The organism is uncultured Pseudomonas sp. (genome assembly GCF_913777995.1).
In the GTDB taxonomy this organism is placed as follows: Bacteria; Pseudomonadota; Gammaproteobacteria; order Pseudomonadales; family Pseudomonadaceae; genus Aquipseudomonas.
This window is the reverse complement of record NZ_CAJYVE010000014.1, coordinates 1-55,917: the sequence shown is the minus strand read 5'-3', so window position 1 is coordinate 55,917 and position 55,917 is coordinate 1. Positions and strand designations below refer to the sequence as shown.

Sequence of the window (55,917 nt, the reverse complement as noted above, 5' to 3'; positions counted from 1 at the left end):
CACCACCGGGCGGCCTTGCAGCACGCCGGACTGGGCCAGCGAGCGGGTCATGCTTTCAGCGATCATCTGCAGGTCGGTGGAGCCGAACTCGTTGGTCACGGTCTCGACGGCCTTGGTGTCGCCGTAGCTGATGTTCTTGCTGCCCAGGGTCGGGGAGTTGTTGGCGCAGCCGGTGGCCAGCAGGGCGATGGCGGCGATGGAGCAAAGGCGGATAAAGGACATGCGGGTGTTCTCTTCAACTTGGCAAAAGGGAAAACGGATCAAGGCGTGTTGACTTCGATGCGGAAGTCAGTGGCCCGTGGCACGGGTGCGATACCGGGCAGCACGACGCTCTGCGAGCCGTACAGGGGCAGGGTTTTCCAGGTTTCTTCATCGGCCACCGGGAAGCCATCGTTGCCCAGCCAGGCAAAGCGGTAGTACAGGGTCTTGTTGCGGCTGCTGGTGTTGCTCAGCTGCGCCTTGACGGTCAGGAAGCCGTTTTCGCGGGCGACGCGAATGGCGCCGACTTCGATGTTCTTGAAGTCGCCCATGGGCACGATCTTGCTGGCCGCGCTGCCAGGCGCCGGTGGCGGCGGGGTGGCGCAACCGGCGAGCAGCGCCAGGGCCAGGGCGGCGAGGATCTTGGTACGCATTGCGGAGTCTCCGTCGAAGGTTTACTTGGCTACAGCGATGGCTTGCGGCGCGTTGGTCGGGATGACCTGGGCGATCTGACCGTCGGCGTACACCTGGTTGCCCAGGGCGCGCACGGCGACGACCTGGTAAGGCTTGTCGATCTTGAACTGCACCTGCGAGCCGCCCAGGGCATTGGGCAATACCACCTGGTGCTGGCCTTGCGGCAGGCGAATGCGCGCCACCAGGGTGCGGTCCGGCAGGGTGCGCCAGGTGCGGGTGTCGGCGCCTTCGGTGATCGCCGAAGCGATGCCCACCGCCAGGCCGGCCAGCGGGTTCACTTCGTTGAGCTTCTTCTGCGCCACGCCACGGCTGATGGCGCGTACCGTGGTGCGTACTATGATGCCCGGCATGTCGTCACGCAGGGCGCGGCGCGACATGTCGGTGGTGCTGTTGAGCAGGGTCAGATTCAGCGGCTTGCCGTTCAGCGATACCTGATCGAAGCTCGGCGTGCTGCTGTCGGCACGGATCACCGGGAACGACAGCGGGGTGATGACCAGGTTGCCGCTGATCGGCAGTGGCAGCGGGACGCGTACCGAGTCGCGGGCCGGCGCGAAGCCGCTCTGTACCACCAGCAGTACTTCGCTGTCGCCGTTCTTGCCGGCGTCGGCGTCGAGTTTCTTCAGTGCGTCTTCGAGCAGCGGGGTGTTGGGGCGCAGTTCAACGGCCTTGCGGTAACCCGGTGCGGCCAGGCCTTTCTCGCCCAGGGCCTCGTAGACGAAGCCGGACAGGTAATGGCTGAACGCGCTCTGGTAGCTGTTCTTCAGGTTGACCACTTCCGGAGCGTCCAGCGACGCCACAGGGTAGCCCTGCAGGTCCTTGAACTGAGTGGTGACGCCCTGGCGCTGGGCCTCCTGCTCGCTCTTGAGGTATTCCTTGTCACGCAGCTCGGCGATCACCGCTTCGCGTTCGTGGGTCTTCTTGATTTCGGTGCGGGCACCGTCGAAGTCGTTGCGTGCCAGCAGGTTGAGGGCCATCTGCGTGGTCAGCATGACCTTTTCGTAGTCGTAGCCTTCGTAGCGACGCACCTTGTCGTTGACCAGGAAGCTGCCGAACTGCGCCAGGTACTTGTCGGCGTCGAGCTTGACCGATTCCTCCCAGGTGTAGATCACCCGGTCGGCGGAGTGCCAGGCCGCCTGGCTACCGTCCAGGTCGCCCTTGGCGCGCAGCAGTTCGCCCTTCTCGAAGTAGTAGAGCAGGTCCTTGTCGGCACTGGTGTTGTTCTTTTCCAGCGTGGCCAGGGCACCGACGATGTTGCCGGCGGTGAGCTGCTGGTTGGTTTCCTTCAGTTCGGTGTCGTAGCTGCGGAAGGCGGAGCAGCCTGCCAGCTGGACAGCGGCGAACAGTGCGAGGGCGGTAAGGGCGCGAGAAGACATGGAGCGTTCCAATCCCTGAAAATCGATGGCGAGAATCAGGGTGACCCGCTATGCCAGTCCCATGGCCAGGCGCGTGCGGGCTGCCTGAATGATGTCCGTATGCCGGAGCCGAGCGGCCCTGGAAGGTGCGGAAGCGCGGGATTATAAGCGGCGGGCTGGCGATGACAACGGATATTTGTCCTTGTTCCGGAGGTGCTGGGCTTTCAGATGAGCGGAATGTGAGCTAGCTCACCTGTGCTAGTGCCTTTGGACTAGTCGCGAGCGGCGGACGACGCGGATGTAATTTTTTGTCACAAATATTCACTCAGAGTCTTGAGCAGCGTCGGATGTAAGGGAACAATGCTCGGCTTTGCCATCCATTGAGAATCATTTCATGTCGTTCCCTGCCCGTTTCCTGGGCTGGCTGCTGCTGCCGGTATTGGCGCTGTTCAGTTCCAGCCTGCTGGCCGAGCCTGTCGAGGGCGCCGCTCAAGCACTGCACCTGCTCGACTACATCGCCGCCGATTACCCGGCCACCGTGGCCGACGGCAAGGTGGTCGAAGATAGCGAGTATCGCGAGCAGGTCGAGTTTCTGGGCGCACTGCACGGACTGGTGAACGGGCTGCCGGCGCGTGCCGGGCGTGATGCGCTGGAGCGCGGGGTCGCTGACCTGCAGCAGGCCGTGGCCAGTCATGAGGACGGTGCTCTGGTGGCCCGCCAGGCGCGCCAGTTGGGTGCCAGCCTGGCGGCCCTGTATGAGGTCAGCCAGGCGCCGCTGATCACGCCGGACCCGGCCCGGGGCGCACCGCTCTACGCTCAGACCTGCTCGGTCTGCCATGGTGACAGCGGTGCGGGCGATGGGCCGGCGGGAATCGGCCTGGACCCGGCGCCGTCGAACCTGCGCGATGCCGTGCGCATGGGCCGTCTGAGCCTCTATGACCTCTACAACACAGTGGGGTTGGGAGTGAGCGGTACTGACATGCCGGCCTTCGCCGAGCTGCTGGACGAGCGCCAGCGCTGGGACCTTGCTGTGTACATCGCCAGTTTCAGTGCGCCGGCCACGGCGGCAGCCGACAAGACCTGGAACATTGCCGAGCTGGCTCGCCAGACCCCGGCCGAGGTGGAAGCCAGCGACGGCCCGCAGGCTGCCGCGGCATTCCGCGTGCAGCGCGCCAAGCCACCCCAGGCCCAGCGCGGCCCAGCGCAATTGCTGGACTACACGCGCAGCACCCTGGACAAGAGCCTGGCGGCCTATGCCAGCGGTGACCGTGACCAGGCCTACGACCTGTCGGTGGCCGCTTATCTGGAAGGCTTCGAGCTGGTGGAAAGCTCGCTGGACAACGTCGATGCCGCGCTGCGCAAGGACACCGAGAAGTCGCTGATGGCCTACCGTCAGGCGGTGCAGGACGGCCTGCCCCAAGAGCAGGTGAAGCAACGCCTCGACCTGGCCAAGGTCAAGCTGCAGGCCAGTGCCGAGGCGCTGGGCGGCGATGGCCTGAGCGTATCGCTGAGCTTCATTTCCGGCCTGCTGATCCTGCTGCGCGAGGGCCTGGAGGCGATTCTGGTGCTCGCCGCGATTCTTGCCTTCCTGCGCAACACCGGCCAGGAGTCGGCGGTGCGCAGCGTCAACGTTGGCTGGGGGCTGGCCTTGTTGGCCGGCCTGGGCACCTGGGCGCTGGCCGCCTATGTGATCGACGTCAGCGGCGCGCAGCGCGAGCTGCTGGAGGGGGCCACGGCGTTGTTCGCCAGCGTGATGGTGCTGTGGCTCGGCGTGTGGATGCACGACCGACGCCACGCGGCAGCCTGGCAGGACTACGTCAAGAGCAGCCTGGTCAGTGGCGGCGGGCGTTTCGGCTTCGCGGTGCTGGCGTTCTTCTCGGTGTATCGCGAGCTGTTCGAGGTGATCCTGTTCTACGAAACCTTGTGGCTGCAGGCCGGCCCGGCTGGCCACAATGCCGTACTGGCGGGCGGCGCCACGGCACTGGTGCTGCTGCTGGGGCTGGCCTGGGTGATCCTGCGTGGCTCGGCGAAGCTGCCGCTGGCGCTGTTCTTCTCGATCAATGCCGCGCTGTTGTGCGCGCTTTCGGTGGTGTTCGCCGGGCATGGCGTCAAGGCATTGCAGGAAGCCGGCATCTTCGGCACCCATCCGGTGAATTTCTTCGAATTCGACTGGCTGGGCATCCATGCCGATGCCTGGTCGCTGAGCGCCCAGGCGCTGGCCTTGCTGGCCATCGTGGTGCTGTACGGGCGCAGCCGCCTGCAGGAGCGCCGCGCCCAGGTCTGAGGCGTGGTGCTCAGGCCGCGTCGTCGTGCTCGTGGGTGAGTTCGACGATGCGGTCGACCAGCTTGTTGATGCCGGCGGCCGCCTCACTGATGCTGCCGGCGAGCATGTAGGCCGGTGTGCTGACCAGGCGACGTTCGGCGTCTTCAACGATATCTTCGACGTGGCAATCCTGATGCACACCGCCCATCTGGATGATCGCCGCAGCGGTGTCGGGATCGTTGCCGATGGTGCTGATGACGCCTTCGCCGTAGATCTTGGCGGCCAGCGCCGGGGTGATGCAGATCAGCCCGACCGGCTTGCCGGCGGCGGCAAAGGACTGCAGCAGGTTCAATACGTCGGGCTGCACCTGGCAGGCGGCACCTTCGCTGGCCAGATTGGAAAGGTTCTTGGCTGAGCCGAAGCCACCGGGGACGATCACCGCGTCGAAGTCTTCGGCGCGGGCCTCGCGCACGTCTTGAACCGCGCCACGGGCGATGCGTGCAGACTCCACCAGTACATTACGTGTCTCTGCGCTGGGGTTGCCGGTCAGGTGGTTGATGACATGCAGCTGCGGGATGTCGGGGGCGAAGCATTGCGTCGTTACGCCGCGCTGGTCCAGGCGCAGCAGGGTCAGGACGCTTTCGTGGATCTCTGCTCCATCGTAGACACCGCAGCCGGACAGGATTACGGCTACTTTCTTGGTCATCGGCGACACTCTCCGTCTCAGGCCCGACCGGGTGGCGGGCATATGAAACATGGGATCGTATCAGCAGGCGGGCGTTCAGTGGGCCAACCCGGCAGGGTCGGCCGCGGGGGTTAATCGTCGGTTTTCTTGTCGAGCGTGTCGGCTTGCAGGGCTGCACCGGAGGCGGCTGCCAGCTTCTCTTCGCGGGCCAGGCGTGCGGTACGGATACGCCGGCGCAGCCACAGGGCCAGACCGATCACCAGCAGGCCGCCGAGCACCCACATCTCGTACTTCTTGATATTGCCCAGCAAGCCTTCCATGAAGGAGCCGAAGTGATAGGCGGCGGCCGCCAGGGCTATGGCCCATACCGCAGCACCGATGCCATTGAGCAGCAGGTAGCGTCCTGGCGGATAGCCGGACAGGCCGATGGCCACGGGCATTACCGTGCGCAGGCCGTAGACAAAGCGGAAACTCAGAACCCAGAGGTCGGGATGCTTGCGCACCAAGCGCAGCGCCCGGTCGCCCATGGCCTGCCAGCGCGGCTTGCGGGCGAGGATCCGGCGCCCGTGGCGGCGACCCATGAAATACCACAGCTGGTCGCCAGCGTAGCTCCCACAGAACGCGACGATCATGACCATATTGAGGTCCATGTAGCCACGAAAAGCCAGGAAACCGGCCAGAACCAGAATGGTTTCGCCTTCGAAGAAGGTGCCGATGAACAGGGCCAGATAGCCGAAATCGTTGAGAAAATTCTGGAGCATTGTCTGGGTGCTGGCGAAATGAGGACGCAGCCTAACCCGCGCAAGGCAAACTGGAAAGCGTCGGTGTGCGTCTGTAGGTTAAAGAATGTTACAACCATAGTCGTGCAAAATACGCCAGCCGCTCTGCTGCGGCCTTGAGTCGCACATTGCACTTAAAGTGTCACACATTGGTCATAATGGCGGCTTATAACTGTCGCGCTTGCCCGCGCATGCGGGCCCAGGAGTATTGCCGTGAGTTTCACCCCCGCAAACCGCCTGTTCCCTCTCACTCGCCTGCGTCGTAATCGCCGCGACGACTTTTCTCGTCGCCTGGTGCGCGAGAATGTCCTCACGGTCGATGACCTGATTCTTCCCGTATTCGTCCTCGAAGGCGAAAACCGCCGCGAAGCGGTCGCTTCGATGCCGGGTGTGGAGCGCCTGTCGGTCGACCTGCTGCTGGAAGCTGCCGAACAGTGGGTTGAACTGGGCATTCCGGCCCTGGCGCTGTTCCCGGTGACCCCCACCGAGAAGAAATCCCTGGATGCCGCCGAAGCCTGGAACCCCGAGGGCATCGCCCAGCGTGCTACCCGTGCGCTGCGTGACCGCTTCCCGGAGCTGGGCGTCATCACCGATGTGGCGCTCGACCCGTTCACCACCCACGGCCAGGATGGCATCCTCGACGAAGAAGGCTATGTGCAGAACGACATCACGGTCGATGCATTGGTCAAGCAGGCGTTGTCCCACGCCGAAGCCGGCGCCCAGGTCGTGGCTCCTTCGGACATGATGGATGGTCGCATCCAGGCGATCCGCGAGGCCCTGGAACTGGCCGGGCATGTCAACGTGCGCATCATGGCCTATTCGGCCAAGTACGCCAGCGCCTACTACGGCCCGTTCCGCGATGCGGTGGGTTCGGCACTGAACCTGGGCAAGGCCAACAAGGCCTCGTACCAGATGGACCCGGCCAACAGCCACGAAGCGCTGCATGAAGTGGCCGCCGACCTGGCCGAAGGCGCCGACATGGTGATGGTCAAGCCGGGCATGCCGTACCTGGACATCCTTCACCGGGTCAAGGACGAGTTCAAGGTGCCGACCTTCGTTTACCAGGTCAGCGGTGAATACGCGATGCACATGGCCGCTATCCAGAACGGCTGGCTCAGCGAGGGGGTGATCCTCGAATCGCTCACCGCTTTCAAACGCGCCGGCGCAGACGGCATCCTGACCTACTTTGCCGTGCGCGCCGCTCAACTATTAAAAGGGCAATAGCCTCCCTCACAGGAACGTTCATGAATACCGAAGGACTCACCCAAGCCACTGTAGAAGTCGATGTTCAGGAGGCTACACCCGTGGTTGAGCCTGCCGTTGAAACTCCGCAGGTCGTGGAGCCTCCCGTGGCTGCAGCGCCTGCCATCGTCGTGCCGAACCTGGATGACAGCAGCCTGTACATCCACCGCGAGCTGTCGCAGTTGCAGTTCAACATCCGGGTGCTCGAGCAGGCGCTGGATGAGTCCTACCCCCTTCTGGAAAGGCTGAAGTTCCTGCTGATCTTCTCCAGCAACCTCGACGAATTCTTCGAGATCCGCGTCGCGGGTCTCAAGAAGCAGATCAATTTCGCCCGCGAACAGGCCGGTGCCGACGGCCTGCAGCCGCACCAGGCGCTGGCGCGCATCAGCGAACTGGTTCACGAGCAGGTCGACCGTCAGTACGCGATCCTCAATGACGTGCTGCTGCCCGAACTGGAAAAGCACCAGGTGCGCTTCATCCGTCGCCGCTACTGGACCACCAAGCTCAAGACCTGGGTGCGTCGCTATTTCCGTGACGAAATCGCGCCGATCATCACCCCGATCGGTCTCGACCCGACCCACCCGTTCCCCTTGCTGGTCAACAAGAGCCTGAACTTCATCGTCGAGCTGGAGGGCGTGGACGCCTTCGGTCGCGACTCGGGTCTGGCGATCATCCCAGCACCGCGCCTGCTGCCACGGGTCATCAAGGTGCCCGAAGACGTCGGCGGGCCGGGCGACAACTTCGTGTTCCTGTCGTCGATGATCCACGCGCATGCCGACGACCTGTTCCAAGGCATGAAGGTCAAGGGCTGCTATCAGTTCCGCCTGACCCGTAACGCCGACCTGGCGCTGGACTCCGAAGACGTCGAAGACCTGGCCCGCGCCCTGCGCGGCGAGCTGTTCTCGCGTCGGTATGGCGATGCGGTGCGCCTGGAAGTGGCCGATACCTGCCCGAAACACCTGTCGGACTACCTGCTCAAGCAGTTCAGCCTGACCGAATCGGAGCTGTATCAGGTCAATGGCCCGGTCAACCTCACCCGCCTGTTCAGTATCACCGGCCTGGACAGCCACCCCGAGCTGCAACATCCGCCGTTCACGCCGGCGATTCCCAAGCTGCTGCAGAACAGCGACAACCTGTTCAGCGTGATCCGCAAGCAGGACGTGCTGCTGCTGCACCCGTTCGAGTCCTTCACGCCGGTGGTCGACCTGCTGCGCCAGGCCGCCAAGGATCCACACGTGCTCGCGGTGCGCCAGACCCTGTACCGCAGCGGTGCCAACTCCGAGATCGTCGACGCGCTGGTGGATGCCGCGCGCAACGGCAAGGAAGTCACGGCGGTCATCGAGCTGCGCGCGCGTTTCGACGAAGAATCGAACCTGCAGCTGGCCAGCCGCCTGCAGGCTGCCGGTGCGGTGGTGATCTACGGCGTGGTGGGCTTCAAGACCCACTCCAAGATGATGTTGATTCTGCGTCGCGAAGCCGGGGAAATCGTGCGCTACGCACACCTGGGGACGGGTAACTACCATGCCGGCAACGCGCGGCTGTACACCGACTACAGCATGCTGACCTCCGACGACGCACTGTGCGAGGACGTGTCCAAGCTGTTCAGCCAGCTGATCGGCATGGGCAAGACCCTGCGCATGAAGAAGCTGCTGCACGCGCCGTTCACCCTCAAGAAGGGCATTCTCGACATGATTGCCCGGGAGACGCAGTTCGCCATCGAGGGCAAGCCGGCGCACATCATCGCCAAGTTCAACTCGCTGACCGACCCGAAGGTCATCCGCGCGCTGTACAAGGCCAGCCAGGCGGGCGTGAAGATCGACCTGATCGTGCGCGGCATGTGCTGCCTGCGCCCCGGCATCGCCGGCGTGTCGCACAACATCCAGGTGCGTTCGATCATCGGCCGCTTCCTGGAGCACACGCGGGTCTACTACTTCCTCAATGGCGGCGAGGAGCAGATGTTCCTGTCCAGTGCCGACTGGATGGAGCGCAACCTCGACAAGCGCGTCGAGACCTGCTTCCCGGTGGAGGGCAAGAAGCTGATCCTGCGGGTCAAGAAGGAGCTGGAGCTGTACCTCACCGACAACACCCACAGCTGGCTGCTGCAGTCAGACGGTCGCTACCTGCGCAGTTCGCCGACCGGCAACCAGAACGCCCGCAGTGCCCAGGCGACCCTGCTGGAGCGCCTGAGCAACCCGGTGCTTACCGTGCGCTGAAGACGATCCCGACCCGGGTCAGCCACTCCGCTTCCAGCGCGAAGTCGGCCTGGGTCAGCTGGTTGTTTTCCAGCCAGCCATCCGGGAACTGCGCGTCCAGGTTCGGGCCGTCGGCGCGCAGCACCACGGTCGGCATTTCCTGGGTGCCACGGATGTGGTGGAACAGGATGGCGAAGCGCAGCAGCACGCACAGGCGGATCAGCTTGATGCCTTCGTCGCCGAACTCGGCGAACTTGTCCTTGGGGATGTTGCGCCGGTGGCCACGCACCAGCAGGGCCAGCTTCTGCTGGTCTTCGTGGGAAAAGCCGGCCAGGTCGGAGTGTTCGATCAGGTAGGCGCCGTGCTTGTGGTAATGGTAGTGGGCGATGTCCAGGCCCACTTCATGCACCTTGGCGGCCCAGCTCAGCAGCTCGGCGTAGTTTTCATCCTGCAATTCCCAGGCATCGGCCACCTGCTCCAAAGCCATCAGCGCCTTGCGCTCGACCCGTGCGGCCTGCTCCATATCGACGTGGTAGCGCTCCATCAACGAGTTCAGCGTGCGCTCGCGCACGTCTTCGTGATGGTGACGGCCCAGCAGGTCGTAGAGCACGCCTTCGCGCAGAGCGCCTTCGCAGTGGTCCATGCGCTGCAGTTCGAGAGCGTCGAAGATGGCTTCGAGAATCGCCAGGCCAGCCGGGAAAATCGCCAGGCGGTCGGGCTTGATGCCTTCGAAGTCGATCTTGTCGATGTCGCCCAGCTTGAACAGGCGGCGCTTGAGCCAGGCCAGGCCCTCGGCGTTCACTTCGCCCGAGCCGTGGCCATTGGCCTTGAGCACGGCACCGATGGCGCGGATGGTACCGGACGAGCCGATCGCCTCGTCCCATTTCAGGCGGTGCAGGGCCTGCTCGATGCTCATCAGTTCCAGGCGCGCGGCGGTATAGGCCTGGGCATAGCGGGCCGGGGTGATCTTGCCGTCGCGGAAGTAGCGCTGCGTGTAGCTTACGCAGCCCATCTGCAGGCTTTCGCGCAGCAGCGGCTCGAAGCGCTGGCCGATGATGAACTCGGTACTGCCGCCGCCGATATCGGCCACCAGGCGCTTGCCGGGGGTGTCGGCAAGGGTATGCGAGACGCCCAGATAGATGAGGCGGGCCTCTTCACGACCGGAGATCACTTCCACGGGGTGGCCGAGGATGGCTTCGGCGCGATGGATGAATTCGTTGCGGTTGCGTGCTTCGCGCAGGGCGTTGGTGCCGACGATCCGTACGGCGCCCAGCGGCATGCCGTTGATCAGTTGGGCGAAGCGCTTGAGGCAGTCCAGGCCGCGTTGCATGGACTCTTCGGTGAGCTGACGTTCCTCATTGATACCCGCTGCCAGTTGAACCTTTTCTCCCAGCCGCTCAAGAATGCGGATGTCGCCTTGATTGGCCTTGGCGACAACCATATGAAAGCTGTTGGAACCCAGATCGATCGCGGCGATCAGGGAAAAATTCTTGGCTTTGGTATGAGGCATGGTCAGAAAATTCCGGTCAATGACCGCGCCATCCTGCCACGATCCATGCCGGACGCCAACGCGCAGCTGCCCGTAGGGCTGCCGGATGAGCCTTTGCAAGCGGGTGAGGTCATTCGTCGGCCAAGCGCCGGTCGATCGCGAGGCAGCAGGGCCTTGGGCTATAACCTCTGTCTCGTTCCTTCATAGGCACAGTCAATGACGCCGCGCTTCCGCATTGGTAGCGGTGCCGCTATGATGGACGCACGTTTTTTTGCCTAGCAACCCGGAGAATTCCATGAGTAGCGACCTGATCAAACACGTCACCGACGCCAGCTTCGAAGCCGATGTTCTCCAGGCTCAAGGCCCTGTGCTGGTTGACTACTGGGCTGAATGGTGCGGCCCTTGCAAGATGATCGCTCCGGTTCTGGACGACATCGCTGCCACCTATGAAGGCAAGCTGACCGTCGCCAAGCTGAACATCGACGAAAACCAGGAAACCCCTGCCAAGCACGGCGTGCGCGGCATTCCGACCCTGATGCTGTTCAAGAACGGCAATGTCGAGGCCACCAAGGTCGGCGCGCTGTCGAAGTCGCAACTGGCGGCTTTCATCGACGCCAACCTGTAACGCCCGAGCGCTTCAAGACCCCGCAAACAGCGGGGTTTTTTTTGAGCCGCGATACTAGACGCTTCCCTGGTCAGGTGTTACATTCGGCCCCGCAACGGCTTTCCCGTTGCCCCCTGCTAGCCGTCGCCGACGCTCTCCTTTCGATTCAGTACGCGATCCTTTCGCCATCTCCGCGGCGCGGTTTCATTAAGCCCTAGCTTAATTCCCCCTCATATACGATTACCTCATTCCCCTATGAACCTGACTGAACTCAAGCAAAAGCCGATTACCGATCTGCTCGAAATGGCCGAACAGATGGGCATAGAAAATATGGCCCGTTCGCGCAAGCAGGATGTGATTTTTTCCCTGCTCAAGAAGCACGCCAAGAGCGGTGAAGAGATCTCCGGTGATGGCGTGCTGGAGATCCTCCAGGACGGCTTTGGTTTTCTGCGTTCTGCGGATGCTTCCTATCTGGCCGGCCCGGACGATATCTACGTCTCGCCGAGCCAGATCCGCCGTTTCAACCTGCGTACCGGGGACACCATCGTCGGCAAGATCCGCCCGCCGAAGGAAGGCGAGCGTTACTTCGCCCTGCTGAAGGTCGACTCGATCAACTTCGACCGCCCCGAGAACGCCAAGAACAAGATCCTGTTCGAGAACCTGACGCCGCTGTTCCCCAACGAGCGCCTGAAGATGGAGGCCGGCAACGGCTCCACCGAAGACCTCACCGGCCGGGTCATCGACCTCTGCGCTCCGATCGGCAAGGGTCAGCGCGGCCTGATCGTCGCCCCGCCGAAAGCGGGCAAGACCATCATGCTGCAGAACATCGCGGCCAACATCACCCGCAACAACCCTGAATGCCACCTGATCGTGCTGCTGATCGACGAGCGTCCAGAGGAAGTGACCGAAATGCAGCGCACCGTGCGCGGCGAAGTGGTCGCCTCGACCTTCGACGAGCCGCCGACCCGTCACGTACAGGTCGCCGAGATGGTCATCGAGAAGGCCAAGCGCCTGGTCGAGCACAAGAAGGACGTGGTCATCCTGCTCGACTCGATCACCCGTCTGGCACGTGCCTACAACACCGTGATCCCGAGTTCCGGCAAGGTCCTGACCGGTGGTGTCGACGCCCACGCCCTGGAGAAGCCGAAGCGTTTCTTCGGTGCTGCGCGTAACATCGAGGAGGGCGGCTCGCTGACCATCATCGCCACCGCGCTGATCGAAACCGGCTCGAAGATGGATGAAGTGATCTACGAAGAGTTCAAGGGTACCGGCAACATGGAGCTGCCCCTGGATCGCAAGATCGCCGAGAAGCGTGTATTCCCGGCCATCAACATCAACCGTTCCGGCACTCGCCGCGAAGAGCTGCTGACCGCCGATGACGAGCTGCAGCGCATGTGGATCCTGCGCAAGCTGCTGCATCCGATGGACGAAGTGGCGGCCATCGAGTTCCTGGTCGACAAGCTCAAGACCACCAAGACCAACGATGAATTCTTCCTGTCCATGAAACGCAAGTAACGGACAGTTTCATCGGAAATGGCGCCCTCGCGGCGCCATTTTTTTTGCCTGTGCGCTGGCACCTCTACACAGAGCAGGTACGATGTGCACCTCTTTGTAAAAGTGGCCGGGTCAATGAAATTCAAGGATCTTAGGGACTTCGTGCAGCAGCTTGAGCAGCGCGGAGAATTGAAACGCATCCAGATGCCCATCTCCCCCGTGCTGGAGATGACTGAAATCTGTGACCGCACCCTGCGAGCCAAGGGCCCGGCCCTGCTCTTCGAAAAACCGGTGGGCTTCGACATGCCGGTGTTGGGTAACCTGTTCGGTACGCCGGAGCGGGTCGCCATGGGCATGGGCGCCGAATCCATCGCCGAGCTGCGCGAAATCGGCAAGCTGCTGGCCTTCCTCAAGGAGCCCGAGCCGCCCAAGGGGCTCAAGGACGCCTGGTCCAAGCTGCCGATTTTCAAGAAAGTCATCGCCATGGCGCCCAAGGTGGTCAAGGACGCGCCCTGCCAGGAAGTGGTCATCGAGGGTGATGACGTCGACCTCGGCCTGCTGCCGGTGCAGACCTGCTGGCCTGGCGATGTCGCGCCGCTGATCACCTGGGGTTTGACCGTCACCCGCGGGCCGAACAAGGAGCGCCAGAACCTGGGCATCTATCGCCAGCAGGTGATCGGCCGCAACAAGGTCATCATGCGCTGGCTGAGCCATCGGGGTGGGGCGCTGGACTACAAGGAATGGTGCGCGAAGAATCCGGGCCAGCCGTTCCCGGTAGCCGTAGCCCTGGGCGCCGACCCGGCGACCATTCTCGGCGCGGTGACGCCGGTGCCGGACAGCCTGTCCGAATACGCTTTCGCCGGCCTGCTGCGTGACAGCCGCACCGAGCTGATCAAGTGCCGGGGCAGTGACCTGCAGGTGCCGGCCAGCGCCGAGATCGTCCTCGAAGGCGTGATTCATCCCGGTGAGATGGCCGACGAAGGCCCCTATGGCGACCATACGGGCTACTACAACGAGGTGGACAGCTTTCCGGTGTTCACCGTCGAGCGAATCACCCATCGGCAAAAGCCGATCTACCACAGCACCTACACCGGCCGGCCGCCGGATGAGCCGGCAATTCTTGGCGTGGCGCTCAACGAAGTGTTCGTGCCGATCCTGCAGAAGCAGTTTCCGGAGATCACCGACTTCTACCTGCCGCCCGAGGGCTGCTCGTACCGCATGGCGGTGGTGACCATGAAGAAGCAGTACCCCGGCCACGCCAAGCGCGTCATGCTGGGTGTGTGGTCGTTCCTGCGACAGTTCATGTACACCAAGTTCGTTATCGTCACCGACGACGATATCAATGCACGGGACTGGAACGACGTCATCTGGGCCATCACCACGCGCATGGACCCCAAGCGCGACACGGTGATGATCGACAACACCCCTATCGACTACCTCGATTTCGCCTCGCCGGTGTCCGGCCTGGGCTCGAAGATGGGCCTGGACGCCACCCACAAGTGGCCGGGCGAAACCAGCCGCGAGTGGGGGCGTGCCATCGTCAAGGATGAAGCGACCACACGCCGTGTGGACGAGATCTGGAACCAGCTGGGAATCGATTGATGCGTGTAACCCTGCAGCCCTCCGGCGCCATTCTGCAAACCCTGCCCGGTGAGGCCATCCTGGCGGCGGCACAGCGTCTGGGCTACGAATGCCCGAACAGCTGCCGCAATGGCAACTGCCATGTCTGTGCGGCGCTGCTGGTGGAAGGCCGCGTGGTCCAGGACGGTCAGGAGCACGACCATGGCGAGGTGTATACCTGCCTGGCACAGCCGCTGGAGGATTGCGTGGTGCTCTGGGACGGCGTGTTGGCCCACGGCGAGCTGCCGGTGCGGCGCCTGGCCTGCCAGCTCAGTGAATGTGTCGCGGTGGGTGGCGATGTCTGGCGCATCGGCCTGCGCGCCCCGGCGGGCAAACCGCCGCGCTATCACGCCGGGCAGTACCTGATGCTCGAACGTGAAGACGGCGGCCAGTCGGCGTTCTCCCTGGCCAGCGCGCCGCATGCCGGGCGTGACCTGGAGCTGCACGTGCTGGCCCGCGAGGCCGGTGCCCAGGCCCTGCTGGCGCAGTTGCAGCGCGACGGGCTGGCGCGGGTCGAGCTGCCATTCGGTGATACCCATCTGGCCGAGCTGCCGGATGGACCGTTGGTACTGATCGCTGCCGGCACCGGCATGGCGCAGATGCACAGCCTTATCGAACACTGTCGCGTCAGCGGCTTCCGCCATCCGGTGCACTTGTACTGGGGCGTGCGCCGCCCCGAGGATTTCTACGTCATCCGCCATTGGGACGCCTGGCAGCAGCTGCCCAACCTGCATCTGCACAAGGTGGTCAGTGACCTCTGTGGTTGGGAGGGGCGTTGCGGCCTGTTGCATGAGGCGGTGCGTGAAGACATCGCCGACCTTTCTCAGGTGCATGTCTACGCCAGCGGCTCGCCCGCGATGGTGTATGCCACCCTTGAGGCGCTGGTCGAAGCGGGCATGGACGCCCACCGCATGCGCGCCGACGTATTCGCCTACGCCCCTCGCTGACGGGCCTGAAGCGGCTTCGGCCGTGAATCGCCCGCCTGTTCATGGCCGCTGCAGTGAATGTCCTGGTCCTTTCGCGAGCAAGCCCGCTTATGACCTGCCCGCAGAGCATTATTGCCAATCGGTCTTGAAAACCGCGTGCTTAGCGCTTCGCCAGACGGTCCAGGCGGTTGGATTGGATTTTGCTTCATGCCAGTATGATCCGGCCGCCGGAATCGTTTCACTGGCGGCTGCTCGATTCTTTTCGCTCTATCGCTACCGCGACACCGGTCTGTCGGCCGACGGGCGCCAGATGCCCGGCACCGGCTGGCCATGGCAAGGCACTTGCCAGGGAGACTCAATGGGTAATCCAGTCAATGATCTCGCCGCAGCCGTACACGACGGCCTGGGCCTCACTTATCCGCCGGTCATCGACCTCGGCCCGCAACTGACCCACGAACAACTGCTGGCCTCGATGCACGCTACCCTGCAACGGCATGAGGGCGGGCCGGTCTGGCTGTTCGCCTATGGTTCGTTGATCTGGCGCCCGGAGTGCGCCACCGTGGAGCGCCAGCGCGCCCGTGTGCATGGTTACCACCGCGGGCTGTATCTCTGGTCGCATGAGCATCGCGGTACGCCGGATGCGCCGGGGCTGGTATTCGGCCTGGATCGCGGTGGTTCCTGCACGGGCGTCGCCTATCGCCTGGCCGATGAATGCCTGGAAGAGTCGTTGCTGGCGCTGTGGAAACGCGAGATGCCATACCCATCGTATCGGCCGCACTGGCTCAGTTGCCGGCTGGCCGATGGCCGCAAGATCCAGGCCTTGGGCTTCGTGCTGGAGCGGCACCTGCCCAGCTACGCGGGCAACCTGCCCGACAGTGTGCTGAGCCAGGTCCTGGCCTGCGCCAGCGGGCGTTCCGGCACCACGCGCGACTACGTGCAGCAGACTGCCCAGGCGTTGCGCAGCCACGCCATGCCAGACCGGAATCTGGAGGCGCGGCTCAGGCGTTGCGGGTCGCTGGTCTGAATCAGGCCTTGACCGGACGCGAGGTGCTGGCAGCCTGCTTGTGCCGCAGGGTCGGTGCCAGGAAGGCCATGGCCAGGATGCACGAACCCACCAGCAGGACAAAGCCGCCGTCCCAGCCGAAGTGGTCCACGGTATAGCCGATGGCGGCGCTGGCTGCGACCGATCCGCCGAGGTAGCCGAACAGGCCGGTAAAGCCGGCGGCGGTACCCGCGGCTTTCTTCGGCGCCAGTTCCAGGGCCTGCAAGCCGATCAGCATCACCGGGCCGTAGATCAGGAAGCCGATCGACACCAGGGCGATCATGTCCACGGTCGGGTTGCCTTCCGGGTTCAGCCAGTAGACCAGGGTGGCGACGGTCACCAGGAACATGAACACCATGCCGGTCAGGCCGCGATTACCCTTGAAGATCTTGTCCGACATCCAGCCGCACAGCAGGGTGCCGGGAATGCCGGCCCACTCGTAGAGGAAATATGCCCAGGAACTTTTATCGACGGTGAAGTGCTTGGCTTCCTTGAGGTAGGTGGGCGCCCAGTCGAGTACGCCGTAGCGCAGCAGGTAGACGAACACGTTGGCCAGGGCGATGTACCACAGCAGCTTGTTGCGCAGCACGTACTTGACGAAGATTTCCTTGGTGCTGAATTCCTCTTCATGGCTGGCGTCGTAGCCTTCCGGGTAATCGTTCTTGTATTGCTCGATCGACGGCAGGCCCACCGATTGCGGGGTGTCGCGCATGGTCGCGAAGGCGAACACCGCCACCAGCAAAGCCACCGCCGCCGGCACGTAGAACGCCGCATGCCAGTCGTTGGTCCAGCCCAGGCCGAGCAGGAACAGTGGGCCGATCAGGCCGCCACCGACGTTGTGCGCAACGTTCCATACCGACACCACGCCACCGCGTTCCTTCTGCGACCACCAGTGCACCATGGTGCGCCCGCTGGGCGGCCAGCCCATGCCCTGTGCCCAGCCATTGATGAACAGCAGGATGAACATGATGGTCACGCTGGACGTGGCCCAAGGCGCGAAGCCGAAGATGAACATCACTCCGGCCGAGACCAGCAGGCCGAAGGGCAGGAAGTAGCGTGGGTTGGAGCGGTCGGAGACCAGGCCCATGAGGAACTTCGACAGGCCGTAGGCGATGGCGATGGCCGACATCGCCACCCCCAGCTGGCCGCGGGTATAGCCCTCTTCGATGAGGTAGGGCATGGCCAGCGAGAAGTTCTTGCGCAGCAGGTAGTAACCGGCATAGCCAATGAAGATGCCGGCGAAGATCTGCCAGCGCAGGCGACGGTAGGTGCTGTCGACCTGCTCTTCGGGCAGGGGCGCGCGGTGTGGGGCGGGACGGAAAAACGCAAACATGAAGATGCTCCGGTTCTTGTTCTTTTTGCGAAAGTGAATGTTACATTTTCGTTACAGAAAAAAGCAGTGCCTCCGGACGTTTGGAGCCAAATTTTTTTCGTTTTTGTTCATTTGTGAACATGTTCGCACTTCGGTGGTGCGCCAGCTTGCACGCAGCGTGACGCCGTCGACCTATTCCTTTTGCGCGTTTGGCCGATAAGCTCTGAGTAGTCCGGATTCATGCCAGGCCTGTGCTGGGTCTGGCAGCCGGATTGGCGCTACACTGCGTGTCGCTGCGGCGCTCGCCCCGGGCGACCGGCCTGGCGCGGCGCGGGCAAATCGAATTGAGGAGTGGATTGTGAAAGCGTGGATCCTGATGTTGCTGGCTTTGACCTTGCCCGCCCTGGCGCAGGCCGAGGAAAAGAAGGAAGAATCGGCTGAGCCCAAGCCAGCCTATGTGACCCTCGCGCCACCGTTCGTTGGCAACTACGCCCTGGATGGCGGCCCCAAGCTGCGCGTCTACAAGGCCGACATCGCCCTGCGCGTGACCGGCACCGAGGCCCAGGCTGCGGTCAAGCGCAATGATCCCCTGATTCGCAATCAACTGGTGGCGCTGTTCTCCCAGCAGACCGTCGAGAGCATGAGCAGCGCCGATGCCAAGGAAAAGCTGCGTCAGGAAGCGCTCAAGCAGGTTCAGCAGGTGTTGACCACCGAAGAGGGGCAGCCCTATGTCGAAGACCTGCTGTTCAATAACCTGATCGCCCAGTAAAGGCGTTCAGCGCAGGGCGACAATGGCCGCCCACTGTTCGGCGGTCACCGGCATCACCGACAGGCGGCTGCCCTTTTGCACCAGCGGCAACTGTTCCAGTGCGCTCTGCTGTTTCAGGTAACCCAGCCCCAGCACTTGGGTGAAGAGGCTCTCGAAAGCAACGTCGATGGCGCTCCAGGGGTTCTTTTCCGCGCTGGCCTTGGCGTCGAAGTAATGGCTGTCGGGGTCCAGGGCCGTAGGGTCCGGGTAGGCGGCGCGAGCGATGGTGCCGATACCGGCAATGCCGGGTTCCGGGCAACTGGAGTGGTAGAAGAAGAACGCATCGCCTACATTCATGGCACGCAGAAAGTTGCGTGCCTGATAGTTGCGTACCCCGTCCCAGCGGGCTGTGCCCAGGCGTTGCAGGTCGCTGATCGAGAACTCGTCAGGCTCCGATTTCATCAGCCAGTGGGCCACGTTGCATACTCCTGTTACGAAAAAAACAAGGCAATGACAAAACCGACAGCCGGTTGACGTCAGGATTTGCGTACTGGATCACGTTATCGCAAAATGCCGCACCTTTCAGTTACCGCTGTTGCACGACCATCTACATCGCTGCCGACAACGTATTGATTTGCTGCAGGAGGGCAATCAATGAATCGCAAGCCGGATCTTCTCTGGATTCTCGTTTTCTTGTTCGGCTTGGGTATCGTGACCACCGGTTATGCGCAGAGTCTCTGGTCCAACAAGACTGAAGCGCCCGTCCACGTCGCTCAGCAGAAGGGCGTGAGCCGCAACTGAGCCGTCCTGGGGTCAGTCGGTGAACGCGGCTTCAGCCACGAAGACCGCCCGCTCACAGCAGATGCGCTGATTTACTGCCCATTCGCGGCTGAAGCCGCTGCTACTCGGTTCGATTGGTAAGCATCAGGCCCGGGCCAAGTACCAGCGCTTGTCCGAGACCGTGCCCAGCAGCGGGATATCCCAACTGGCCATCGCCAGGCGCTCGACTTTCTGACATTCATGGGCCAGCCCGAGCAATACCGGCTTGCGCCAGGTCTTGCGGCGGCTGCGATAAGCCAGGCTGCGGTCGTAGAAACCACCCCCCATGCCCAATCGACCGCCCTGTTCGTCGAAGCCCACCAGGGGCAGCAGAACCAGGTCCAGCGCCCATACTGGACGCTGTCTCGAGCGGTCGATGCGCGGTTCCGGAATGCCGAAGCGGTTCGCTCGCAGGGCTTCACCCCGGTGCACCCGCTGGAACACCATTTTCGTCCGTGGCCAGGCGTTCAGCACTGGCAGGTAGGTGGCCTTGCCGCGACGTTGGGCTGCGCGCATCAGCCAGCGCGGGTCGATTTCCCCGTCATTGGCCAGGTACAGCGAGACATGCCGGGCGCGGCGGAACAGCGGGTGCTGGGCCAGCTGGCGGTACAGGTCGCGTGCAGCATCACGTTGCTGGCTCTGGCTCAGGGCTCTGCGGGCCTGGCGCAGTTGGCGACGCAATTGCGGGCGGGTCAGGACGGGTGGGGGGCTCATGAACGGCTGGTCATGCAGGCGGGTCCTCGACTGAGGAAGGGGAACAGCCACTGCCAGTGAGGGCAGGCAATGGCTGAAAACTGGACTCCCCGACGAGCCGCTGTCGGTGTAGCCCTTGAACCCGAAAGTTCAAGGTGGAGATTGCAGGAGGTTTTAAGGCTTTCCGTCGAGCGGACATGCACACCAACCCCGACGTGCAACCCCCGTGGTTGTGCGTATCGGCTCAGGGACATGACCGACTGGCAAACACTCCAGGGAGCGGCGCAAGTATACAGAAACGTTACGCAATATTCAGCCCCGAGACGCATCCGGTGCTGGAGCGCCCTCGCCAGCCAGGGCCAGATCGACTTTTTCGAGCAGGTCACGGACCTGTTCGCGGGTCGAGCCGCCGACCTGCATGTCGGGCAGATTCTGCTTGTGCAGCAGGTCGTGGGTAATGTTCAGGGCAGCCATGACGGCGATCCGATCCGCGCCGATCACTTTGCCGCTGCTGCGGATCTCACGCATCTTGCCGTCCAGGTAGCGGGCGGCGCTGATCAGGTTGGTGCGCTCTTCCTGAGGGCAGATGATCGAGTATTCCTTATCGAGGATTTGGACGGTGACGCTGTTGCCGTTGCTCATGAGTCTTGCTCCAGGGCCTTGAGGCGCGAAATCAGTGACTCGACCTTCTGCCGGGCGATTTCGTTCTTTTCGATGAGGTGGGCGCGTTCCTCGCGCCAGGACTTTTCCTGAGCTAATAGGAACGCATTTTGGCTTTTTAGTTGCTCGACCCGTTCGAGCAACAGCTCCAACCGGTTCATCAGCGCTTGCAGATCGGTGTCTGGCATGGGTCCCCACGGAATACTTTCTGATGAGCGGCACGACTTCGCCGTCGATGATTCTGCCTGGTGGGGACTTTAAGGGTTTCGGCTTGTGCTGAAACGCTAACAGCCCCTACGATACAAGGCCTCCATTCTAGACATTGCGCCCTTTGGCGACCAGTTGACCATGCCCACTCCGAATTCTCCCTACAAAGCCTTCGCCACCCTGCTGAGCAGCAATGGCCACCCGGTCTCTCCCGCCGAACTGCACGGCCTCCTGCTTGGCCGCAGTTGCGCTGGCGCCGGTTTCGACAGCGAAGGCTGGTTTGCCGACGCTTCTATCCTGCTGGAGTCCGAGCCCCAGGAAAACGTGCGCCAGGCGCTGGTCGGCCTGCAGGAAATGGTCAAGGGCGAGTTGAGCAGCGAAGACATGACCGTAGTCCTGCTGCTGCCCGGCGACGACGAACCACTGGCCGAACGCGCTGTTGCGCTGGGGCAGTGGTGCCAAGGCTTCCTCTCGGGCTTCGGCCTGGCGGCCGGCGATCGCGTACTGAGCATCGAGGCCACCGAAGTGCTGCAGGACCTCGCTGCCATTGCCCAGGTCCAGGACGCCCTCGAAGAGTCCGAGGATGGCGAAAACGACTACATGGAAGTCATGGAATACCTGCGCGTCGCGCCGCTGCTGCTGTACTCCGAGTGTGTCAGGAAAGACCCTGCCCAGGCGCAGCCCAAGCCGTCCCTGCACTGATCCCCAACCCGGCGTGGCCGGTTGCGGCTGGCCCGCAGCGGCGCGCCTCCACGGGAGGTGTCCCTTGTCGATGATCCATATTCCGAAGGCCGAGTACGCGCGGCGTCGCAAGGCCCTGATGGCGCAGATGGAGCCCAACAGCATCGCCATCCTGCCGGCGGCGGCCGTGGCCATCCGTAATCGTGACGTCGAGCACGTCTACCGCCAGGACAGCGACTTCCAGTACCTGACCGGTTTTCCTGAACCCGAAGCGGTGGCTGTGCTGATTCCGGGTCGCGAATACGGCGAGTACGTGCTGTTCTGCCGCGAGCGCAACCCCGAGCGGGAACTGTGGGACGGCCTGCGCGCCGGCCAGGAGGGCGCCGTACGTGACTACGGTGCCGACGACGCATTCCCCATCAATGACATCGACGACATCCTGCCCGGCCTCATCGAAGGCCGGGACCGGGTCTACTCGGCCATGGGCAGCCATGCCGAGTTCGACCGGCACCTGATGGAGTGGATCAACAGCATCCGCTCCAAGGCTCATCTCGGCGCCCAGCCGCCGAACGAATTCGTTGCCCTGGATCACCTGCTGCATGACATGCGCCTGTATAAATCGGCCGCCGAGGTCAAGGTCATGCGCTATGCCGCGCAGGTCTCGGCGCGTGCCCATGTACGCGCCATGCAGGCTTGCCGCGCCGGGTTGCACGAATACAGCCTGGAGGCCGAGCTGGAATACGAATTCCGCAAGGGCGGTGCACGCATGCCGGCCTATGGGTCCATCGTCGCTTCCGGCCGCAACGCCTGCATCCTGCATTACCAGGAAAACGCCGCTGCGCTGAAAAACGGCGACCTGGTGCTGATCGATGCCGGTTGCGAGATCGACTGCTACGCCAGCGACATCACCCGCACCTTTCCGGTCAGCGGCCGCTTTTCAGCCGAGCAGAAGGCGATCTACGAACTGGTGCTCAAGGCCCAGCAGGCTGCCTTCGACGCCATCGGGCCCGGTCGGCACTGGAACGAGGCCCACGAGGCCACGGTGCAGGTGATCACCGCCGGCCTGGTGGAGTTGGGGCTGCTCAAGGGTGACGTGGCGCAACTGATCGAAGACGGCGCGCACCGGGCGTTCTACATGCACCGTGCCGGGCACTGGCTGGGCATGGACGTGCACGATGTCGGCGACTACAAGGTCGGTGGTGAGTGGCGCGTGCTTGAACCCGGCATGGCACTGACCGTCGAGCCGGGAATCTATATTGCGGCAGACAACCAGAATGTCGCGAAGAAATGGCGGGGTATCGGTGTGCGAATCGAAGACGATGTGGTGGTGACCCGGCAGGGCTGCGAGATCCTCACCGGTGACGTGCCGCGCAGCGTGGCCGAGATCGAGGCGCTGATGGCTGCGGCGCGCGCGGAGGTGGCATGAGCCGTTGCAACCTGGCGATCATCGGCGGCGGCCTGGTCGGCGCCAGCCTGGCCCTGGCCTTGCAGGCCGGTGCCCGCGAGCGTGGCTGGAAGATCGTGCTGATCGAACCCTTCGCGCCGGGCGACAGCTTTCAGCCCAGCTACGACGCGCGGTCCTCGGCCTTGTCGTTCGGCACCCGGCGTGTCTATGAGCGGCTGGGGCTGTGGCAAGCCATCGCCCGACGGGCCGAGCCGATCCTGCAGATCCAGGTCTCCGACCGCGGACGTTTTGGCGCGACCCGCCTGTCGGCCATCGAAGAAGGTGTACCGGCGCTGGGCTACGTGGCCGAGAACGCCTGGCTGGGCCAGTGCCTGTGGCAGGCGCTGGACCCCGAGGTGGTGAGCTGGCGGGTGCCGGCCGAAGTGCTGAAGATGCAGGCCGTGGACGCCGGCTACCGGCTGACCCTCAATGACGATACCGAACTGGAGTGTGACCTGGCCGTGCTGGCCGATGGTGGGCGCTCCAGCCTGCGCGAGCAACTGGGCATCGGCGTACGCCAGCGGCCCTACGGGCAGAGTGCGCTGATTGCCAACATCACCCCCAGCGAAGCGCATGACGGTCAGGCCTTCGAGCGCTTTACCGAACAAGGCCCCATGGCCCTGTTGCCGTTGCCGGACAACCGCTGCGCGCTGGTCTGGACCCGTAAGGGCGATGACACCCAGCGGCTGGCGGCCCTGGACGACCAGGCGTTCCTCAGCGAGCTGCAGGGCGTTTTCGGTTACCGCCTGGGCCGGCTGTGCCAGGTCGGTGCCCGGCATGTCTACCCGCTGAACCTGGTCGAGGCCGAAGAGCAGGTGCGTTCGCACCTGGTGGTGCTGGGCAACGCGGCGCACAGCCTGCACCCCATCGCCGGGCAGGGCTTCAATCTGTCGTTGCGTGACGTCGACGCACTGGCTGAGACCCTGCTGGAAAGCGACCGGCCGCCGGGCGAGCTGGCGACCCTGCAGCGTTACCTCGACCGCCAGCGATTGGACCAGCAGATGACCGTCGGTTTTTCCGACAAGGTCACCCGGCTGTTCGGCAGCTCGCAGCCGTGGGTCGTGGCCGGCCGTAACGTGGGCCTGCTCGGCCTGGACCTGCTGCCCCCGGCCAAGCGCTGGTTCGCCCGCCAGGCCATGGGTCTGGGGACCCGCTCGGACGCCTAGGCGTCCGAGCGGCCAAAAAGCCTGTTTTTCTAGAAGAGTGATCTGAACCATGGAAACCCGTGCGGATGTGCTGATCGTCGGAGCCGGTATGGTCGGCAGTGCTCTGGCCCTGGCCTTGCAAGGCAGCGGCCTGGACGTACTGGTGGTCGACGGTGGTGCGCTGAGCGTCAAGCCGTTCGACCCGCAGGCCGCCTTCGAACCGCGGGTCAGCGCCCTGTCGGCGGCCAGCCAGCGCATTCTCGAACGCCTCGGGGCCTGGGAAGGCATCGCCGCGCGCCGGCTCAGCCCCTACAGCCAGATGCAGGTGTGGGACGGCAGCGGCACCGGGCAGATCCACTTCTGCGCCTCCAGCGTGCATGCCGAAGTGCTGGGCCATATCGTCGAGAACCGGGTCATCCAGGACGCCTTGCTCGAACGCCTGCACGACAGTGACATCGGCCTGCTGGGCGAGGCGCGCCTGGAGCAGTTGCGCCACTCCGGCGATGACTGGCTGCTGACCCTGGCCGATGGCCGCCAGCTGCGCGCGCCGCTGGTGATCGGCGCCGACGGTGCGCACTCGGCGATTCGCCGACTCAGTGGCACGCCGACCCGCGAATGGGATTACCTGCACCACGCCATCGTCACCAGCGTACGCACTGCCGAACCTCATGGGCGCACGGCCTGGCAACGCTTCACCGACGACGGCCCGCTGGCCTTCCTGCCGCTGGAGCGCGAGGGCGAGCACTGGTGTTCCATCGTCTGGTCAGTGACCCCGGCCCAGGCTGATCGCCTCATGTCGCTGGACAGCGGCGCGTTCTGCCAGGCCCTGGAACGCGCTTTCGAAGGTCGCTTGGGCAAGGTTCTGGGCTGCGACCCGCGCCTGTGCGTGCCGCTACGCCAGCGTCATGCCAAGCGCTACGTCGCCCGCGGCCTGGCGCTGATCGGCGATGCCGCGCACACCATTCACCCGTTGGCCGGGCAAGGCGTGAACCTCGGCTTCCTGGATGCCGCCGTACTCGCCGAGGTGTTGCTGCATGCCGCTGCGCGTGGCGAGAACCTTGCCGACGAGCGTGTGCTGGCGCGCTATGAGCGGCGACGCATGCCGCACAACCTGAGCCTGATGGCGGCGATGGAGGGCTTCCAGCGCCTGTTCCAGGCCGACCGCCTGCCAATTCGCTGGTTGCGCAACACCGGGTTGAAGGTGGTCAACGACCTGCCGGAGGTCAAGGCGCTGTTCGTGCGTGAAGCGCTGGGCCTGAGTGGCGACATGCCCGAGCTGGCCAAGGTCGCGAACTGAGACGAAAGACGCTCCATCAGCTTGTAATATCTGGTTACGCCTCGGCACCGGCTTCGATTGAGGTGGTTAATGGGATTCACTACCATTTCGCCCTCTCATCCGAAACCAGAGACTTCCCCATGCAGGCAAGCAAGCATCTCCTGGCCGCCCTGACCTTGGCGCTGCTCGTTCCGGCGGCCCAGGCGGCCGACGAGGTGGTGGTGTACTCGTCGCGCATCGACGAACTGATCAAGCCTGTGTTCGATGCCTATACCGCCAAGACCGGTGTGCAGATCAAGTTCATCACCGACAAGGAAGCGCCCTTGATGCAGCGCATCAAGGCCGAGGGCCAGAACGGCGTGGCCGACCTGCTGCTGACCGTGGACGCCGGCAACCTCTGGCAGGCCGAGCAGATGGGCATCCTGCAGCCGTTCACCTCCAAGGTGATCGACGACAACATCCCGCCACAGTACCGATCCTCGACCCATGCCTGGACCGGCCTGAGCCTGCGTGCGCGGACCATCGCCTACTCCACCGCGCGGGTCAAACCCGAAGAACTGACCACCTACGAGGCGCTGGCCGACAAGAACTGGGAAGGCCGCCTGTGCCTGCGTACGGCCAAGAAGGTCTACAACCAGTCGCTGACCGCGACCCTGATCGAGACTCATGGTGCCGAAGCGACCGAGAAGATCCTCAAGGGCTGGGTCAACAACCTGTCCACCGACGTGTTCTCCGACGACATCGCCGTATTGCAGGCCATCGATGCCGGGCAGTGTGACGTGGGCATCGTCAACAGCTACTACTACGGTCGCCTGCATGCCGAGAACCCCAAGCTGGGCGTCAAGCTGTTCTGGCCGAACCAGGCCGACCGTGGCGTGCACGTCAACCTTTCGGGCATCGGCCTGACCCGTCACGCGCCCCACCCCGAAGCGGCCAAGGCCCTGGTGGAATGGATGACCGGCCCTGAAGCCCAGGCGATCTTCGCCGGGGTGAACCAGGAGTTCCCGGCCAACCCGAAAGTACCACCGAGTGCAGAAGTGGCCGGCTGGGGTTCGTTCAAGGCCGACACCATTCCCGTGGAAGTGGCCGGCAAGCGTCAGGCCGAAGCCATCCGCATGATGGATCGCGTGGGCTGGAATTGATTTAATGCCCATACAGGTCAGTTAGACCGGTAGGAGCGGCCCAGCTGACCCGTACCGGATTTAATGTTCGCCCTGCAAACCCCAGGCCGCGCCTGGGGTTTCGGTTCCTTTGCGCAGAGATTCCCACTTGGCTCATCCCGCCCAACGTCGCTGGTATCCCCTGGTTCTGGCCGTCGCCGCGTTGGTGCTGCTGCCCCTCAGCGTACTGTTGCTGTCCTGGGAAAGCATCGACCGGGAAATCTGGTCGCACTTGCTCGACACCCAGATGAGCCGCCTGCTGGGCAATACTTTCACCCTGGTGCTGGGCGTGGGTGTGGGCGTCACCCTGCTCGGAGTCAGCCTGGCCTGGCTCACCAGCCTCTGCGAGTTTCCTGGCCGGCGTTGGCTCGACTGGGCGCTGATGCTGCCGTTTGCCATACCGGCCTACGTGCTGGCTTTCGTGTTCGTCGGCCTGCTGGACTTTGCCGGCCCGGTGCAGACTCTGCTACGGGAGTGGTTCGGCAATGGCGTGCGCCTGCCGCGTGTGCGCTCCACCGGCGGGGTGATTCTGGTGCTGGTGCTGGTCTTCTACCCCTACGTGTACCTGCTGGCGCGCACCGCGTTCCTGGCCCAGGGCAAGGGCCTCATGGAGGCGGCGCGGATTCTCGGCCTGTCACCGCTGCAGGCGTTCTGGCGGGTAGCGCTGCCCATGGCGCGTCCGGCCATCGGTGCCGGGGTGGCGCTGGCGCTGATGGAAACCCTGGCCGATTTCGGTGCGGTTTCAGTCTTCAACTTCGACACCTTCACCACGGCAATCTACAAGACCTGGTATGGCTTCTTCAGCCTCTCCAGTGCGGCGCAGCTGGCCAGCCTGCTGCTGCTCGGGGTCGTGTTCGTGCTGTACGGCGAGCGGCGCCTGCGCGGCAGCCAGCGCGCAGCCAACGAGCGGCCACGCGGCGCAGCACTGTATCGGTTGCGGGGCCTGAAGGCGCTGGCGGCCAGTGGCTGGTGCCTGCTGGTGTTCATCTGCGCCTTTGCCGTGCCGATGCTGCAACTGGTGGTGTGGGTCTGGCAGCGTGGGCGCTTCGACCTTGACGAGCGTTATACCGGGCTGGTGATGCACACCTTGTATCTGGGCAGTGTTGCGGCATTGCTCACCGTCAGCGTGGCCCTGCTGCTGGCTTTTGCCCGGCGTCTGGCGCCGACCCCCGTGATCAATGCCGGCGTCGGTCTGGCCAACCTGGGCTACGCCTTACCCGGCTCGGTCCTGGCGGTGTCGATCATGCTCGCCTTCAGCTACCTGGACCGCAGTCTGGTGGTGCCTCTCTCATCGTGGCTGGGCGGGGCCGGCAAGCCGCTGTTGCTGGGCAGTCTCTCGGCGCTGCTGCTGGCTTACCTGGTGCGCTTCATGGCGGTTGCCTATGGGCCGCTGGAAAGCAGCCTGGCGAAGATCCGTCCATCGCTGCCGGAGGCGGCGCGCAGCCTGGGCGCCAGCGGGCCGCGACTGTTCTTCGGGGTCTACCTGCCCCTGCTGCTGCCCGGCGCGCTGAGTGCCGCGCTGCTGGTGTTCGTCGATGTGCTCAAGGAAATGCCGGCCACCCTGCTGATGCGTCCGTTCGGCTGGGACACCCTGGCCGTGCGCATCTTCGAGATGACCAGCGAGGGCGAGTGGGCCCGTGCCGCACTGCCGGCGCTGACCCTGGTGCTGGTCGGGCTGCTGCCGGTCATTGGCCTGATCCGGCGCTCGGCGCGCCAGGTCAGCGAGCGCTAGCCAGCCGACCTGCTGGCCGGATGAAATGACACAGCGTGTTTCATCGTCCGTTCAGCGGGTGCGGGCACCTCGTCATGCGGCTACAATGCGCCGCAATCGGTGCGGGCCGCTGTCGTGCCGACAGGCTTTGTTCACTCAGGCCCCATGTCATGGAGGGCTGTCGGCCAGCCTTGAGCCCGCATCTTCGCCACGCCCGTAAGGAGACACCCATGGGACAGCGTACCCCCCTGTTTGACCTGCACCTCGCGCTGGGTGCGAAAATGGTCGACTTCGGTGGCTGGGACATGCCGTTGCATTATGGATCGCAGGTCGAAGAGCACCATCAGGTGCGTCGTGACTGCGGCGTTTTCGACGTCTCGCACATGCGTGTGATCGACGTCACCGGCAGCCAGGCCAAGGCCTGGCTGCGTTACCTGCTGGCCAACGACGTCGGCCGCCTGCAGGAAAGCGGTCGCGCGCTGTACAGCGCCATGCTCGACGATGAGGCCGGGATCATCGATGACCTGCTGGTCTACCTGACACCGGCTGGCTATCGCCTGGTGGTCAACGCCGCAACCGGTGCCAAGGACCTGGCCTGGATGCGCAGCCGGCAGGCCGGCTTCGAGGTGACCATCACCGAGCGCCCCGACGTATCCATGCTCGCCATTCAGGGGCCGCACGCCCGCCAGCGCATTGCCGAGCTAGTGTCCAGCCAGCGCGCCGAACTGATCCGCCGCCTCAAGCCCTTCGAAGGCCACGAAGACAACGGCTGGTTCATCGCGCGCACCGGCTACACCGGCGAGGATGGCCTGGAGATCATCCTGCCTGCCGATCAGGCGCCGGCCTTCTTCAACGACCTGGTCGGCGCTGGCATCGCGCCCATCGGCCTCGGTGCGCGCGACACCCTGCGCCTTGAGGCGGGCATGAATCTGTATGGTCAGGACATCGACGAACAGGTCTCGCCACTGGAGTCGAACATGGCCTGGAGCGTGGCCTGGGAGCCGGCCGAGCGCGACTTCATCGGCCGCCGTGTCCTGGAGCAGCGGCGTGAGCGCGGTGCGGCACTGAAGCTGGTGGGTCTGGTGCTGGAAGAGCGCGGGGTGCTGCGCGCGCATCAGGTGGTGCGGGTGGCGCAGGTGGGTGACGGTGAGATCACCAGTGGCAGTTTTTCTCCTACGCTAAGCAAGTCCATCGCCCTGGCGCGTGTACCGGTGGCCACCGCCGATCGCGCCGAAGTGGAGATTCGTGGCAAGTGGTACCCGGTGCGGGTGGTGCAGCCAAACTTCGTGCGACATGGCAAAGTGTTGATCTAATTTACTGCGGGTTACCGCTGACCTGATGATTCTGAGGAGCACCCTATGAGCAATTTCCCCGCTGAACTGCGTTACGCCGAGAGCCACGAGTGGGCGCGCCTGGAAGCCGACGGCACGGTGACCGTGGGCATCTCCGATCACGCGCAGCAGGCGCTGGGCGACGTGGTCTTCGTCGAACTGGCCGAAGTCGGCAAGGTGTTCGCTGCGGGTGATACCGCCGGTGTGGTGGAGTCGGTGAAGGCTGCCTCGGACATCTACTCGCCCGTGGCCGGCGAAGTCATCGCGGTCAATGAAGAGCTGAGCGACAGCCCTGAGCTGCTCAACGAAGAGCCCTACAGCGCCTGGATCTTCAAGCTCAAGCCGGCGAATGCCGAAGCCGACCTGGCCAAGCTGCTCGATGCGGCGGGTTACCAGGCCGCCGTAAGCGAATAAGGCGTTACAGGAAAAACAATGCCGCTCTCGATGAGCGGCATTTTTTTATCCGGCGCAAGCCTTACTCCTGGGCGACGGCATTGCGCGCCAGGATGGCGTTGGCCAGGTCCATGTCGCTGGCCTTCAGGTCTGGGTTGTCCTGGCGAACCTGGGCGATGGCCGCTTCAAGGAACGGGCCGCGGATATCACCGTTGCTGGCCACGAAGCTGCCGGCGTCGTCCTGCGCAGCAGCGACCAGCTTGTGGTCCTTGAAGGTCAGGTAGGTGGAAGCGGTGGTGGCGCCGGACGACAGCACGTCACGCCAGAAACCATCGGCCATGGCCGAACCGAAGGGCAGGGAAAGCAGAGCACAGGTGGCGACAGCGAGCTTGAGACGCATGGTGTGGTACTCCAAGTGTGAGTGTTTCGAATAACTTTGAGAGCCCAGGCTCCCGTGTAGTTCCTTCGTGTGGTGCCTTCCTGTCGTCGAGCGCCTCAATGCTGTTCGCTGTGCGGCGTGACCCGCAGCACCTCGTCCATGGTGGTCAGCCCGGCAGAGACCTTCAGCGCGCCTGACAGGCGCAGGCTGCGCATGCCTTCCTTGAACGCCTGGCGGCGCATGGCGTTGAGGTCCAGGTCGGCGGTCACCAGGCTCTTGATCGGGTCGGTCATCAGCATGATCTCGTACACCCCCGCGCGGCCCCGGTAGCCGGTATCACGACATTCCACGCAGCCCACGGCGCGATGTGCACCGCTGGGCACCGGCGCCTGCCAGGGCCGCGTGAGCACCTGCCAGTCGGCCTCGTCAAGGCTTACCGGCGCCTTGCAGTGCGGGCACAGGGTGCGCACCAGGCGCTGGGCCATCACCCCGAGGATGGTGGCCTTGAGCAGATAGGGCGGCACACCCAGTTCCAGCAGGCGGCTGATGGCGCTGGGCGCGTCGTTGGTGTGCAGGGTGGAAAGCACCAGGTGGCCGGTCAGCGCGGCCTGGATAGCCATCTCGGCGGTCTCCAGGTCACGGATCTCGCCGATCATGATGATGTCCGGGTCCTGCCGCATCAGCGCCCTGACCCCACTGGCGAAGGTCAGGTCGATGTTGTGCTGCACCTGCATCTGGTTGAACGCCGGCTCGACCATCTCGATGGGGTCCTCGATGGTGCACAGGTTGACCTCGCTGGTCGCCAGCTGCTTGAGCGTGGTGTACAGCGTGGTGGTCTTGCCTGAACCGGTCGGCCCGGTGACCAGGATGATGCCATTGGGCTGGCGGGTCATGCCCTGCCAGCGGCGCAGGTCGTCGCTGGAGAACCCCAGCTGGTCGAAGTCCTTGAGCAGCACCTCGGGGTCGAAGATCCGCATCACCAGCTTTTCGCCGAAGGCGGTGGGCAGGGTCGACAGACGCAGCTCCACCTCGTTGCCTTCCGGCGTGCTGGTCTTGACCCGGCCGTCCTGGGGTTTGCGCTTCTCCGCCACGTTCATGCGCCCCAGGCTCTTCAGGCGGCTGACCACCGCCATGGTGACTTGCGGCGGGAACTGATAGACGTTGTGCAGCACGCCGTCGATACGAAAGCGTACCGTGCCGTTCTCGCGGCGTGGCTCGATGTGGATATCGCTGGCGCGTTGCTGGAAGGCGTACTGGAACAGCCAGTCGACGATGGTGACGATATGCGCATCGTTGGCATCCGGCTCCTGGTCACTGGCGCCCAGCTTGAGCAACTGCTCGAAGTTGCCCAGGTTGCTGGTTTTCTGTTCGGTGGCCGTCGCGCCGCTGACCGAGCGGGTCAGGCGGAAGAATTCCACCGTCATGCGCTGGATGTCCATGGGGTTGGCCACTACGCGCTTGATCGGCAGCTTCAGCACGTGGGACAGGTCTGGCTCCCAGGAGCGCACATAGGGCTGGGCACTGGCGATGGTCACCGCCTCGCGGTCGACGGCCACGGCGAGGATCTTGTGGCGCTGGGCGAAGGCGTAGGACATCAGCGGGGTGACCGCCGCCACGTTGATCTTCAGCGGGTCGATGCGCATGTAGGGCTGCCCGCACTGCTCGGCCAGCCAGGCCGTGAGGGTTTCCAGGTCGAGCTTACGCCCGGGTCGCTTGAGGTCCTCAAGCTGTTGGTTGGCGAGGAACTCCAGCGGGTGCAGCTGGATATTCGCGGTGGTGCGGCGCTGGGTGACGGCCGTCTCGGCGTCGCTCTGGCTCAAGTGGCCCTGAGCGACCAGATCGTGCAGCAGATCATTGAGGTCGAGCCAGCGATCCGCGGAAGTGGGAGCGTGAACAACCATGCAGGTTCCTTCGGCGAGTCAGGTGTAGATCACTGAGGCAGTGAGCAAGCGTAGACCCCAAGCGTGCCAGTGTTGCTCGCGAGTGTGAACAGGCATTTCTTTCGCAGCCGGCCGGCCGAGGCCTCAACCACAGGCTTGGGCGAGCACTGGCAGAGGTTGCAGAAGGTTCAGCTGGACCTCGTCGACATCGATCAGGTTGCGCATTTTTTCAGCGATGACCTGCGCGCGATGCCAGCTCAGGCCATCGACCTGCACCTCGGCCTCCAGCCCGTCGGCATCGCGCAATACCTGCACCTGGCAAGGCACCAGGTACTGCATGGCGAACAGGTTTAGCACCTGGCAAAGCAGGGCGGGCCGGGCTTCGGCGCGGATGCGGTACTGCACCTGGCAGGATGCGTTGGCGGCTGCCCAGGTGTCCGGGCGGGTGGTGTGCAGCGGCAGGGCGTCTGATGGGTTCATGCACGGATCTCCTGAGCAAGTGCAGAAATTCTTGCATGGGGAACCGGGAAAAACTGGTCTAAGATCCTGCCTTTCTAGATGTTTTTGGATAGATCAATCTTTGATTGGCTGGTTTGGAGAATTATCAATGCCCGTTGAGCTGGATGCCTATGATCGAAAGATCCTGACACTGCTGCAGGACGACGCTTCGCTGTCCAGCGCCCAGGTGGCCGAGCAGGTGGGGTTGTCGCAGTCGCCCTGTTGGCGCCGTATCCAGCGCCTCAAGGACGAGGGAGTGATCCGGCGCCAGGTGACCTTGCTGGACCGCAAGAAGATCGGCCTGGACACGCAGATCTTCGCGCAGGTGAAGCTCAACGCCCATGGCCGCTCCAACTTCGCCGAGTTCACCGAGGCGATCCGCGAGTTTCCCGAGGTGTTGGAGTGCTACGTGCTGATGGGCGCCGTGGACTTCCTGCTGCGCATCGTGACCTCGGATATCGAGGCCTACGAGAAGTTCTTCTTCGAGAAGCTGTCGCTGGTGCCGGGCATCCAGGAAGTGAACTCCGTGGTGGCACTGTCGGAAATCAAGTCGACCACCCACCTGCCGCTGGGGCGTGGCGGCTAGGCGGCGTCAGCGGCAGGGCGGTGGCTTTGCGGCTCAACGCCCGCGACGCAGGCTCTCGTTGCGCATCACCAGCAGGTCCGAGGCCTTCTGGTAATCGGCCTGGAAGGCCGGGGTGCCGATCCACTCCAGGGCGGTGTCTTCGTCCTCGTTGTGGAACAGGGCGCGGTAGGTGATCAGCAGGCCCATCATGAAGTCGGTGGCCTGCTCGCCGTCTTCTTCGGCCAGCACCAGTTCCAGCACCGGGTACTGCAGGAACACCGCGCACAGGGCGATCTGGCTGATGGCCTCGGCCTGATGCATGGCTTCGAACAGGTCCTCGTAGTCGGCCGGGTCGAAGCCATTCTCGACCAGGTCCTGGAAGTCGAAGGTGCTCAGGTCGATCTTCACGTCATCGAACGGCTGATCGACCAGCGGTGAGTCGAACAGCGAATGCACTGACTTCTTCGGCTTCTGGCCGGAGCGGTTCTGCTTGGCCTTGAGTTTCGCGCGCTGGGCGCGCTTTTGCTGTTTGTCTGGCGAAGCCATGGGGTGTCCTTGGAATACGGTGTGGCGTGGGCGGCCATTGAAACGCAAGGCGCGGCAAAACCCAAGCCTTACCAATGCTGCCTGTGCGAGCCTGAGGCCGTGTGAGGTCAAAGATGCCTGGCCCATTTGACCTGTGTGCCCCCCGAGCCGCTCGCCCCTGGGTTGGGAATGGCGGGGGTATAGGTACTTGGCATATTGCTCAGGTCGATCGTGGTAGAGCCTTCCCAGGCGTTGTTCTTCGAGTTTCCTTGCCCCGCAGCGGAAATGTAACCGTGCACGGTGCTACTGCCATTGGTCAGAAAGGTGTCGCCGGCCAGGATTGAACCGGACACTTCGCTGGACGCCCCGAGTGAAATAACGCCGCCGCTGAACGTCGATCCTGTATAGAGCCCCGATAGGTACGCGATGTTGCCCAGTGCGTTGGACTTCAGTCGTGCATTGGTCTTGTCACAGAACGCGGTGGGGTAAAGGTTGGCAAAATCGGCCGTTCTGTAGCCGCTGGGATACTCGTTATTGCAGACGATGTTGTAGCCCGCGTAATTCAGCGACCAGAGCTTGTGATCGCCGGAGGTGCTGATATTTCCAGTTGCGATGACCGTGTTGTAGTAACGCCCGTTGGACATTTCCAGCGCTCCGCTGAACCACAGCACGCCGGGCGCAAGACTTTTTCCTGAAACTGTCCATTTGCCGCCGCTGTAGGTGATGCAGCCATTCGAGGTCGACTGGCCCTCGCACAATGTACGGACACCCTGAGGCGTCGCAGGCGCAGTGCAGTTGCCATTCGCGTCGGTGGCGGTGCACAGGAAATCGTTATAGCCCCTGTCGTTCTGGTACGCATATTTGCCCAGATAGTACACGCCGTCAGCGAGCCCGTTGATGCCGCTGACGGTCACGCGAATTTTGTTGTTCACGTATTCGAAGATGTAGTTGGCCGAGGACTTGTAGTCATTGGCGTCGATCTTCTGGCGTGCCACGGAAATCGGGTTCAGGGCTGTGAGGGTCGAGGCCGGCACCTGATTTGATACGTTGGCGCTCGGGCATCCGCTCAAGCCCTTGGCGTTGATCGCGTTGTACTGTCCCCACCACTGACTGGGGCAGGTCACGGTAGCGCCGCTGTTTACCAGCTTGGTCGTCGGCCAACCGCCAATGACAACGTTGCCGATGGCATTGATTTCGTTTGTCGTGCCGTTACTGACGTTAACCGTCGCATTGGTTTTCAGCGAGCCTTGGGTTCCTCCGCTGGAGTTGGTGATATCTCTGACCGCCGAGCCTTTGCTGACGCTGGCAGAACCCGAGAGCGTCAGTGTGCCGTTGGCAAACACTTCGGTCACCTGAATGCCGCCCGAAATCGAGATGTTTCCCGATGTCTCCAGATTGGTCAGGCCAGTCACCGAGCCAGAAAGGTTGGCGTCGCCGTCGACTGAAAATTTGGTGTTTTGCAAGCCCGTGAAGTTGATCGAGCCAGTCAGGTTGAGCGTCTTCGCGAACTGGATAGTGGCGCCAGGTGTAGTCGTCCCGCCGCCGGCACTGCCCACCGCATAGATAGCGTTGATCGTGGAGCTGGCGGCGGCAGGCGAGTTGCCCGCGACATTGGCTGTCACGGTGAAGCCCATGTAGCCGGTGGTGGCGTCGTAGGGGTCAGACACCTTAATGCTCAAACCGCTGACGCTTGTCGCGAGACTCTGACCCCTGGGCAGGCTGCTCAGGTCATCCTTTTGGGCGGCATCCAGGTAGTTGCGCACCAGCTCCACCGCTTCCCACGCCTTCGATTCCGCAGCCACCGTGGCATGGCTCGCCATCTGCTGTTCCTGGGCGCTGCGGATGCTGTACATCATGCCCAGGGTGGTGACGGTCAGGGCCGTGCCGGTGAGGATCATGACCATCAGGGTCGCCATGCCGCGCTGGCGGCCGGGGGTGCGCGGCTGGGCGCGTCGGGAAGAAAGCATGGGCATGTTCCGGCTAGGTGCCTGGCACGAGGTTGGGCAGGCAGACATCGCTGGTGCTCTTCACGTAAGTCGTCGTGGATGCGCTGTTGCTGGCGTCCACCGAGCTGGTCACGGCATTCAGGGTGACCTTGATGCGCAGGGTGCTGATTGGGCTCGTCGCCTTGTTGAAGGGCCAACAGGCAGCCTGTACCACGGTGAAGAAATCGGCCGGCTGGTTGGCTTCGATCAGCGGGCTGGCGCTCCAGGTGGTGCTGTTCCATTGTGAGGTCGAAGTGCAGCCGCTGGCCCCCTGCAGGCGGCTGAGCTTGCCGTCCTGCACCAGCAGGCCCGCACAGCTGGCCGTTGCGGTGTTGGCGGTCTTGTAGCTCCATACCAGCGCATTACCGGTGCTGGCGGTGCCTGACAGCGTTCGTGCGCTGCCGGACAGGCTGCCATTGCTCAGGGCGGCATTGGCCAGGAGCTTGAAGCTGGCATCGGGCGTACCGCTGATCCAGAAACCGGCGTTGCTCATCTCCTGTTGTGCGGTGAGCAGCGCTGCGGCGATCTGCCCGTCCTGCCGGGAGTCCTGAATGGAGCGCACCGAGATGCCGACCATGTTCCGGTACAGCGAGAGCATGGCCAGCACGCTGAGCAGCGACAGCGTCATGCCCACCATCAGGCTGATCAGGCTGAAGCCGCCCGCAGGGCGTCTCACGTTTCGTCACCGACCCGGATGATGCCGCCGAACAGGCCGCTGTCAGTGCTGCGCGTGGTCAGCACCACAGTGCCGAGCGTACTGGTCGGAGTGGCAATGCTGACGCCGCCGATACTTACCCCAGCGGTGTCGGTGCAGGTGGCATTCAGCGGTATCGCTTCGGCCTGGATCGGCAGGACGACCCTGGCCTGGGCCGCGTCGGTGGAGCACAGGCCCTTGCCGTAGCGGACGATCAGCGCACGCATCTGGCTGACCGCGATGTTCTGCACCTTCATGTCGCGCTGGCTGACGGCAGCGCGGGAGGCCGCGTAGGTCATGCCCAGGCCGATGATCGACATCAGCACGATGCCGATCAACGACTCGAGCAGGATATCGCCGCGCTGACGCCGCGCCCCGGTCTTAGATGATCTCGACGGGAATCGCACTTTCGCTGCCTGCGGTCACGTTGATGGTGCTGGTCGCACAGGTGCTGCTGCCGTTGACCGGCAGGCCGCGGCTGTTGAAGGCGATACAGGTGAGGTTTGTGCCGCCGACCTGCAGGTTCGCCGAGGCGGGCAGGCTGGCCTGCCAGAGCACGCTGGTGTTCGAGGTGCAATCTAGGCTGGCCTGGTCGGCGAGGCTGAACAGCTTGAGGCTCTGCCCCGAGCGGCACAGTACTGCCGCTGGCGAGGTGCTTAGGGCGCCGCCAGGGTTGCGCAGGGCGGTGGCCTTGGCGCGGCTGATGCCTTGCTTGAGCAGGTTGGCCGCCTCGTTCTGCTGTGCGCTGTCGGTCCATGATTTGGTCAGCTGAGCACCGAAGGTCACCAGCAGACCGAAGATGGCGATGGCAATCATCAGCTCGATCAGGGTGAAGCCCTGCTGCCGAGCGATCACTGCCAGCTACCGTTGTAGCTGCTGCAACTGGCGATGGCGCGCACGTTGTCCTGGGTCAGGGTGATACTGCAGCCGTTGACCTTGCCGCTGGTGCCCAGGGCTTCCAGCTTGTAGGTGCTGGTGGTCGCGGTGACGATCTTGTAGGTGAAGCCGTCCTGGCTGGGTTGCCAGCCCGACGCGGTGCAGGTCGTGCTGCCACTGGCGGCCACGCAGCGGGTATCGGCGGTGTTGCTGGTGGTGGTGGTCGGGTAGCGCAGTTGCTTCTGGTAGAAGTTTTCCATGACCAGGCCCAGGGCGGCGAGGTCTGCTTGCGCGCCCTTGAGCTTGCTGCGCGTCATGTAGCTTTCGTAGGAAGGAATGGCAATGGCAGCGAGGATACCGACCACCGCGATGGCGATGAGCAGTTCGATGAGCGTAAAGCCCTGAAGTTTGACGCGCAGGGCACGCATGACGACAGACCATATCAAAATAATATTAGCGCGATGGTACACCACCATTCATCGCTTCGGAATATAGCCAGACTGAACTTTTCGGTGTTTGCGCTGTATGTGTGAAAAGTGGCGTCTCGTCTGTCGGGTATTTGACGGACGAACCCGGCGGCATTGGCTGGCGCGGTCTTTCAGTGCTGTCGAGAGCAGGAAGAATATAAAAGCAGAAAAGCTCTGGAAGTTATGGATCCAACTCTTCAGGGTGTTCAGTTTGAATAATTGGACATAATCAATCCCCGCCATAAGTTAGCGAGCCCTGCCGAGTGGTGCGAAGGTGCATTGATAACGGATTTGTATTCCTGGGGCGATGAGGGCGCTGGCAGTGCGGGGTGTTTTCTCGGGTAATAAAAAAACCCGCACAAGGCGGGCTTTTTTATCTATCAGGCAGTGCGTGCACTGCCTGATCTCAATGTGGTGCCCAGAGACGGAATCGAACCGCCGACACGGGGATTTTCAATCCCCTGCTCTACCGACTGAGCTATCTGGGCAACGGGGCGCATTAAAAGGGTTTTTCAGGAAAGCGTCAAGCAGGAATTGAAAAAAATCTGAATATTTTTCGGTGCTTACGCTTCCTGTGCAAAAAATGATCTATTTTTCCGGCGGAACGTAGCCTTCGGCTTTGGCGTATTCCTCGCCGGAAAAATACTTGTCCATCTCGGCCTGGAGGAATTTGCGGTCCTCGGCGTTCATCATGTTCAGGCGACGCTCGTTGATCAGCAGCGTCTGGTGCTTCTGCCAGTCGGCCCAGGCCTTCTGCGAGACGTGGTTGTAGATGTCCTCGCCTTTGGCGCCAGGGTAGGGTGGGCGCTCCAGGCCAGGCAGCTCTTCTTTGTACTTGCGGCACATTACGGTGCGGGTCATGACGACTCTCCTGCATTCAATACGTCGGCTGCGTGCTTGAGCAGCTTCTTCACCGGGGCGGCAAGGCCCAGGCGTGGCGGGGTGGCGAGGTTATACCAGAGCCAGTCGGCCTCGGCCACGCAGGGGCCGGCGTCCTGTACGCGGACCAGCCAGGGCTCGATGCTCAGCTGAAAGTGGCTGAAGGTGTGCAGCACGCCCGGCAATGCCTGCGAGCGGCCCATTTGCAGCGCGTGCTGGCTGGCCAGGTGCGGCAGATCATCCAGGCCGTCGAGTTCCGGCAGGCTCCACAGGCCGCCCCACAGCCCGGTGGAGGGGCGGCGATAGAGCAGGATCTCGCCGCGATCGTTGGCCAGCAGCGGCATCAGGGTGCGTTTCTGTGGGATCGCCTTGCGCGGCTTGGGCACCGGGTAGCGGGTTTCAAGGCCCAGCAGGTGCGCCTCGCAGCTGCGCTCCAGCGGGCACAGCAGGCAACTGGGCTTGCTGCGCGTGCACAGGGTCGCGCCGAGGTCCATCATTGCCTGGGTGTAGTGATTGGCGCGGGCGTGCGGCGTGTAGCGCTCGGCCACCGCCCACAGCTGGCGCGCCACCGCCGGCTCGCCGGGGTAGCCCTCCTGCGCCACGTAGCGGGCCAGCACGCGCTTGACGTTGCCGTCGAGGATCGGTGCGCGGATGCCCATGCTGATACTGGCGATGGCGCCTGCGGTGGAGCGGCCAATGCCCGGCAGTTCGGTGAGCTTCTCCACGTCGCGGGGGAATTCGCCCGCGTGCTCGGCCATGACGATCTTCGCGGTTTTCTGCAGGTTGCGGGCGCGGGTGTAATAGCCCAGCCCGGTCCACAGGTGCAGCACTTCGTCTTCCGGGGCTTCGGCAAGGTCCTTGACCGTGGGCAGGGCACTCATGAAACGGTCGAAGTAATTGAGCACCGTGCTCACTTGCGTTTGCTGCAGCATGATTTCCGACACCCAGACCCGGTACGGGTTGATGTCCTGCTGCCAGGGCAGGTCGTGGCGGCCATGGACGTCGAACCAGTCCAGCACCGCCTGGGAGAACTGCTCGGGCGGCAGGGCGTGTACAGCATTCATCGTTTGAACAGCCCCTTCAGAGCGTCTTTGAGTTCGGGGCTGACCTTGTCGCCCAGTTTTTCCTCGATCTTGTCATCGAGCTTGTTGCGCACCTCGTTGCCCGCCACCTGCGCGGCCACCTGGCCGAGGCCTTCCTTGTCGACACGGCAGGCCTTGGCACCCAGCTCCAGCGGGCCACGGCAATGCACGGGCCACTCGACACCGACATAGCGTTCGTTGACCTGACAGGCCGGGTCGGGCATCTCGCTCTTGTCGCCTTCGATGATGATTCCCACGCGGTAGTCCATGCCCAGCACCCGCAGGTCCACGTCGCCATGGCCGTTGAGGGTCAGGCCGGGAATCCGCGCCTTGAGGTCGGGGTTGCTGGCCACGCCATTGCGCACGTTGAGGCTGCCGCTCAGTTGCCGGAACGGCGTGTCCTTGCCGCGCGGCTCGCCGCTCAGAGCCTTGCGATTGAGAAAGGCGATGCCCTGGCACAGCTGTTGTTCCAGGTTGGCGTTGACCAGCACGCCGTCGTCGAGGGTGAAACTGGCAGTCCCGCCGAGGCTATCGATCAGGGCTTTCTCGCTATTGCCCTTGCCGGCCAGGTCACTGTTCAGGGTCAGCAGGCCGCGCACCGGCGGTGTCTGGCCCTGGCTTTCCAGCACGCGCTCGACCGGCACCTTGGCCACTCGGGTCTGCACACTGGCGGTGGGGATGTCAGGCCGGGCGTCGAGGTTGCCCTTGACCTCGAAGTTGCCGTTGTAGAGGTTGCCGCGCAGGCTGTCGACGCGGATCACGCCACCGGCGGCCTGGGTCTTGAGCACGGCATTGTCGATCGGCAGCTTGTCGACGATCAGCTTGCCGAAACCCAGCTCGGCCTCGACATCCAGCTTGCGCAGGCGCTCCAGGGGCAGCAGCTTCTCGGTGCTCCAGGCCACCTTGGTGGGTTGCTCAGGCAGTGGCGTGGTGCCAGCGCCGGCCACCGAACTGGCCTCGCTGTTCTGCACTTCGGATTTGCGCGCGGCCTTGGCGCCTTTGTCGGCCTCGCTCTCGGCCGGCAGGTAGCGGTCGGCGTCGAAGCTGTCGGCTTTCAATTGTACGCGCAGCGCCTGGCGCTGGAAGTCATCTACGGCGATGCGTCCGCTGAAGTTGCTGTCGTCGACCTTCAGGTTGAGTTCGTCCAGCGCCAGGCTGGTCGGGGTGCCGTTGAGGCGGGTGAGCAGTTCGACCTTGCTCAGGCTGCCGTTGGCCATCGGCGGCAGCGGCTGGCCGATGCCGTCCATGAAGGCGCGCAGATCGAATGGCGCCACCGACAGGCCACCGCTCAGGCGCGGTGTCTTGTCCAGGTCGCGAACGCGCAGTTCGCCCAATGCGCGCAGCTGGTTGGCGGTGACCTTCAGGCTGTTCCATTCGGCGATGTTGGCGGCCAGGTCGGCCAGCAGCTGGCCCTGGGCGACGAAGGTCACGGTCTTGCCTTGCAGGGGCTCGCCCGCCACTTCGCCGGAAAGGCGCATGTCTTCGAACTGATAGCGCTGCAGCGCGCGGTCCAGACGCAGGTTGCCGGCCAGTTCGGTGCGGGCCTTCAGGGCCGGCTGGCTGGCGCTGAGGAAGGCGGTCAGTTTCACGCTGATATCCGAGCCTTCGCGGACCGGACCGGTGCTCAGCTGGATGCTTTCGGCGCTGAAACTCTGGTTCTTGGCTTCGTCGGTGTACTGCACGCGGGCGTTGTTCACGGTCAGGCTGTCGATGTCCAGCTTAACGGGGCGCGAGGGCTTTTCTGCGGGCGGCGGCGTGGCGGGGGCTCCCTCGGTAGGGGCGTTGGCTGGCGGGGTGCTGGCGCTGGCCGGTTTACCGATGTCTTCCCAGTTGCCGTGGCCGTTCTTGTCACGGTTGAGGATCAGGTTCAGGCCTTCGACACGGATGTCGCTCATCTGCACTTCACGGCGCAGCAGTGGCAGGACTCGTACGGAAAGGCCAAGCATCTGCAGGTCGGCGAACGGCTGGTCGGGGGCGGCCAGGGTGGCGACCCGGGCATCGTGCAGCTCAAGGCCCAGCCAGGGGAACAGGCTCCAGCCGATATCGCCATCGAGGGTCAGTTCGATGTTGGCCTTGTCCCGGGCCAGTTGGCGGATTTCGTCTTTGTAGTCGTTGGGATCAAACAGATGGGTCAAGGCGAAGCCGAGAGCCACGATGATCAGCAGCAACCCGAGAACAAGCAGTCCCAGGAGTTTGCCGAACGCTTTCATGGGCGGTTCCTTGTGGTCGATCAGTCGAAATTAGCCCGTGAGTATACCGATGTCTCCAGGTCCCTGGGCGGGCCCGGTTACCCAGCCGGCTTCGCTCCGTCGGTTGGCTGGGCGGGCGACCGTCTATCCGGCAGGCAGACAATTAATTTGCCTGAATTCATGCAGAAACTTGGAGGGGCAACTAAGCTCGAAGTTTCCCCAGGCATTACAAGATATTTCAGTCATCGGTTATATCTATGGAGCCATAGAAAAATCTGATTGATTTTTTTGCCGAAATACCTGTAACAAAATGCTTACCTGCCTCTTGTAAGTGCTAATCTTGCGCATCGCTGATCGGATGTGGCTTTTTGCCGCATCTTCGTAATCCTCCGACTATAAACGCGGCGGGCGCGCTGTTGCGCGAACCTCAAGCCGGATCGGCGTCAAGTCCTGCGAGCCTTACATACATTGGGGTTGATACTAATGAGTACAAGCACAGCGTTGGGTGGTAGTTCTGCTCAGCCTGCGTTCTTGTCCAAAGAACGCATTATCGCCAAGCCCGGTTTCAACCGTTGGCTGGTTCCACCGGCGGCCCTGGCCATCCATCTTTGCATCGGCATGGCCTACGGCTTCTCGGTGTTCTGGTTGCCATTGTCCAAAGCCATCGGTATTTCCGCGCCTGTCGCCTGTTCGCCAGACATGGGTTTCTTCGCCCAGGTCTTCGCTTCGACCTGTGACTGGCAGATTTCCATGCTGGGCTGGATCTACACCCTGTTCTTCATCTTTCTCGGCTGCTCGGCGGCCATCTGGGGTGGCTGGCTGGAACACGCCGGTCCTCGCAAGGCGGGTGTGGTTTCGGCACTGTGCTGGTGCGGCGGCCTGCTGATTTCCGCGCTGGGTATCTATACCCACCAGATCTGGCTGATGTGGCTGGGTTCGGGGGTCATCGGTGGTATCGGCCTGGGCCTGGGCTACATCTCTCCGGTCTCGACCCTGATCAAGTGGTTCCCGGACAAGCGCGGCATGGCTACCGGCATGGCGATCATGGGCTTCGGTGGTGGTGCCATGGTGGGTGCGCCACTGGCCACCGCACTGATGAACCATTTCGCGACCCCAGACAGCGTCGGTGTCTGGCAGAGCTTCGCGGCCATGGCCGTCATCTACTTCGTCTTCATGATGGGTGGTGCGCTGGGTTACCGCGTTCCGCCGACCGGCTGGAAGCCTGAAGGCTGGACCGCGCCGGCCAAGAAGGCCAGCAACTCGATGATCACCGACCGCCACGTGCACGTCAGTGTGGCCTGGAAGACGCCGCAGTTCCGTCTGGTCTGGCTGGTGCTGTGCCTGAACGTCTCCGCCGGTATCGGTATCCTCGGCATGGCCTCGCCGCTGCTGCAGGAAGTCTTCGCCGGCAAGCTGCTGGGCAACGGGCTGACCTTCAGTGAACTGAACCCTGACCAGCTCAAGGCTATCGCCGCCATTGCGGCAGGCTTCACCGGTCTGCTCAGCCTGTTCAACATCGGTGGTCGCTTCTTCTGGGCCTCGTGCTCGGACTACCTGGGCCGCAAGGCGACCTACTTCATCTTCTTCGCCTTGGGCTTCGTGCTCTACGCCTCGGTTCCGACCCTGGGCCACCTGGGCAGTGTCGCGCTGTTCGTAGCGGCCTTCTGTGTGGTGCTGTCGATGTATGGCGGTGGTTTCGCCACTGTGCCAGCCTACCTGGCCGACCTGTTCGGTACCCAGATGGTCGGTGCCATCCACGGTCGCCTGCTGACCGCCTGGGCCGCCGCCGGTGTGCTCGGTCCGGTACTGGTGAACTACCTGCGTGAGTATCAGCTCAGCCACGGCGTGGCGCGTGCCGATGCCTACGACATCACCCTGTACATCCTTGCCGGTCTGCTGGTGCTGGGCTTCATCTGCAACATGATGATCCGCCCGGTGGCCGACAAGTACTTCATGACCGACGCGGAACTGGCTGCCGAGCGCGCCATCGGCCACGACAAGAGCGCCGAAGGCACGGCCGTGCTGGAGTGGAAGGCTGCCGCTGGCACCACACCGTTGGTGATTGCCGCCTGGCTGGCCGTGGGTATCCCGCTGGCCTGGGGTGTGTGGATCACCCTGCAGAAAACTGCGGTGCTGTTCCAGTAATCCGCTGCTGAGCCTGTAAAAAGGCCCCTCGCAACCAGCTTGCGAGGGGCCTTTTTTCATTGCGGCTATTGAGTTGCGGCGGCACTTCAGAGCACGAAACGGCCCACCACCTGGTTCAGGCCGACCGCCATGCGAGACACTTCGGAACAGGCCGCCGCTGTCTGGTTGGCACCTGTCGCTGTCTGGGTCGACAGGTCGCGGATGCTGGTCAGGTTCTGGTCGATCTCTCGCGCTACCTGGGCCTGCTCTTCGGCTGCAGTGGCGATCAGCACGTTGCGTTCGTTGATCACCGCAATCGCTTCGGCGATCTGTTCCAGAGACTCATTGGCCTGCTGCGCGACGTCAGTGGATTCGCCAGCCATGCGCTGGCTGTTCTCCATGGCCTGCACCGCTTGCACCGAATCGGTCTGAATGCCGCCGATCATCTGTTCGATTTCCTGGGTCGACTGTTGGGTACGATGCGCCAGCGCACGAACCTCGTCGGCGACCACGGCAAAGCCGCGACCCTGCTCGCCAGCGCGAGCGGCCTCGATGGCGGCGTTGAGGGCCAGCAGGTTGGTCTGTTCGGCAATCGCGCGAATCACCTCGACCACCTTGCTGATGTCCTGGGCGCGGGCCGAGAGGTTCTGCACCTGTTCGGTGGTGGACTGCACATTGCCAGTCAGGTCGCGGATCGCCGACAGGGTACGGGTCACGTTCTGCATGCCGGCGCCGGCCAGGCCCTGGGTGCGCCGCGAGGCGTCGGCGGCTTCTGAAGCGTTGCGTGCCACCTCGTCCACCGCGGCACTCATTTCCGTCACGGCGGTGGCCGCCTGATTGACCTCGTCGTTCTGGCGTACCAGGGTGCGGCTGGATTCGTCGGTGACCGCAGTCATTTCCTCGGAGGCCGAGGCCAGCTGGGTGGAGCTGTCGGTGATGTGCCCCAGGGTTTCACGCAGGTTGTCCTGCATCTGCACCAGGGCGTCGAGCATGCGTGCGGCCTCGTCCTTGCCTTGTACCTGAATCTTCTTCGACAGGTCGCGCTGGGCGATGCGTTGAGCAATCTGCAGTGCTTCGCTCATCGGGGTAGTGATGCTGCGTACCAGAATAAATGCCAGGAAAACGGTGGCAGCCAGCGCAATGGCGATAAGGCTGAAAACCAGCGTCAGCCCGTTTTGATAAACCTCTTTTGCATAGATCCCTGCCGTGCGTGCGCCTTGCTCGTTGAATTCCCTTAGTTTGATGATCCGTTCCTGCATGTGGTCTGAGACGGGCCTGACTTCCGTGGAGATCATCTTGGCGGCTGTGGTGGCATCGCCGTCTCGCAGCAGCTGTTCGAGCCGGTCCAGGAGTTTGCCGTAGGCCTCGCTGCTGGTCAGTACCTCACGATACAGCTTGCGATCTTCGTCATTCGCTATCAGCTGTTCATAACCCGTCACGCTATCTATGAAGGTCTTGCGGTGCCCGCCAAATGCAGCCAGGGTCTGCTGGCGTATTTGTGGGTCGGTGCTCAGTGAGCCTCTGAGCGATTCGAGTCGCAGCCGCAGAGCCGAGCTGTTCATCAACGAGGTCTGGCGAGCGCTCACCATCCAGTTGGTTTCGACATCCTGTTCTGTATCGCGCAGCTTGCCCATCTGAATCACGGCAACCGCGCCCAGCAGCAAAAGGATCAGAACGATGAAAGAAAAAATGAGTGCTGCCCGGGGGGGCAATATTCAGCTTGCGCAACGTCTCCATAAGCGGCTCACATCGTGGGGGAAGATGAGACTCGTTATCGGAAATGAGTCAGCAAGGCTTGAGTCTGGTGGCCACTATTTTGCCGTTAATAGCGCTTTTTCTTTTGAATCTTTGATCTGGATCAATAAACGAGAAGAATATTTTTTGAATTTTTTGCGCCGAACACTGTCTTGCCGTTCCGTCGGGAAGGTCGCTTATAGCGTTAGCAGCATGACCGACTCGATTTCGGCTATCAGCCGCCACCGGCGCAGATAGCCTGATGGGTCGAATGCGAGCAAAAGCGCCCCGCGCAATGCGATTGCGCGGGGCGCTTTTGCTCGGGACGAGTTAGAGCACGAAACGACTCACCACCTGATTCAGGCCAACTGCCATCCGGGACACTTCGGAGCAGGCCGTGGCGGTCTGGTTGGCGCCTGCCGCCGTCTGGGTCGAGAGATCGCGGATGCTGATGATGTTCTGGTCGATTTCCCGCGCCACCTGGGCTTGTTCTTCGGCGGCGGTGGCGATCAGCACGTTGCGCTCGTTGATCACCGCAATCGCTTCGGCGATCTGCTCCAGGGATTCGTTGGCCTGCTGGGCGACCTCGGTAGAGCTGCTGGCCATGCGCTGGCTGTTCTCCATGGCCTGCACCGCCTGCACCGAATCGGTCTGGATACCGCCGATCATCTGCTCGATTTCCTGGGTCGACTGCTGGGTGCGATGCGCCAGGGCACGAACTTCGTCGGCGACCACGGCAAAGCCGCGACCCTGCTCACCGGCGCGAGCGGCTTCGATGGCGGCGTTGAGGGCCAGCAGGTTGGTCTGCTCGGCAATCGAGCGGATGACCTCGACCACCTTGCTGATGTCCTGGGCGCGGGCCGACAGGTTCTGCACTTGTTCGGTGGTGGACTGCACATTGCCGGTCAGGTCACGGATCGCCGACAGGGTGCGGGTCACGTTCTGCATGCCGGTGCCGGCCAGGCCTTGGGTGCGGCGCGAGGCGTCGGCGGCTTCGGAGGCATTGCGTGCCACCTCGTCCACCGCGGCACTCATTTCCGTCACGGCGGTGGCCGCCTGATTGACCTCATCGTTCTGGCGCACCAGGGTGCGGCTGGATTCGTCGGTCACCGCGGTCATTTCTTCGGAGGCCGAAGCCAGCTGGGTGGAGCTGTCGGCGATGTGCCCCAGGGTTTCCCGCAGGTTGCCCTGCATCTGCACCAAGGCAGCCAGCATGCGCGCGGCTTCGTCCTGGCCTTGTACCTCAATCTTCTCCGACAGGTCGCGCCCGGCAATGCGCTGGGCGATCTGCAATGCGTCGCTCATCGGTGCCGTGATGCTGCCGACCAGCAGCCAGGCCAGAACCACCGTACCGACCAAGGCGACGGCGATCAGCGTGATGACCATGGTCAGGCCGCTGTGGTAGAGCTGTCCGGCGTGCTCGCCGGCAGCCTTGGCGCCCTGGTCGTTGAAGCTCTGCAGCTTGTTGACCTGGTCTTGCAGTTTGTTGGTGACCGGGCGGATGCTGGTGTTGATGAGGTTTTGCGCCGCCGTGTTATCGCCACTGCGCAGCAGGGGTTCGAACTGCTCGAGCAGGCGATCGTAGGCCTGGGCGCTGGCCGCCACTTCCTGGTACAGGCGGCGCTCTTCGTCGCTGGCGATCAACGGCTCGTAATCCTTGACGGATTTATTGAACACCTGGCGGTAGCCGGCGAATGAGTCCACGGTCTGCTGGCGCAGTTGCGGGTCTGTCGCGGTGGTGCCGCGCAGGGATTCCAGGCGCAGACGCAAGGCGCCGTTGGTAATCATGCCGGTCTGGCGCACGCTGGCCATCCAGTTGTTCTCGACATCCTGCTCCGACTCTCGGAGCTTGCTCATCTGCATGACCGCGACGGCGCCCATGAGCGCCACGATCACGATGATGAATGAAAAGATGAGTGCTGCCCTTGGGGCAATGTTGAGCCGTCTCAGAGTCACCATGATTGTCCTGTCGTCAGGTAAAGGCTGATGACTTGGCTATCGGCGTGTGCCTCATGAGCTGAAGACCATGCGTCGCCTTGTGCGGCGTTCGCAGGGTACGGAATTGAAACCTTTTGATTCAGATCAGGGCCAGCACGGTGACGGGCGTCCGTGCCGTCACTCGGCTGCAGAGGTGGCGGCAGGCAGGCCTGCCGCTGTCGTTCAAAGGGTCTTTTGCGCCATGGCGGCCTTGCGCCGTTTGACCCGGTAGGCCAGGGCCAGCAGGCCCAGCCAGAACGGGATCATGATCACCGACAGGCTGATGCCCGGCGTGCGGTACATCACCACCAGGATACCGAGCAGGAAGGCCAGGCACAGGTAGTTGGTCAGTGGGTAGCCCCAGCTCTGGAAGCTCGTCACCTGTCCGGCCAGGCGCTTGGCGCGACGGAATTGCAGGTGGGTGATGGTGATCAGCACCCAGTTGATCACCAGCGAGGCGACCACCAGGGCCATCAGCAGCGTCAGGGCTTCGGCGGGCATCACGTAGTTGACTACCACGCACAGGCCGGTGGCGATGGCCGAGACCAGCAGCGACAGCACCGGCACGCCACGCGCGTTGACCTTGAGCATGGCCTTGGGCGCATTGCCCTGGGCCGCCAGGCCGAACATCATCCGGCTGTTGCTGTATACGCAGCTGTTGTACACCGACAGCGCCGCCGTGAGGACCACGATGTTGAGCAGGGTGGCGACCAGGTCGCTGTCCAGGTCATGGAAGATCAGCACGAAGGGGCTGCCGCTGGTCACCACCTTGTCCCACGGGTAGAGGCTCAGCAGCACGGCCAGGGCGCCCACGTAGAAGATCAGGATGCGGTAGATCACCTGGTTGGTGGCCTTGGGGATGCTGCGCTTGGGGTCCTGCGCCTCGGCGGCGGTGATGCCGATCAGTTCCAGGCCGCCGAAGGAGAACATGATGAACGCCATGGCCATCATCAGTCCGCTGACGCCTTTGGGGAAGAAACCGCCGTTCTGCCACAGGTTGGCTACCGTGGCCTGCGGGCCGCCGTTGCCGCTGACCAGCAGCACCGCGCCGAACACGATCATGCTGAGGATCGCCACGACCTTGATGAGCGAGAACCAGAATTCGGTTTCGCCGTAGATCTTCACATTGCTGAGGTTGAGCAGGTTGATGATCACGAAGAACACCGCCGCCGACACCCAGGTCGGCACCTCGGGCCACCAATACTGCACGTATACACCGACGGCAGTCAGTTCGGCCATGCCCACCAGCACATACAGCACCCAGTAGTTCCAGCCGGACATGAAACCGGCCAGCGGGCCCCAGTAGCGGTTGGCGAAGTGGCTGAAGGTGCCGGCCACCGGTTCTTCGACAGCCATCTCACCCAGCTGGCGCATGATGAAGAAGGCGATCAGGCCGGCGATGGCGTAGCCCAGGATGACCGAGGGACCGGCCATGCCGACGGTGTGGGCGACGCCCAGAAACAGCCCGGTACCGATGGCGCCGCCGAGGGCGATCAGCTGGATGTGCCTGTTCTTCAGGCCGCGGTGCAGCGGCTCAGGCGAGCTTGCTTGGGTCATTGGAATCCCCATGAGTGTGAATGACGGGCCGACTCGAACGCATGGCCGACCTCTTGTAGTGCTGCGGGTGCAAGGCAGGTGCCATTTTGCAGGGGCGTGATTCTGCACGCTGAGCCGGTTCGCGGATAGGCCATTTAAGCTGATAGGCTGCGCAGCCTGGACAGATTTTCGAGCGCGAGCGATTACCACAATGAAAATGAATGAAATCGACGACTTTGATCTGAAGATTCTCAGGCTCCTGCAAGCCAATGGCCGATTGACCAATCAGGAGTTGAGCGATCTGGTCGGGTTGTCCGCCTCGCAGTGCTCGCGTCGCCGCATCAGTCTGGAGCAAAGCGGCCTGATTCTCGGCTACCACGCACGTATCGCCCCGCAGGCCATGGGGCGCGAGGTTCTGGCGATGATCGAGGTGCGCCTGACCAGCCATCGCACCGGCCACCGTGAACAGTTCCATGCACTGGTGACGGGCCTAGAGGCGATCATCGATGCCTACAAGACCACCGGGGATGCCGATTACACCCTGAAAGTCGCAGTGGATAACCTCGACAGTCTCAACCAGCTGATGGAACTGATCACCGCCGACGACTGCGTGGCGCACATCAAGACCGCCGTGGTGCTCGAACGCCTGAAGGAAAACAGCGAAGTCACCAAGCGCCCCTAGCGTCAATACTGTTCGATTAAGCGCTGTGCGGCTTTGTGGGAGCGAGCTTGCTCGCGAAAAACTGGCAAAGTCGCCGAATCAGCTGTGAAGTTGACGCCGCCTTCGCGAGCAAGCTCGCTCCCACGGTCTAACTGACCAGTATTACCCCTAGCGCCAATACTGTTCGATTAAGCGCTTTGCGGCTCTGTGGGAGCGAGCTTGCTCGCGAAAAGCTGGCAAAGTCTCTGATTTTGCTGTGAGCGTGAAGCCAACTTCGCGAGCAAGCTCGCTCCCACGGTCTAACTGACCTGTATTGCCCCTAGCGCCAATACCGTCCGCTTGAACCGTTAGGCCGTGGCTGATGGGGGGGGGGGCTGCACTGTTTTGAAGCATGGGGCGAGGCTGAGGTGCGTAAGTGGTGCGAAAAAAATCATCAATTACGTTTGTTTTGTGCGTTTTATATGATTCTGTCGCGCAATGTTTTTATATTGAGTAATATCTGCGCTCAATGTGTGAGCGGGCAACCTGCCGCGCGGCATCTCCTGACCCCAGATCCCTTCCGAGCTGCACCCCATGACCGCGACCCTTAGCGCTTCCAAGCCCTCCGATACCCGTCATTCCGTGCAAGAGGATGTATTCGCCGTGGTCATCGCCACGGCGATGATTTCCTTCGCGGTCATGCTGCTGCGCCAGGCCGGGGTGATGACCGGCGGCACCGCCGGTATCGCGCTGTACCTGCACTACACCTTCGCCGTGCCGTTCGGTGCGGCGTTCTTCATGCTCAACCTGCCGTTCTATTACCTGGCGCTGCGGCGCATGGGCCGGGTGTTCACCTTCAAGACCTTCTGTGCGGTCGGCCTGGTGGCGTTTTTCTCCGACCGCCATGCGCTGTTCATCCATATCGACCAGTTGCAACCGCTGTACGCCGCGCTGGTGGGCAATGCCCTGCTGGGCGTCGGATTCCTCATGCTGTTCCGCCACAAGGCCAGCCTGGGTGGTGTTAACATCCTGGCCCTGTACATTCAGGACAGGTACGGCATCAAGGCCGGCTGGCTGCAGATGGGCGTCGACATCAGCGTGCTGCTGGCTTCGCTGACCTTCATCAGCCTGCCTGTACTGGGCGTTTCGGTGCTTGGCGCCGTATTGCTGAACTTCATCATTGCGCAGAACCACAGAGCCGACCGTTACTCGGCCTGATCCACTCATCTTCAGGAGTTTGTCCGCATGTTTGCCCACGTGGAGTCGTACGCCGGTGACCCGATCCTTTCGCTGATGGAGACCTTCGGCAAGGACCCTCGCACCGACAAGGTCAACCTCAGCATCGGCCTGTATTACGACGCCGTGGGGCATATTCCGCGTCTGGACACCGCCGTGCGTGCCCAGCACGAGATCGATGCGGGCGAGCAGAGTGCCTGCGTGTACCTGCCCATGGAGGGCCTGGCGCCGTATCGCAAGGCCGTGCAGAACCTGCTGTTTGGCGAAGGTCACGCACTGCTCGCCGCCGGCCGCGTGGCGACCATCCAGACCGTCGGCGGCTCCGGCGCCTTGAAGGTCGGCGCGGACTTCCTCAAGTACGCCTACCCGAACTCCCAGGTGTGGGTCAGCGACCCGACCTGGGAAAACCACATCGCGCTGTTCGCCGGTGCCGGTTTCAAGGTCAACAGCTACCCGTATTTCGACAAACGCACCGGCGGCGTCGACTTCGACGCCATGCTCGCCACCCTGCGCGGCCTGCCGACGCAGAGCATCGTGCTGCTGCACCCGTGCTGCCACAACCCCACCGGTGCCGACCTGACGCCCGCGCAGTGGGATCAGGTGGTCGAGGTGGTCAAGGGCAATGAACTGATCGCGTTCCTCGACATCGCCTACCAGGGCTTCGGCAAGGGCATGGAACAGGACGCCTACGCGATCCGTGCCATGGCGCAGTCCGGCGCCGCCACGGTGGTCAGCAACTCCTTCTCGAAGATCTTCTCGCTGTACGGCGAGCGCGTGGGTGGCCTGTCCATCGTCTGCGAGAACGCCGAACTGGCCGATCGCGTGCTGGGGCAACTGAAGGCCACCGTGCGTCGCAACTACTCCAGCCCGCCCGTACACGGCGCGCAGATCGTCGCGCGGGTGCTCAATAGCCCGGCGCTGCGCCAGGACTGGCTGGCCGAGGTAGAGGCCATGCGCCTGCGCATCATCGAGATGCGCCAGCGTCTGGTGAGCGTGCTGGCCAACAAGGTGCCGCAGCGTGACTTCAGCTTCATCCTCGAACAGAACGGCATGTTCAGCTACACCGGCCTGACCGGCGAACAGGTCGATGAGCTGCGCGACAAGTACGGCGTTTACCTGGTGCGCAGCGGGCGCATGTGCCTGGCGGGCCTGAACGAGAGCAACGTCGACAAGGTCGCCGACGCCATCGCCAGCCTGTTCGCCTGACCCTTAACCTCCCCTTGGTCTCAGCCGCGGTTGGCTGTATCGCGGCTGAAGCCTCCCGCCAGACAGGACAGGCTTCAGCCGGAAACCCAGGGATTACCCAGACAAGGAAGTGCACGCATGAAATTCGGCTACACCATCATCTACGTCCCGGACGTCAGCGCCTCGCTGGCGTTCTTCTCCCAGGCCTTCGGCCTGTCCACCCGCTTTCTGCACGAGTCCGGTACCTACGGTGAGCTGGAAACCGGCGCGACCGCACTGGCGTTCGCAGCCAACGAGCTGGCGGCACTTAACTTCGACACCGGCCATGTCGCCGCGCATGCCTCCGAGAAGCCGCTGGGCGTGGAGATCGGCCTGGTCACCGACGACGTTCCGGCCGCCCATGCCCGTGCGTTGCAGGCTGGCGCTACCGAACTGGCGGCGCCGCTGACCAAGCCCTGGGGGCAGACCGTGTCCTACGTGCGTTGCCCGGATGGCACCCTGGTAGAGCTCTGTTCACCCATCGGATGACCGCTTTCGGGCCCTTGCCCGGCTACCATCTTGCCTTCTCGTCGTCTCTCGGCTTCATGCCGGGCGCATCTGCGCCTATACTGTCTGCCTTTTTCGCCACTGATTTTTGCGGAGCTGGTGATGGCCGAACGTAAGGCATCCGTCGAGCGCAACACGCTGGAAACCCAGATCAAGGTCTCGATCAACCTGGATGGCACCGGAAAGGCCCGATTCGATATCGGGGTTCCCTTCCTTGAGCACATGCTCGACCAGATCGCCCGGCACGGGCTGATCGACCTGGATATCGAATGCAAGGGCGACCTGGAGATCGACGACCACCATACCGTGGAAGACGTCGGCATCACCCTGGGCCAGGCCTTTGCCAAGGCCGTGGGTGACAAGAAGGGCATTCGTCGCTACGGGCATTCCTATGTGCCGCTGGACGAAGCCCTGTCGCGGGTGGTCATCGACTTCTCGGGCCGTCCTGGCCTGCAGATGCACGTCCCCTACACCCGTGCGGTGGTGGGGCGTTTCGATGTGGACCTGTTCCAGGAGTTCTTCCAGGGCTTCGTCAACCACGCGCTGGTGACCCTGCACATCGACAACCTGCGTGGCGTCAACACCCACCACCAGATCGAAACCGTGTTCAAGGCCTTCGGTCGCGCACTGCGCATGGCCGTCGAGCTGGACGAGCGTATGGCCGGGCAGATGCCGTCGACCAAGGGTGTGCTCTGATGCAGACCGTCGCAGTCATCGATTACGGCATGGGCAACCTGCACTCGGTTGCCAAGGCCCTTGAGCATGTCGGTGCCGGCAAGGTGCTGATCAGCAGTGACGCGCAGGTGATCCGCGAGGCCGACCGCATCGTGTTTCCCGGCGTGGGGGCGATCCGCGACTGCATGGCCGAGATCCGCCGCCTGGGCTTCGACAGCCTGGTACGGGAGGTCAGCAAGGACCGTCCGTTCCTGGGCATCTGCGTGGGCATGCAGGCACTGCTGGAGCGCAGCGAGGAAAACGACGGCGTCGACTGCATCGGCCTGTTTCCTGGCCAGGTGAAGTTCTTCGGCAAGGACCTGGTCGAGGACGGCGAGCACCTGAAGGTGCCGCACATGGGCTGGAACCAGGTCAGCCAGGTCGTTGACCACCCGTTGTGGCACGACATTCCCGACCAGGCGCGTTTCTATTTCGTGCACAGCTATTTCATCCAGGCGGGCAAGCCCGGCCAGGTCGTGGGTCGTGGCCACTATGGTGTGGACTTCGCAGCGGCCCTGGCCGACGGCTCGCGCTTCGCCGTGCAGTTCCACCCCGAGAAAAGCCATACCCACGGCCTGCAGTTGCTGCAGAACTTCGTGGCGTGGGACGGCCGCTGGTAAGCGATGAGCCGTAGCAAGGCCCGTGCGCCGATCCTGACCCTGACCGCCGAGCAGGAGCAGGACGCGACCCGCAAGCTGCAGCGCCTGTTCGCCGAGCGCTTCGAGCTGCAGTTGGGGTCGTTCGAGGTGGCCGAGGTCCTGGAACTGTTTGCCCGCGAAATCGCGCCGCACTACTACAACCGGGCGATCTTCGATGCCCAGCAGTTGCTCAGGGAGCGCGTCGAGAGCCTCGAAAGCGACCTGTGGGCACTGGAGAAAGATTGAAAGAGCAGCTGCAAGCTCCAGGCTTCAGGCTGCAAGAACAGACACCTGCGCATGCTTGCAGCTAGCCGCTTGAAGCTTGCAGCCCTTTTTACCAAGGAAAAAGAATGCTCATTATTCCTGCAATCGACCTCAAAGACGGCGCCTGTGTGCGCCTGCGCCAGGGCCGCATGGAAGATTCCACGGTGTTTTCCGATGACCCGGTGAGCATGGCCGCCAAGTGGGTCGACGGTGGCTGCCGCCGTCTGCACCTGGTCGACCTCAATGGCGCCTTCGAAGGCCAGCCGGTCAACGGTGAAGTGGTCACCGCCATCGCCAGGCGCTACCCGCAGCTGCCGATCCAGATCGGTGGGGGCATCCGTTCGCTGGAAACCATCGAGCATTACGTCAAGGCTGGCGTCAGCTACGTGATCATCGGCACCAAGGCGGTCAAGCAGCCGGAATTCGTCGCCGAAGCCTGCCGCGCCTTCCCGGGCAAGGTCATCGTCGGCCTGGATGCCAAGGACGGTTTCGTCGCCACCGACGGCTGGGCCGAGGTCAGCAGTGTGCAGGTCATCGATCTGGCCAAGCGTTTCGAGGCCGATGGCGTCTCGGCGATCGTCTACACCGACATCGCCAAGGACGGCATGATGCAGGGCTGCAACGTGCCCTTCACCGCCGCCCTGGCCCAGGCCACGCGTATTCCAGTGATCGCTTCGGGCGGCATTCACAACCTGGGCGACATCCAAGCCCTGCTGGACGCCAGGACTCCCGGTATCATCGGCGCCATCACTGGCCGGGCGATCTACGAAGGCACCCTCGACGTCGCCGAAGCCCAGGCTTTCTGCGACAACTACGCCAACTGATAGCCGCGAGCTGCAAACGGCAGGCAGAGCAATCCATTCTGCTTGCCGCAGGCGATATCCCCTACAACGTGATTTGCTTCAGCTTGCCGCTTGTAGCTTCAAGCTTGTAGCGCTTCGAAGGAGCCCTCCATGGCCCTGGCCAAACGCATCATCCCTTGCCTGGACGTCGACAACGGTCGCGTGGTCAAGGGCGTCAAGTTCGAGAACATCCGCGACGCCGGTGACCCGGTGGAGATCGCCCGGCGCTACAACGAACAGGGCGCGGACGAGATCACCTTCCTGGACATCACCGCCAGTGTCGATGGCCGTGACACCACGCTGCACACCGTCGAGCGCATGGCCAGCCAGGTGTTCATCCCGCTGACCGTGGGGGGTGGGGTGCGCACCGTGCAGGACATCCGCAACCTGCTCAATGCCGGTGCCGACAAGGTATCGATCAACACTGCCGCCGTGTTCAACCCGGACTTCGTGGGCGAGGCCGCAGACCGCTTCGGTTCCCAGTGCATCGTCGTGGCCATCGATGCCAAGCAGGTATCAGGC

55 protein-coding genes, 1 tRNA gene and 1 other RNA gene (1 of these 57 only partly in view) are annotated in these 55,917 nt (G+C 63.2%); 29 read left to right on the top strand and 28 right to left on the bottom strand.

The annotated features are described in order from the left end of the window. The 3 genes in view from lpoB to QZ497_RS06110 are tightly spaced (at most 38 nt apart) and all read right to left on the bottom strand, a layout consistent with a single transcriptional unit that may run on beyond the window. Positions 1 to 222: the start of a penicillin-binding protein activator LpoB gene (gene lpoB, locus QZ497_RS06120; RefSeq protein WP_295472183.1), read on the bottom strand. It extends 369 nt beyond the left edge of the window; only the first 222 of its 591 coding nucleotides appear in the window; the start codon lies at positions 220 to 222; the stop codon falls past the left edge of the window. A gap of 38 nt (positions 223 to 260) precedes the next feature. Beyond that, positions 261 to 632 (bottom strand): YcfL family protein, encoded by a 372-nt coding sequence (locus tag QZ497_RS06115; protein ID WP_295472181.1) that lies wholly within the window; start codon positions 630 to 632, stop codon positions 261 to 263. A gap of 21 nt (positions 633 to 653) precedes the next feature. After that, entirely contained in the window at positions 654 to 2,045 is a 1,392-nt protein-coding gene (locus tag QZ497_RS06110) for a hypothetical protein (protein ID WP_295472179.1), read from the bottom strand. Positions 2,046 to 2,418: 373 nt separating this feature from the next. On the opposite strand from QZ497_RS06110, the gene QZ497_RS06105 reads away from it, so the two are divergent. Beyond that, positions 2,419 to 4,308, top strand: a complete 1,890-nt coding sequence (locus tag QZ497_RS06105) for an FTR1 family protein (RefSeq protein WP_295472177.1) — start codon at positions 2,419 to 2,421, stop codon at positions 4,306 to 4,308. Positions 4,309 to 4,318: 10 nt separating this feature from the next. On the opposite strand, the gene elbB is transcribed toward QZ497_RS06105, so the two are convergent. Further along, on the bottom strand, positions 4,319 to 4,993 hold the full coding sequence (elbB, locus tag QZ497_RS06100) for an isoprenoid biosynthesis glyoxalase ElbB (RefSeq protein WP_295472176.1): 675 nt from the start codon (positions 4,991 to 4,993) through the stop codon (positions 4,319 to 4,321). Positions 4,994 to 5,103: 110 nt separating this feature from the next. After that, positions 5,104 to 5,733 (bottom strand): DedA family protein, encoded by a 630-nt coding sequence (locus QZ497_RS06095; RefSeq protein ID WP_295472173.1) that lies wholly within the window; start codon positions 5,731 to 5,733, stop codon positions 5,104 to 5,106. A 231-nt stretch (positions 5,734 to 5,964) separates the two neighbouring features. Here QZ497_RS06095 and hemB point away from each other — a divergent pair, with 231 nt between their 5' ends. Both hemB and ppk1 read left to right on the top strand, forming a co-directional pair. After that, positions 5,965 to 6,975: a porphobilinogen synthase gene (gene hemB, locus QZ497_RS06090; protein WP_295472172.1), complete on the top strand. Its 1,011-nt coding sequence runs from the start codon at positions 5,965 to 5,967 to the stop codon at positions 6,973 to 6,975. Between the two features lie 20 nt (positions 6,976 to 6,995). Then, positions 6,996 to 9,206, top strand: a complete 2,211-nt coding sequence (gene ppk1 / locus QZ497_RS06085; RefSeq protein ID WP_295472170.1) for a polyphosphate kinase 1 — start codon at positions 6,996 to 6,998, stop codon at positions 9,204 to 9,206. Here ppk1 and ppx read toward each other — a convergent pair. Continuing rightward, positions 9,193 to 10,695, bottom strand: coding sequence for an exopolyphosphatase (gene ppx, locus QZ497_RS06080; RefSeq protein WP_295472168.1), 1,503 nt, complete (start codon positions 10,693 to 10,695; stop codon positions 9,193 to 9,195). The genes ppk1 and ppx overlap by 14 nt on opposite strands. 274 nt (positions 10,696 to 10,969) lie before the next feature. On the opposite strand from ppx, the gene trxA reads away from it, so the two are divergent. The 5 genes from trxA to QZ497_RS06055 all read left to right on the top strand — a co-directional run bounded on the left by trxA (position 10,970) and on the right by QZ497_RS06055 (position 16,342). Then, entirely contained in the window at positions 10,970 to 11,299 is a 330-nt protein-coding gene (gene trxA / locus QZ497_RS06075; protein ID WP_295472166.1) for a thioredoxin TrxA, read from the top strand. 234 nt (positions 11,300 to 11,533) lie between these two features. Continuing rightward, on the top strand, positions 11,534 to 12,793 hold the full coding sequence (gene rho, locus QZ497_RS06070) for a transcription termination factor Rho (RefSeq protein WP_295472164.1): 1,260 nt from the start codon (positions 11,534 to 11,536) through the stop codon (positions 12,791 to 12,793). 114 nt (positions 12,794 to 12,907) lie between these two features. Further along, positions 12,908 to 14,374 carry a 4-hydroxy-3-polyprenylbenzoate decarboxylase gene (gene ubiD / locus QZ497_RS06065; protein WP_295472162.1) on the top strand — a complete coding sequence of 489 codons (1,467 nt, stop codon included), beginning with the start codon at positions 12,908 to 12,910 and terminating at the stop codon, positions 14,372 to 14,374. Beyond that, positions 14,374 to 15,339, top strand: coding sequence for a CDP-6-deoxy-delta-3,4-glucoseen reductase (locus QZ497_RS06060; protein ID WP_295472160.1), 966 nt, complete (start codon positions 14,374 to 14,376; stop codon positions 15,337 to 15,339). The genes ubiD and QZ497_RS06060 overlap by 1 nt, the downstream gene beginning before the upstream one ends. A 337-nt stretch (positions 15,340 to 15,676) precedes the next feature. Further along, positions 15,677 to 16,342 carry a gamma-glutamylcyclotransferase gene (locus tag QZ497_RS06055; protein ID WP_295472158.1) on the top strand — a complete coding sequence of 222 codons (666 nt, stop codon included), beginning with the start codon at positions 15,677 to 15,679 and terminating at the stop codon, positions 16,340 to 16,342. Position 16,343: 1 nt separating this feature from the next. Here QZ497_RS06055 and glpT read toward each other — a convergent pair whose 3' ends face one another. Continuing rightward, positions 16,344 to 17,693 carry a glycerol-3-phosphate transporter gene (glpT, locus tag QZ497_RS06050; protein ID WP_295472156.1) on the bottom strand — a complete coding sequence of 450 codons (1,350 nt, stop codon included), beginning with the start codon at positions 17,691 to 17,693 and terminating at the stop codon, positions 16,344 to 16,346. Between the two features lie 337 nt (positions 17,694 to 18,030). On the opposite strand from glpT, the gene QZ497_RS06045 reads away from it, so the two are divergent. After that, a complete protein-coding gene (locus QZ497_RS06045; RefSeq protein ID WP_295472154.1) occupies positions 18,031 to 18,441 on the top strand; it encodes a flagellar basal body-associated protein FliL in 411 nt (136 codons plus the stop codon). Between the two features lie 6 nt (positions 18,442 to 18,447). Here the strand turns inward: QZ497_RS06045 and QZ497_RS06040 are convergent, their stop codons facing one another. Further along, positions 18,448 to 18,897 carry an EVE domain-containing protein gene (locus QZ497_RS06040; RefSeq protein ID WP_295472152.1) on the bottom strand — a complete coding sequence of 150 codons (450 nt, stop codon included), beginning with the start codon at positions 18,895 to 18,897 and terminating at the stop codon, positions 18,448 to 18,450. Positions 18,898 to 19,074: 177 nt separating this feature from the next. Between QZ497_RS06040 and QZ497_RS06035 the strand changes: the two genes are divergently transcribed. After that, the gene (locus tag QZ497_RS06035; protein ID WP_295472151.1) at positions 19,075 to 19,221 is read left to right on the top strand and encodes a hypothetical protein; all 147 of its coding nucleotides are present in this window, start codon (positions 19,075 to 19,077) and stop codon (positions 19,219 to 19,221) included. A gap of 123 nt (positions 19,222 to 19,344) precedes the next feature. Here the strand turns inward: QZ497_RS06035 and QZ497_RS06030 are convergent, their stop codons facing one another. From QZ497_RS06030 to QZ497_RS06015, 4 genes are all read right to left on the bottom strand, one after another. Continuing rightward, a complete protein-coding gene (locus tag QZ497_RS06030; RefSeq protein WP_295472150.1) occupies positions 19,345 to 19,953 on the bottom strand; it encodes a 5-formyltetrahydrofolate cyclo-ligase in 609 nt (202 codons plus the stop codon). Between the two features lie 82 nt (positions 19,954 to 20,035). Next, positions 20,036 to 20,214: non-coding RNA, 6S RNA (gene ssrS, locus QZ497_RS06025), on the bottom strand. Positions 20,215 to 20,244: 30 nt separating this feature from the next. Continuing rightward, positions 20,245 to 20,574: a cell division protein ZapA gene (locus tag QZ497_RS06020; protein ID WP_295472148.1), complete on the bottom strand. Its 330-nt coding sequence runs from the start codon at positions 20,572 to 20,574 to the stop codon at positions 20,245 to 20,247. Continuing rightward, entirely contained in the window at positions 20,571 to 20,780 is a 210-nt protein-coding gene (locus QZ497_RS06015; RefSeq protein ID WP_295472146.1) for a TIGR02449 family protein, read from the bottom strand. The genes QZ497_RS06020 and QZ497_RS06015 overlap by 4 nt, the downstream gene beginning before the upstream one ends. Before the next feature lie 160 nt (positions 20,781 to 20,940). On the opposite strand from QZ497_RS06015, the gene QZ497_RS06010 reads away from it, so the two are divergent. The 8 genes from QZ497_RS06010 (at position 20,941) to gcvH (ending at position 29,961) form a co-directional block, all read left to right on the top strand. Then, the gene (locus QZ497_RS06010) at positions 20,941 to 21,501 is read left to right on the top strand and encodes a YecA family protein (RefSeq protein WP_295472145.1); all 561 of its coding nucleotides are present in this window, start codon (positions 20,941 to 20,943) and stop codon (positions 21,499 to 21,501) included. A gap of 70 nt (positions 21,502 to 21,571) precedes the next feature. After that, positions 21,572 to 22,906, top strand: a complete 1,335-nt coding sequence (pepP, locus tag QZ497_RS06005) for a Xaa-Pro aminopeptidase (protein WP_295472305.1) — start codon at positions 21,572 to 21,574, stop codon at positions 22,904 to 22,906. After that, entirely contained in the window at positions 22,903 to 24,090 is a 1,188-nt protein-coding gene (ubiH, locus tag QZ497_RS06000) for a 2-octaprenyl-6-methoxyphenyl hydroxylase (protein WP_295472143.1), read from the top strand. The genes pepP and ubiH overlap by 4 nt, the downstream gene beginning before the upstream one ends. A 49-nt stretch (positions 24,091 to 24,139) precedes the next feature. Next, positions 24,140 to 25,366 (top strand): 2-octaprenyl-3-methyl-6-methoxy-1,4-benzoquinol hydroxylase, encoded by a 1,227-nt coding sequence (locus QZ497_RS05995; protein ID WP_295472141.1) that lies wholly within the window; start codon positions 24,140 to 24,142, stop codon positions 25,364 to 25,366. Between the two features lie 119 nt (positions 25,367 to 25,485). After that, on the top strand, positions 25,486 to 26,487 hold the full coding sequence (locus QZ497_RS05990) for an extracellular solute-binding protein (RefSeq protein ID WP_295472139.1): 1,002 nt from the start codon (positions 25,486 to 25,488) through the stop codon (positions 26,485 to 26,487). Between the two features lie 127 nt (positions 26,488 to 26,614). Further along, positions 26,615 to 28,237, top strand: a complete 1,623-nt coding sequence (locus QZ497_RS05985; RefSeq protein ID WP_295472138.1) for an iron ABC transporter permease — start codon at positions 26,615 to 26,617, stop codon at positions 28,235 to 28,237. A 209-nt stretch (positions 28,238 to 28,446) separates the two neighbouring features. Continuing rightward, the gene (gene gcvT / locus QZ497_RS05980; RefSeq protein ID WP_295472137.1) at positions 28,447 to 29,529 is read left to right on the top strand and encodes a glycine cleavage system aminomethyltransferase GcvT; all 1,083 of its coding nucleotides are present in this window, start codon (positions 28,447 to 28,449) and stop codon (positions 29,527 to 29,529) included. Between the two features lie 45 nt (positions 29,530 to 29,574). Beyond that, on the top strand, positions 29,575 to 29,961 hold the full coding sequence (gcvH, locus tag QZ497_RS05975) for a glycine cleavage system protein GcvH (protein ID WP_295472135.1): 387 nt from the start codon (positions 29,575 to 29,577) through the stop codon (positions 29,959 to 29,961). A 61-nt stretch (positions 29,962 to 30,022) separates the two neighbouring features. Here the strand turns inward: gcvH and QZ497_RS05970 are convergent, their stop codons facing one another. The 3 genes from QZ497_RS05970 to QZ497_RS05960 all read right to left on the bottom strand — a co-directional run bounded on the left by QZ497_RS05970 (position 30,023) and on the right by QZ497_RS05960 (position 32,679). Beyond that, positions 30,023 to 30,340, bottom strand: coding sequence for a DUF2388 domain-containing protein (locus tag QZ497_RS05970; RefSeq protein WP_295472133.1), 318 nt, complete (start codon positions 30,338 to 30,340; stop codon positions 30,023 to 30,025). A gap of 95 nt (positions 30,341 to 30,435) precedes the next feature. Continuing rightward, a complete protein-coding gene (locus QZ497_RS05965; RefSeq protein WP_295472131.1) occupies positions 30,436 to 32,220 on the bottom strand; it encodes a GspE/PulE family protein in 1,785 nt (594 codons plus the stop codon). 123 nt (positions 32,221 to 32,343) lie between these two features. After that, positions 32,344 to 32,679, bottom strand: a complete 336-nt coding sequence (locus QZ497_RS05960; protein ID WP_295472130.1) for a hypothetical protein — start codon at positions 32,677 to 32,679, stop codon at positions 32,344 to 32,346. A 127-nt stretch (positions 32,680 to 32,806) separates the two neighbouring features. On the opposite strand from QZ497_RS05960, the gene QZ497_RS05955 reads away from it, so the two are divergent. After that, positions 32,807 to 33,283 carry an Lrp/AsnC family transcriptional regulator gene (locus QZ497_RS05955; RefSeq protein ID WP_295472128.1) on the top strand — a complete coding sequence of 159 codons (477 nt, stop codon included), beginning with the start codon at positions 32,807 to 32,809 and terminating at the stop codon, positions 33,281 to 33,283. A gap of 33 nt (positions 33,284 to 33,316) precedes the next feature. On the opposite strand, the gene QZ497_RS05950 is transcribed toward QZ497_RS05955, so the two are convergent. From QZ497_RS05950 to QZ497_RS05905, 10 genes are all read right to left on the bottom strand, one after another. After that, positions 33,317 to 33,808 carry a hypothetical protein gene (locus QZ497_RS05950; protein WP_295472126.1) on the bottom strand — a complete coding sequence of 164 codons (492 nt, stop codon included), beginning with the start codon at positions 33,806 to 33,808 and terminating at the stop codon, positions 33,317 to 33,319. A 107-nt stretch (positions 33,809 to 33,915) separates the two neighbouring features. Continuing rightward, entirely contained in the window at positions 33,916 to 35,754 is a 1,839-nt protein-coding gene (locus QZ497_RS05945; protein WP_295472124.1) for a hypothetical protein, read from the bottom strand. 13 nt (positions 35,755 to 35,767) lie between these two features. Then, complete coding sequence (locus tag QZ497_RS05940; RefSeq protein WP_295472122.1) at positions 35,768 to 36,448, bottom strand: hypothetical protein; 681 nt, start codon at positions 36,446 to 36,448, stop codon at positions 35,768 to 35,770. Then, on the bottom strand, positions 36,445 to 36,873 hold the full coding sequence (locus QZ497_RS05935; protein WP_295472121.1) for a hypothetical protein: 429 nt from the start codon (positions 36,871 to 36,873) through the stop codon (positions 36,445 to 36,447). Before QZ497_RS05935 ends, QZ497_RS05940 begins: the two co-directional genes overlap by 4 nt. Beyond that, positions 36,848 to 37,321: a type II secretion system protein gene (locus tag QZ497_RS05930; RefSeq protein WP_295472119.1), complete on the bottom strand. Its 474-nt coding sequence runs from the start codon at positions 37,319 to 37,321 to the stop codon at positions 36,848 to 36,850. Before QZ497_RS05930 ends, QZ497_RS05935 begins: the two co-directional genes overlap by 26 nt. Further along, positions 37,318 to 37,770: a type IV pilin protein gene (locus QZ497_RS05925; RefSeq protein ID WP_295472117.1), complete on the bottom strand. Its 453-nt coding sequence runs from the start codon at positions 37,768 to 37,770 to the stop codon at positions 37,318 to 37,320. Before QZ497_RS05925 ends, QZ497_RS05930 begins: the two co-directional genes overlap by 4 nt. Positions 37,771 to 38,221: 451 nt before the next feature. Further along, positions 38,222 to 38,297, bottom strand: a tRNA-Phe gene (locus tag QZ497_RS05920). A gap of 100 nt (positions 38,298 to 38,397) precedes the next feature. Continuing rightward, positions 38,398 to 38,670, bottom strand: coding sequence for an oxidative damage protection protein (locus QZ497_RS05915; RefSeq protein WP_295472115.1), 273 nt, complete (start codon positions 38,668 to 38,670; stop codon positions 38,398 to 38,400). Then, positions 38,667 to 39,734, bottom strand: coding sequence for an A/G-specific adenine glycosylase (mutY, locus tag QZ497_RS05910; protein WP_295472303.1), 1,068 nt, complete (start codon positions 39,732 to 39,734; stop codon positions 38,667 to 38,669). Before mutY ends, QZ497_RS05915 begins: the two co-directional genes overlap by 4 nt. A gap of 14 nt (positions 39,735 to 39,748) precedes the next feature. Next, positions 39,749 to 41,980, bottom strand: a complete 2,232-nt coding sequence (locus tag QZ497_RS05905) for an AsmA family protein (protein ID WP_295472114.1) — start codon at positions 41,978 to 41,980, stop codon at positions 39,749 to 39,751. Between the two features lie 462 nt (positions 41,981 to 42,442). Here QZ497_RS05905 and QZ497_RS05900 point away from each other — a divergent pair, with 462 nt between their 5' ends. Further along, positions 42,443 to 44,104 (top strand): OFA family MFS transporter, encoded by a 1,662-nt coding sequence (locus QZ497_RS05900; protein ID WP_295472112.1) that lies wholly within the window; start codon positions 42,443 to 42,445, stop codon positions 44,102 to 44,104. An 86-nt stretch (positions 44,105 to 44,190) separates the two neighbouring features. Here QZ497_RS05900 and QZ497_RS05895 read toward each other — a convergent pair whose 3' ends face one another. From QZ497_RS05895 to QZ497_RS05885, 3 genes are all read right to left on the bottom strand, one after another. Continuing rightward, positions 44,191 to 45,717: a methyl-accepting chemotaxis protein gene (locus tag QZ497_RS05895; RefSeq protein ID WP_295472110.1), complete on the bottom strand. Its 1,527-nt coding sequence runs from the start codon at positions 45,715 to 45,717 to the stop codon at positions 44,191 to 44,193. A 430-nt stretch (positions 45,718 to 46,147) separates the two neighbouring features. Then, positions 46,148 to 47,773, bottom strand: coding sequence for a methyl-accepting chemotaxis protein (locus QZ497_RS05890; RefSeq protein WP_295472301.1), 1,626 nt, complete (start codon positions 47,771 to 47,773; stop codon positions 46,148 to 46,150). 204 nt (positions 47,774 to 47,977) lie between these two features. Then, positions 47,978 to 49,351: an amino acid permease gene (locus QZ497_RS05885; RefSeq protein ID WP_295472108.1), complete on the bottom strand. Its 1,374-nt coding sequence runs from the start codon at positions 49,349 to 49,351 to the stop codon at positions 47,978 to 47,980. Between the two features lie 190 nt (positions 49,352 to 49,541). Here QZ497_RS05885 and QZ497_RS05880 point away from each other — a divergent pair, with 190 nt between their 5' ends. The 9 genes from QZ497_RS05880 to QZ497_RS05840 all read left to right on the top strand — a co-directional run. Then, positions 49,542 to 50,012: an Lrp/AsnC family transcriptional regulator gene (locus QZ497_RS05880; protein ID WP_295472107.1), complete on the top strand. Its 471-nt coding sequence runs from the start codon at positions 49,542 to 49,544 to the stop codon at positions 50,010 to 50,012. A 552-nt stretch (positions 50,013 to 50,564) separates the two neighbouring features. Beyond that, a complete protein-coding gene (locus tag QZ497_RS05875) occupies positions 50,565 to 51,188 on the top strand; it encodes a YitT family protein (RefSeq protein ID WP_295472105.1) in 624 nt (207 codons plus the stop codon). A 27-nt stretch (positions 51,189 to 51,215) separates the two neighbouring features. Beyond that, on the top strand, positions 51,216 to 52,412 hold the full coding sequence (locus QZ497_RS05870) for an amino acid aminotransferase (RefSeq protein WP_295472103.1): 1,197 nt from the start codon (positions 51,216 to 51,218) through the stop codon (positions 52,410 to 52,412). 117 nt (positions 52,413 to 52,529) lie between these two features. Continuing rightward, entirely contained in the window at positions 52,530 to 52,919 is a 390-nt protein-coding gene (locus QZ497_RS05865) for a VOC family protein (protein ID WP_295472101.1), read from the top strand. Positions 52,920 to 53,039: 120 nt separating this feature from the next. After that, positions 53,040 to 53,633: an imidazoleglycerol-phosphate dehydratase HisB gene (gene hisB / locus QZ497_RS05860; RefSeq protein WP_295472100.1), complete on the top strand. Its 594-nt coding sequence runs from the start codon at positions 53,040 to 53,042 to the stop codon at positions 53,631 to 53,633. Next, positions 53,633 to 54,271: an imidazole glycerol phosphate synthase subunit HisH gene (gene hisH, locus QZ497_RS05855; RefSeq protein ID WP_295472098.1), complete on the top strand. Its 639-nt coding sequence runs from the start codon at positions 53,633 to 53,635 to the stop codon at positions 54,269 to 54,271. The genes hisB and hisH overlap by 1 nt, the downstream gene beginning before the upstream one ends. Positions 54,272 to 54,274: 3 nt before the next feature. Further along, entirely contained in the window at positions 54,275 to 54,535 is a 261-nt protein-coding gene (locus QZ497_RS05850; RefSeq protein WP_295472096.1) for a DUF2164 domain-containing protein, read from the top strand. A gap of 104 nt (positions 54,536 to 54,639) precedes the next feature. Beyond that, the gene (gene hisA, locus QZ497_RS05845; protein WP_295472094.1) at positions 54,640 to 55,377 is read left to right on the top strand and encodes a 1-(5-phosphoribosyl)-5-[(5-phosphoribosylamino)methylideneamino]imidazole-4-carboxamide isomerase; all 738 of its coding nucleotides are present in this window, start codon (positions 54,640 to 54,642) and stop codon (positions 55,375 to 55,377) included. A gap of 129 nt (positions 55,378 to 55,506) precedes the next feature. Beyond that, the coding region (locus QZ497_RS05840) for a HisA/HisF-related TIM barrel protein (protein ID WP_295472093.1) at positions 55,507 to 55,917 on the top strand (411 nt) is incomplete at its 3' end.

Coding starts and splice junctions, on each gene's coding strand:
- QZ497_RS06115 (WP_295472181.1), bottom strand. CDS start 632: ATGCGTACCAAGATCCTCGCCGCCCTGGCCCTGGCGCTGCTCGCCGGT.
- QZ497_RS06110 (WP_295472179.1), bottom strand. CDS start 2,045: ATGTCTTCTCGCGCCCTTACCGCCCTCGCACTGTTCGCCGCTGTCCAG.
- QZ497_RS06105 (WP_295472177.1), top strand. CDS start 2,419: ATGTCGTTCCCTGCCCGTTTCCTGGGCTGGCTGCTGCTGCCGGTATTG.
- elbB (WP_295472176.1), bottom strand. CDS start 4,993: ATGACCAAGAAAGTAGCCGTAATCCTGTCCGGCTGCGGTGTCTACGAT.
- QZ497_RS06095 (WP_295472173.1), bottom strand. CDS start 5,733: ATGCTCCAGAATTTTCTCAACGATTTCGGCTATCTGGCCCTGTTCATC.
- ppk1 (WP_295472170.1), top strand. CDS start 6,996: ATGAATACCGAAGGACTCACCCAAGCCACTGTAGAAGTCGATGTTCAG.
- ppx (WP_295472168.1), bottom strand. CDS start 10,695: ATGCCTCATACCAAAGCCAAGAATTTTTCCCTGATCGCCGCGATCGAT.
- trxA (WP_295472166.1), top strand. CDS start 10,970: ATGAGTAGCGACCTGATCAAACACGTCACCGACGCCAGCTTCGAAGCC.
- rho (WP_295472164.1), top strand. CDS start 11,534: ATGAACCTGACTGAACTCAAGCAAAAGCCGATTACCGATCTGCTCGAA.
- ubiD (WP_295472162.1), top strand. CDS start 12,908: ATGAAATTCAAGGATCTTAGGGACTTCGTGCAGCAGCTTGAGCAGCGC.
- QZ497_RS06060 (WP_295472160.1), top strand. CDS start 14,374: ATGCGTGTAACCCTGCAGCCCTCCGGCGCCATTCTGCAAACCCTGCCC.
- QZ497_RS06055 (WP_295472158.1), top strand. CDS start 15,677: ATGGGTAATCCAGTCAATGATCTCGCCGCAGCCGTACACGACGGCCTG.
- glpT (WP_295472156.1), bottom strand. CDS start 17,693: ATGTTTGCGTTTTTCCGTCCCGCCCCACACCGCGCGCCCCTGCCCGAA.
- QZ497_RS06035 (WP_295472151.1), top strand. CDS start 19,075: ATGAATCGCAAGCCGGATCTTCTCTGGATTCTCGTTTTCTTGTTCGGC.
- QZ497_RS06030 (WP_295472150.1), bottom strand. CDS start 19,953: ATGAGCCCCCCACCCGTCCTGACCCGCCCGCAATTGCGTCGCCAACTG.
- QZ497_RS06020 (WP_295472148.1), bottom strand. CDS start 20,574: ATGAGCAACGGCAACAGCGTCACCGTCCAAATCCTCGATAAGGAATAC.
- QZ497_RS06015 (WP_295472146.1), bottom strand. CDS start 20,780: ATGCCAGACACCGATCTGCAAGCGCTGATGAACCGGTTGGAGCTGTTG.
- QZ497_RS06010 (WP_295472145.1), top strand. CDS start 20,941: ATGCCCACTCCGAATTCTCCCTACAAAGCCTTCGCCACCCTGCTGAGC.
- pepP (WP_295472305.1), top strand. CDS start 21,572: ATGATCCATATTCCGAAGGCCGAGTACGCGCGGCGTCGCAAGGCCCTG.
- ubiH (WP_295472143.1), top strand. CDS start 22,903: ATGAGCCGTTGCAACCTGGCGATCATCGGCGGCGGCCTGGTCGGCGCC.
- QZ497_RS05995 (WP_295472141.1), top strand. CDS start 24,140: ATGGAAACCCGTGCGGATGTGCTGATCGTCGGAGCCGGTATGGTCGGC.
- QZ497_RS05990 (WP_295472139.1), top strand. CDS start 25,486: ATGCAGGCAAGCAAGCATCTCCTGGCCGCCCTGACCTTGGCGCTGCTC.
- gcvT (WP_295472137.1), top strand. CDS start 28,447: ATGGGACAGCGTACCCCCCTGTTTGACCTGCACCTCGCGCTGGGTGCG.
- gcvH (WP_295472135.1), top strand. CDS start 29,575: ATGAGCAATTTCCCCGCTGAACTGCGTTACGCCGAGAGCCACGAGTGG.
- QZ497_RS05970 (WP_295472133.1), bottom strand. CDS start 30,340: ATGCGTCTCAAGCTCGCTGTCGCCACCTGTGCTCTGCTTTCCCTGCCC.
- QZ497_RS05965 (WP_295472131.1), bottom strand. CDS start 32,220: ATGGTTGTTCACGCTCCCACTTCCGCGGATCGCTGGCTCGACCTCAAT.
- QZ497_RS05960 (WP_295472130.1), bottom strand. CDS start 32,679: ATGAACCCATCAGACGCCCTGCCGCTGCACACCACCCGCCCGGACACC.
- QZ497_RS05955 (WP_295472128.1), top strand. CDS start 32,807: ATGCCCGTTGAGCTGGATGCCTATGATCGAAAGATCCTGACACTGCTG.
- QZ497_RS05950 (WP_295472126.1), bottom strand. CDS start 33,808: ATGGCTTCGCCAGACAAACAGCAAAAGCGCGCCCAGCGCGCGAAACTC.
- QZ497_RS05945 (WP_295472124.1), bottom strand. CDS start 35,754: ATGCTTTCTTCCCGACGCGCCCAGCCGCGCACCCCCGGCCGCCAGCGC.
- QZ497_RS05925 (WP_295472117.1), bottom strand. CDS start 37,770: ATGCGTGCCCTGCGCGTCAAACTTCAGGGCTTTACGCTCATCGAACTG.
- QZ497_RS05915 (WP_295472115.1), bottom strand. CDS start 38,670: ATGACCCGCACCGTAATGTGCCGCAAGTACAAAGAAGAGCTGCCTGGC.
- QZ497_RS05905 (WP_295472114.1), bottom strand. CDS start 41,980: ATGAAAGCGTTCGGCAAACTCCTGGGACTGCTTGTTCTCGGGTTGCTG.
- QZ497_RS05900 (WP_295472112.1), top strand. CDS start 42,443: ATGAGTACAAGCACAGCGTTGGGTGGTAGTTCTGCTCAGCCTGCGTTC.
- QZ497_RS05895 (WP_295472110.1), bottom strand. CDS start 45,717: ATGGGCAAGCTGCGCGATACAGAACAGGATGTCGAAACCAACTGGATG.
- QZ497_RS05885 (WP_295472108.1), bottom strand. CDS start 49,351: ATGACCCAAGCAAGCTCGCCTGAGCCGCTGCACCGCGGCCTGAAGAAC.
- QZ497_RS05880 (WP_295472107.1), top strand. CDS start 49,542: ATGAAAATGAATGAAATCGACGACTTTGATCTGAAGATTCTCAGGCTC.
- QZ497_RS05875 (WP_295472105.1), top strand. CDS start 50,565: ATGACCGCGACCCTTAGCGCTTCCAAGCCCTCCGATACCCGTCATTCC.
- QZ497_RS05870 (WP_295472103.1), top strand. CDS start 51,216: ATGTTTGCCCACGTGGAGTCGTACGCCGGTGACCCGATCCTTTCGCTG.
- QZ497_RS05865 (WP_295472101.1), top strand. CDS start 52,530: ATGAAATTCGGCTACACCATCATCTACGTCCCGGACGTCAGCGCCTCG.
- hisB (WP_295472100.1), top strand. CDS start 53,040: ATGGCCGAACGTAAGGCATCCGTCGAGCGCAACACGCTGGAAACCCAG.
- hisH (WP_295472098.1), top strand. CDS start 53,633: ATGCAGACCGTCGCAGTCATCGATTACGGCATGGGCAACCTGCACTCG.
- QZ497_RS05850 (WP_295472096.1), top strand. CDS start 54,275: ATGAGCCGTAGCAAGGCCCGTGCGCCGATCCTGACCCTGACCGCCGAG.
- hisA (WP_295472094.1), top strand. CDS start 54,640: ATGCTCATTATTCCTGCAATCGACCTCAAAGACGGCGCCTGTGTGCGC.